This is a genomic window from Asaia bogorensis NBRC 16594 (genome assembly GCF_001547995.1).
Classification (GTDB): domain Bacteria; phylum Pseudomonadota; class Alphaproteobacteria; order Acetobacterales; family Acetobacteraceae; genus Asaia; species Asaia bogorensis.
The window spans coordinates 113,404-171,074 of the sequence record NZ_AP014690.1 but is presented as its reverse complement, the minus strand read 5'-3'; the positions used below and the strand labels follow the sequence as shown (position 1 = coordinate 171,074).

The window sequence follows — 57,671 nt, the reverse complement described above, 5'->3', positions numbered from 1 at the left end:
CTGACCGAAATCAGGAGTGAGGCTGCTCGGTGATGAAATCGATGCGATAGATGCCAGCTTCCTGGCAGGTCGCGACGATTTTGCCGACAGCTTCGTAACGGGCCTTGCCGTCACCCCGGATCTGGATCTGGGGCTGGGGCTTGATGACTGCGACCTTCTCGAGACGATCGAGCAGATCCTGATGACCACGCAGAGGAACTTCGTTCCAGTACGCCTGACCATTCGCCGTGACCGCCAGGACAATGTTGCCTGGCTTGGTCTGGGTCGGCTGGTTGGCGTCGCGCGGCAGCTGCACCTTCACGGAATGCGTCGCAACCGGGATGGTGATCAGGAAGATGATGAGAAGAACGAGCATGACGTCAACGAGCGGCGTCGTGTTGATCGCCGAGACGACTTCGTCTTCTTCACCACCCCCACCGACGTTCATCGCCATGATCAGGCAACTCGCGAGCTGGTGGTCGTGGTCGTCGGGCTGTGGTCAGGGCTGACCGTCGGGGCAACACCGTGACGGAAGCCACCCAGCAGGACGGACTGAACGTCGGCGGCGAAGTTGCGCACGCGGTCCATGGCGCCCTTGTTGCGACGGACGAGCAGGTTGTAGCCCAGAACGGCCGGAACAGCGGTGGCAAGACCGATAGCCGTCATGATGAGCGATTCACCAACCGGACCGGCAACCTTGTCGATCGAAGCCTGGCCTGCAATGCCGATGGCGGTCAGGGCGTGATAGATACCCCAGACGGTGCCGAACAGACCGACGAACGGCGAGGTCGAACCCACGGTGCCGAGGAAGGCGAGGCCGCCCTGCAGACGCGTGTTGATGGTGTCAACCGAACGCTGAACGGACATGGCGGTCCAGCTATGCAGGTCGATGGCGTCGCGCATCGAGCCTTCATGGTGCTCGGCAGCCACAATGCCCGTCTCGGCAATATAGCGGAACGGCGAAGCCGGCTTCAGGGCAGCAGCGCCCTCCTGAACGGTCGGCTTGGTCCAGAATTCACGTGCCGCTTCCTTGGAAGCCGAGAACACCTTGGACTGTTCCAGGAACTTGGTGACCATGATGATCCAGGTGCCTGCGGACATGATGACCATGATCAGCAGAACGCCACGGGCAATGGCGTCACCGTTGGACCAGAGAGCGCTCAGGCCATACGGGTTTTCCTGCGACTTCGGCGCAGTTGCCTCGGCAGGAGCTTCAGGAGCCGGGGCAGCGGCGTCGGGTGCAGGGGCACCAGCGGCCGGAGCAGCAGCGTCAGGGGCCGGGGCACCGGGAGCAGCCGCATCGGGAGCCGGGGCGCCGGGGGCAGCCGGAGCAGCGGCGTCGGGCGCTGCAGGGGCCGGGGCCGCGGGAGCCGGGGCAGCAGCGTCGGGAGCAGGAGCCGCAGGCTGGGCAGCCGGGGTTTCCTGGGCAAGAGCAACGGCCGGCACGACCACACCTTGCGCCACGGCAAGCGTGACTGCCAGGGCCGGGGCGGCGAGAGCGGGAAGGCGGAACAGTCTCGTCATTAACTCCAAATCCTCTGAAAAAGAGCCCCTTCGAGAAGGACTCTGGCAGTGCCGCCCCGTTCTCTGCCGGGCGCGGCTTGGTTTCTCACTTTCCGGGGCGCGGAGGCTGCCTGCCCCCTGCCCCGTCGGAAGAAGAAGCCGGGGCTTCTCTTCCGTCATTCCGTCAGGCGACCGGTGCTTTCACGCTGGTCGCCATGCACTCAGTCATCACCCAGGGTGAAGTTGATGTGCAGGGTATGGTGATGCTCGACCACCGGCTGTCCATTCGTGACCGCAGGCTGGTAACGGGCCTTGCGGAGGAACTCCATGGCAGCTTCGACGAAGGCATGACCACCCGTCGAATTGGTGACCTGGCAGTTTGACGTACGACCGTCGGTTCCGATGTCACAGGCCACGGTAACGCTGCCTTCGCGGTTTTCTTCCAGCATCTCCTCAGGGAAGACCGGACGGGCACCGTTGATCGGCGAGGCACCCGCCGAGTGATCCGGCACAGGCGGACCAGGAGGCGCTGCGGGAGCTGGCGGCGCATTATTGGCAGGCGGCACAGGTGCCGGCGGCTTTTCATGCGTGACCTGCTTGATCACATGCTTCTGTGGCGGCGGCTGAATCTGGATCTTCGGCGGCGGTATGTACGGCGGCGGCGGCGTCGTCATCTGCGGCGGCGGCGGCGGTGGCGGCGGCGGCGGCGGCTTCTTCGGCTCCGTGATGATCTTCGTCTTGATCGGCGGATGGAACTGTTCGACGATTTTCGAACCCAACCCGTTCACCAAGGCGTAGATCACAACGACGTGGAAAAGCACAGCGATTGCGATGCCGACGATGTACTTCGTCGGGCGTCGCTCCTGCTCGGCGTAGTTCATCGGTTGTGTCACTCCAAACCCTCTGTCCTGAGCCCCACACCTCTCTTGGCGAGAGGGGCGGACCGACTTGATAATATCGCAACCGCCCCATGCGACTTGCGTTCCGGTCAGGCGTCAGTCTGGCCGACACATCCCGAAATGTTTACCATGCTCCCAGCGCATGGCTCCCGTGCAAATTGGGCAAAGGTAAGGCACTGCTGTCAAGTCAGTTTCGTTTCGATCGCACCGTTTTCCGACAGGCAAGGTTTTGCATACCAGCGGCACGACACTTTGAGACACAGTGAAACGGAACATTAATTCACTGCAAGAGTAATATTTGTGAAACGCGCAAAAAGAGGCTGAAAGTCTTGCGCCGCAAGAGATTCAGCCCCTTGTCGCCAACGACCTTTATTGGGCGTTGGCGCTGGCCTCCGAACGCGTTGCGCCGACGCGTTGGGCAAGTGCTGCGGACATGAAATCGTCCAGCGCGCCATCAAGCACTGCATCGGGATTGCCTTTTTCCACCCCGGTGCGCAGATCCTTGACCAATTGATACGGCGCCAGAACGTAAGAACGGATCTGATGTCCCCAGCCAATATCGGTCTTGGCTGCCTCGGTCTGGGCTGCGGCAGCTTCGCGCTTCTGCAGCTCGGCCTCGTACAGGCGGGCCTTCAGCATCTGCATGGCCGTTGCACGGTTGCGGTGCTGCGAGCGGTCGGTCTGACAGGCGACAACAATACCGGTCGGGATATGCGTGATGCGAATCGCCGAATCGGTCTTGTTGACGTGCTGCCCACCTGCGCCGGAGGCCCGGAACGTGTCGACCTTGAGATCGCCGTCATTCACCTCGATCTCGATCGTATCGTCCACCACGGGATAGACCCAGACGGACGCAAAAGAGGTCTGGCGACGGGCAGCGGCATCAAACGGCGAGATACGCACGAGTCGGTGCACGCCAGCCTCGGTCTTGAGCCAGCCATAGGCATTGGCACCCGTGACCAGAAGCGTGGCAGACTTGATACCAGCCTGCTCGCCCTCGCTGGTTTCCATGATGGTCACCTTGTAGCCGCGCTGCTCTGCCCAGCGCGTATACATGCGCAGCATCATTTCGGCCCAGTCCTGAGCCTCCGTGCCACCGGCGCCGGCATTGACCTCGATATAGCAGTCATTGCTGTCCGCCTCACCCGAGAGCAGGCTCTCGATCTGGCGTGCATTGGCCTGCTCGGCCAGCTTGCGCAGGGTCGCAACGGCTTCGGCAACCGTATCCTGATCCTGTTCGTCCTCGGCCAGCTCGACAAGCTCGAGCATATCGGCAGTGTCCTGCTCGATCTTCTCGACACCCTCGATCTGTGTCGCCAGAAGCGTCCGCTCGCGCATCAGCTTCTGTGCGGCGTCGGCATCATTCCACAGGTCGGGGTCTTCTACCCGGTGATTGAGTTCGGCGAGACGTGTCCGTGCAGCATCCCAGTCAAAGATGCCTCCTCAGCAGTGCCACCGACTGCTTGATCTGCTCCGATAGGGCCTCGGTTTCGGCCGACATGATTCATGCTCCTGCGTGTTCGTTGGGTCTCAATAAAGCCCACCCATGCCAATGTCACCCTGTGGCTGGGCATTGGGGGCCTGTTGTTTCTTGGCGGCACCCGAATTCTCGCCGCCGGGCTCGCTCAGCCCGGCCTGACTCGAGGCCCCTGCCATATCGGTTTCAGTATCATACAGATCGGTCCCAGTATCGGCCGCAGTGAGCGCCTCTGTTCCCGCGCCGAACCCGTGCAGGGCGATGCTCATGCCCGGCACCTGATCCGCCTTGAAGCCGTCGACTGCCATCAGTCGGCCTGTGTCGTAACGAGCAAGGGTCACGCCCTCCGGCACACGGAAGTGCAGTTCGGGCCGCCCCTCGAGGGCTACCTTCATGAAACGGTTCCAGATCGGCCCGGCAATACGCCCCCCCGTCTCGCTCTTACCAAGCGATTGCGGCGTGTCGAACCCGACCCAGACCACCGTGACGATATCGGGGGTGAAACCGGCAAACCACGCATCGCGGAAGTCCTGACTGGTACCCGTCTTGCCTGCTATGTCACGCGTGATGCCCTGCCCCGCAATCGTGCCTGTGCCGCGCTTGATCACGTCCTGCATCATGGCCGTAATCTGATAGGCGCTTGCAGCGCTGGCCACCTGACGGCGGTTATCCTGCACCTGCGGTACCTCCACACTGCCGGGAACCGGGCCCGAGGGGACTGCAGGCGGCGGCGTGGATGGTGTAGTCGCATCCGCGGGGTTGCCAGAGGGCGCGGCAGCAGGTGTTGCACCGGGGGCTCCAGCCGGGGCCATGATTGCTGTCTGGTTGGGGGCCTGCATGGTCGTGCCAAGGGCGAGGCCCTCGGGCTTCCACAAGACACTGCCATCGCGATCCAGCACCTCGTCGATCAGGCTGGGTGTCACCAGCTTGCCGCCGGAAGCGATCGTGGCATAGGCCCCTGCCTCACGCAGCACTGTGGTCTCGACCGCACCAAGCGCTGCTGGCAGCACATGCGGCATCTGGTCGACCAGACCGATGGAGATCGCCATATCGGCCACGGATTTCATGCCCAGATGCGCCGCCAGGCGGATCGTCACGAGGTTGCGGCTCTCACGCAGGGCATCATGCAGGGTTGTCGGGCCCCAGTTGTCTTCCTCGTAATTCTTAGGATGCCAGTCACCATAGGAAACCGGTGCATCATCGAACTTCTCGGAGGGCGGTATGCCCTGCTCCATCGCATCGAGATAGACGAAGGGCTTGAACGACGATCCGGGCTGGCGCAGCGCCTGTGTGGCACGGTTGAACTGCGATTCCTTGAACGACCAGCCGCCCACCATCGCCAGCACACGCCCAGTGCGCGCATCGAGACTGACAAGGGCGCCTTCAACCTTAGGAACCTGTCGCACGGCGACGCGACCAGACTCAGCCTGAGGCTCGATCATGATCACATCACCGGCGGCCAGTGTCCCGGCATTGCGCATCCAGCCCAGATCCTTGGAGATGACCTGACCTTCCTGCTTCTCTCCATGCGCGAGCCAACCGACGCGCCCCTGAGCAGGGTTCAGAACGACAGCCAGACGCCACTGATCGATCATGCCAGCAGGAGGCGTAACGTCCTTCAGCGCCTCAACCCAGCCGTCACCGGCCACAGCATCATGTAGTTTCGTCACAGGGCCACGCCAGCGACTATGGCTGCGGTCGTACTCCATGAGCCCCTGACGAAGACTCAGGGTCGCTGCATCCTGCAACTTGCGATCGAGGCTCGTATGCACCTCAAGGCCGCCCTGCATGGCGCGGTCAGGCCCGTAACGATCAATCAGCTGACGGCGCACCTCGCTGCCGAACCATTCGGCATTGGGCAGCGGGCCAAAGCGCACCGCATCATGCGGAATAAGAGGCTCTTTCTGCCCCGCTGCGGCCTCTTCGTGTGAGATGGCATGGATTTCGGCCATGCGGTCCAGCACCCAGTTCCGGCGCTCGATGGCACGTTCGGGATGGCGGTACGGGTTATAATTGGCCGGTGATTTCGGCAGCGCGCCCAGAAAAGCCGCCTCGGCATTGGTCAGCTGATCGAGCGGCTTGTTGAAATAGGTCTGCGCAGCGGCGGCCACGCCGTAGGCCCCGTTACCGAGATAGATCCCGTTGAGATAGATTTCGAGGATCTTGTCCTTGCTCAGCGTCTGCTCGATGCGCAGGGCCAGAAGGGCTTCCTTCTCCTTGCGCTCGAGCGTGCGGGCATTGCTGTTGAGCAACATGTTGCGTGCAACCTGCTGCGTGATGGTCGAGGCACCCAGAGCCCGCTTGCTGCGATGGGTCAGGTTCGTCAGCTCGGCACGCATGATGGCCAGAGGATCCAGACCCGCATGGGTATAGAAATTCTGATCCTCAGGCGCGATGAAGGCATTTTTCACGCGCTCGGGAATGGCGTTGATCGGGATATAGATCCGGCGTTCGGCGGCCAGCTCGGCCATGATGTGATCGTCAGACGTATAGATCCGGCTAACGGTCGGCGGCTGGTAGGTCTTGAGCGTATCGACGCTCGGCAGATCGGACGCGACACGCTCATACTGATGCCAGACGAACAGCCCCGATCCGGCCACCCCTACCAGCGCAATACCGGCAGCGATTGCAAGGCCCTGGCGCCAGCGGCGGAAACGCGGGCCACGAGGCGGCTGGCGCCCCCCTTCCGGGCCGCGTTGCCCACCCCCCATAGGGACACGCCCGCTGCCTCCGCCACCTTGGGCAGTCGAGAACCAGAACAGGGGGAACCCGGTGGAGGAAAGGGCGGTGGTGGCGTGGATCATGGCAAGCGTTCTAGCATTGTCCAGCGCCCTCGTCGCCCCCCGCAATCATGGCAGGAAAAGCCTTAATTTTCGGAACTTTTCCAGGCCTCGCGCCCCTGCTTGTCCAGAGCTGCGCACTCCTCCTCGCTCAATGTAATGGACGCGGCCCGGACATTCTCTTCCAGATGAGCGGGACTGCCGGTTCCGGGAATGGGCAATATGACCGGCGAACGGTGCAGAAGCCATGCCAGGGCAATCTGCCCCGGTGAGGCATCACGGTCTTTCGCTATGGCATCAAGCACCGTGCCGGGGCGAGCCAGAGACCCCGCAGCCAGCGGTGCCCAGGGAATGAAGCCAATCTGGTGCGCCTCGCAGTAATCGAGCACATCCTCAGATTTGCGATCGACAAGATTGAAGCGGTTCTGGACAGTCGTCACAGGGAAGAAAGCGCCTGCCCGCTCGATCATTGGCACATCGACTTCGGACAGACCGACATGACGGATCAGCCCCTCTTGCTGCAGTTTGGCTATGGCCTCGAACTGCGTCTCTGGCGGGCAGTCAGCCCCCACACGGTGAAGCTGCCACAGATCAATGCGTTCCACGCCCAGCCGACGGAGCGACATGAGCACGCATTGACGCAGATAATCAGGATGACCAACAGGACGCCAGATATCGGGGCCATGACGTGTCAGGCCACCCTTGGTGGCAATAACCTGCCCGCCATAGGGAAAGAGCGCCTCGCGTATCAGATCTTCCGAGACGAAAGGTCCATAGGAATCGGCCGTATCGATCAGGGTGATTCCAAGATCACTGGTATGACGCAAGGTCGCGACAGCCTGTTCGTGGCTCTGTGGCGCTCCCCACACCCCCTTGCCGGTAATGCGCATGGCGCCAAAACCGAGGCGGACGACTTCGAGATCACCACCTATGGCGAAAACGCCGGATCGGGCTGCATCGATGGATGGCATTGCGTGAACTCCGCGTTGACTGGATGTCCAATCAACGCGAACAGACCCGACCGGGTTTGGGTGTGTGCCTCCGTTCACCTATCTCGTGGGTAAGAAATGCTTCCCAAACGAGGCGATCCATGACGAGGACCGGGCAAACCAGCCCCCTGTCGGAACACCCGGTTATCCCGCGTTGGCGCTCAAATCGCCTGCGGCATCCTCATCGGCGCAAAGATAGGGACCTCCGGCGAGGATCTCGAGCGAGACAAGCCTGTGTTCCTCACCAAGCGAATCTGCCACGAAGAGGAAGGCGTCCCCACTGGTCCAACGCGATGCGCCCCCAGCATAATCGTGCCAGCCGCTCATCTCGCAGTCCGAGAGATGCCTGTCATAATCCACGATCTCACCAGAGACGAATTGCAGGATCTGCCCCACAAGTACACCGAGATTACGCCGGTCATCATGGAAAGGCCCAATGATGTCGCAGGGACGCGCCGTGCGTGAGCGGATCGCCACGCTTTGCACCGAGGCCGGAAGCTGGAAGATATGCTTCGCGCCAGCAACACGCAGCGGCCGAATGATCATCCCGTTATCTGTCAGAAGATGCAGATCAGTCTGATCGGTCAGTACCCGCTCCAGCTTCGTAACGGCAGGCTGCATTTTTTCGATACGATTGTAGATCGGTTCCACACGCTCGCGATCCGTCATGAGCGGTGCAGCCGCATCACGGTCCCAGCTCAACATCCCGATAACAGGGTCAATACGCGAGGACTGGACGCTGAACATCGCCCGATTACCCGTATCAAGATAGCTTTCGGATAGCACACCATCAGCGACCACAACCGAGTGTTCTTTCGTCTCGAAATGATAGAATGCATACTCTTCGCGAGACGTGTCATAAAAAATGGAGTGGCCGTTCACCAGCAAACGCGCAGGTATGAAATGGCCGTCCAGAAGCAAGCCATGCTCGGCAGTCACATAAAGATCACGGGTCGGCATATCCGCCCCTATTGCATCCTTGCGAATGCAGACAGGATACCCGGCAAGATCATCGGGCAGAGTCCGGTCAATCCTGCAATGGCCACTGCCAGTCCAGATCACCTCACGCGACTGAGGCGCACCATTGACAATGGCCGTAATCCGGTCACCCACCCGGATCTGCTCGACCGCCATCGGTCCGTCAGGCGTTTCGATCTGGACACCAGCGAGATAACAGACGGCCAAGACAATCCCGGTACCGGAATCGATAATCGAATAGCCGGTGGTCCCCACGTTCTGGATATTTAGCGTCAGAGCGCGTCCGTCCTTGAGGGTGAGGGTCAACTGGTCCGCGCCCTTTGTGACTGACGCTATCTGACTTTTTGTCAGACCCTCGATTTTGATCTTGTCAGAAAGACTCTGACTCGTCCCATTGAACCCCGTAATCAGGGTAGATGGAAGTGAACCTGCCGAGAGAGTCATGGTGGCATAGCTGGTATCGGCAAGGTTGACGGTGCCACCGACATTTCCGGTCAACTGCGCCGATGCCCCGGCGAGCAGGGAAACAGTGCCATTGATCCTGCCACCGTCACTCACGATGATAGTTGCGCCAGACGTGACCGCTTGATTCTGTACCGAAGCCTGGACGCCCTGTACGTTCTCTACAGACCCAGCACCATAAACGGTACCTCCCGATATGGAGCCCTTATTGATGGTGGTGCCTGTCAAACGAACGTCAGTTGCGCAATTGACATTGGATGCAGCTTCGACAGAGCACCCCTGCAATGTTGACTGCGCCTGAGCAGTCACCCCGACCCCGCCAGTAAGATTTGACTGCTGGACGAGCGCGCCCCCCTGCAAAGTCAGCGCACCACCCAAAAACGTGGTCAGGTAAGCACTCCCTCCCCCCTGGATCGTCGTCACGCAATTCGTTTGGGTGCGCGCCATAAGCGCGCCTCCTGGCTGGACCAATATGGTCGAGTTGATATAGGCAACCTGCGACGTGATACCGGGCTTGATTACGAAATTTCCACCAGCCATGAGGTTTTATCCATTTTTATTGTGTTTACTTTTTATTATCACAACAATTATGAAATATAATATATTTATTGATTGAATTATGACGTATATAAAATTTTTATAATATTATTCGTTGTATTTATATTTATGGTTTAACTTTCTAAATTCAGCAATATAAATAATGGCTGCGCCCGAGGCGCAGCCAGAATATAGACGAACGATCAGGACGAAGCGGCACCCTGTACACCCACCTGAAGCATATAAAGCGCGCTTCCCGCGCACATCACGATATGGTCGCGCTTCGGGCCGGCAAAGGTCAGGTTCGAGCATCCCTGCGGCAGGCGAATACGGCCGAGCAGCACGCCCTGCGGGCTGAAGACGAACACGCCGCACAGACCGAGCGGCCCTGTCACGCCACACCACAGATTGCCGAAAACATCGGCCCTGAACCCGTCAGGATTCATTTGCGCGCCATGAAAGCGCATGTCAGCAAAAACACGCCCGTTGGCCAGACTGTCACCCTGCACATCGAACACATGAATAGCCTGGTCACCGCCCTTTTTCTGACCCGGCCCAGCCGGGGTCGAAGCGATATAGAGCTTCTTGAAATCGGGGGAGAAGGCCAGGCCATTCGGGCAGGTCACGTCCTTTTCCATCAGCACAGCCTTGAGCGTGCCATCCGGGGCGAGGCGGAACACGTGATCCTGCTGGCGCCTGACACCGCCGATCTCGCCAATCAGCTCACGACCGATCTTCCACCTGATCTTGCCATCCGGGTTGGTCGGGCCGCCCGGTTCGTCGGCATGACCTTCGGAGATGTTGGTTCCATAGCCCGGATCGGTAAACCAGATGCTGCCATCGGGATGCGGTACAACATCGTTGGGCGAGTTTAGGCCCTTGCCCTCGAATTTATCGGCAAGCACGGTCACGCTGCCATCATGCTCGAAACGAACGACGCGACGGAAGAAATCCTGACAGGTGATCAACCGTCCCTGGAAATCGAAGCAATTGCCGTTGGCTGCATAACTGTCAGGACGGAACTCGGTGACTTCGCCTGTCTCCCAGATATAGCGCAACGCCTTGGACTGTACGACGTCACTGAAAACCAGATAACGCCCCTCGCTGCTCCATGCAGGGCCCTCGGTCCAGTCGCCCTTGTCGTAGATGCGCCGTATGGGGGCTGCGAAATAGGTGAGGTTACTGAAAGACGGATCGAGCGCGATCACATCGGGGTCCGGGAAATAGGCCGGTCCTGCCGACGCCCCCCATTGGCGTGGCGGCTGGCTGATCACACTCGGCGGTGATGCCGTGACATCCGTGGCGGCGCGCGCCGGCAGGGCAGCGCAGACAGCGCCACCCAGCGCCGTCGTCAGAAACCCTCGGCGAGCGAGGGGCATCTTGAGTTCCATCATATCGTCCTGTGAGCGTTATCATTCCTGTTGCCATGCCAGGAACGTTCCGCATCGTAATCCGGACGGGAACAGTTTTGTATCAAGTTATTGTCAGTACCCTTTATTGCCCGATCCGTGTCTCGCCTGCCTCATAACGGCCATGTGAAGTGCCTATGCGTGGCTTTCGCCGCATTGACTCGGTGCCATTGGGCGGTGTCACCTGAAAAGGTCAAACCGTCTGCAAGATCAAGGACCCGGATACCCATGACTGCTGTCAGCCCTCTCGCCGGCAAGACGCTGGACCCCTCCGCCCTCGCCGATATTCCGGCGCTCATCGGGGCTTACTACAACCGCAAGCCTGACCCGGCCATTGCTGCGCAGCGCGTGTCCTTCGGCACGTCGGGTCATCGTGGGTCATCGCTCCATACCAGCTTCAACGAGAACCACATCCTCGCCATTGCGGAAGCCATCTGCCGCTACCGCAAGGACAAGGGTATTACGGGGCCGCTTTTCATCGGCATCGACTCCCATGCCCTGTCCGACCCGGCACAGCGCTCCGCCATCGAGGTCTTTGCCGCGCACGGTGTGGAAGTCCGCATCGACTGCAACAGCCGCTTTACCCCCACGCCTGTCGTCTCTCATGCCATCCTGACCTACAACAAGGGACGTAGCGAAGGTCTGGCCGATGGTGTGGTCATCACGCCTTCGCATAATCCGCCCATCGATGGCGGCTTCAAATACAATCCCCCTCATGGTGGCCCGGCCGATACCGACATCACCAAGGTGATCCAAGATCAGGCGAACGCCTTCCTGACTGCAGGGCTCAAGGACGTGCACCGCCTGCCCTATGAGGAGGCCCGCAAAGCCGATTGTGTGCGCGGCCATGATTTCATCACGCCTTATGTGGATGATCTGGGTGCCGTGATCGACATGGAGGCCATCCGCAATTCCACCATCCGTATCGGCATCGACCCGCTGGGTGGGGCGGCGCTGGATTACTGGCCGGCCATTATCAAGCGCTATGACCTCAAGGCCACGATTGTCAGCACCGAACTCGACCCGACCTTCGGTTTCATGACGGCTGACTGGGATGGACAGATCCGCATGGATTGCTCCTCCCCCTACGCCATGGCCCGTCTGATCGGCATGGGCTCGCAGTTCGATGTGGCTTTTGCGACCGATACGGATGCCGATCGTCATGGAATCGTCTCGCGTCCCGACGGGCTGATGAACCCGAACCATTATCTGGCCGTCGCCATCTGGTATCTGTTCAACAACCGTCCCGGTTGGAGCCAGGATGCCGGCATCGGCAAGACGCTGGTCAGCTCGGCCCTGATCGACCGTGTGGCCACCAAGATCGGCCGCAAGGTGGTCGAGGTTCCGGTTGGCTTCAAATGGTTCGTGGACGGGCTCTATAACGGCACCCTCGGTTTCGGTGGCGAGGAAAGCGCTGGTGCGTCGTTCCTTCGTCGCGATGGCAGTGTCTGGTCCACCGACAAGGACGGACTCATCCTCGGGCTGCTGGCCGCCGAAATCACGGCGGTTACCGGCAAGACCCCGTCCGAGCATTACAAGGCTCTGACGGCGGAGCTCGGCGCTCCCTTCTATCAGCGCATCGATGCCGCAGCGAACGCCGCGCAAAAGGCTATTCTCTCCAAGCTGACGCCGGAACAGCTACCCATGACCCATCTGGCCGGTGACGCGGTTCTGGCCAAGCTGACGCGGGCACCCGGCAATGATGCGCCGATTGGCGGCCTCAAGGTCACGACAGAAAATGGCTGGTTTGCTGCCCGCCCCTCCGGCACGGAAGATGTCTACAAGATCTATGCCGAGAGCTTCGTGAGCGAGGATCACCTGAAGCAGATCCAGAAAGACGCCCAAAGCGCCATCTCGGCCCTGTTCGACGCCTGAAGCCTCTCCGCCTCTCCGGTCCCGACCCTCTGACCGGAGAGGGCTCAGCCCGTCCGATATCAGGCGTTATGGGCTGGCTCTCCACGCCTTCGCCCCTACCCTCGATTCCTGCCCCGGTGTCACGATGGTTTTGTATTCATAACCCCGTGTCGCACCCCCGCCCTGTCGGAAAACGCGTTGCATCAGACCATGATCGCTCCATGATGTGACCTGTAACGGCGGGCTTCGCCATCGGCCGGGTTCGGGCATGGAGTGTATTAGGTCATGGCGCTGGCAAGACTTCTTCTGACGCTCTGCGGCATGGGCACAGCCCTTGCTGCGCCCCCCACGCCTGCCGGCGACTGGCAGGGCACCCTTGCCCTGCCCCAGGGGCAGTCCCTCCCACTTGTGCTACACTTCTCGCCGCGGGCTGGCGCACCACAAGGCGAGTGGTCAGCCACACTCGACAGCCCCGCGCAGTCTGCTTTCGGCCTGCCTGTACAACGTGCCACGCTGGAAGGGCAGACACTCACCCTGGACCTGCCCGGACTTTCCGCCCGCTATGTTGGCACCCTGAGCGGACCGAACAATATTCTTGTGGGGACATGGTCACAGGGAGCGTCGTCCTTTCCCCTGCGCATGACCCGAGCGACCGGCATGGCAGCGGCGACCGTGAGCGCGGCGCCTTCGCGACCGCAGACACCGCACCCCCCTTTCCCCTATCGCAGCGAAGATGTTGCTTTCGATAATCCGTCCGGTCCGTCCCACCTCACCGGCACACTGACCTTGCCTCAGGGCAAGGGCCCCTTCCCGGCTGTCATCCTCATTACCGGCTCAGGGTTGCAGGACCGCGACGAGACGATCGCAGGGCATAAGCCCTTCCTGCTCTGGGCCGACACGCTCACCCGTCAGGACATCGCTGTCCTGCGTCTGGATGACCGACAGAGAGGGGGTTCGACCGGCCCAGTCACGACCGCCACCACAGAAGATTTCGCCTCGGATATCGCTGCTGCACTTCGCTTCATGCGCCATCGCCATGATATCGATCCGCAAAGAACCGGCCTCATGGGCCATAGTGAGGGCGGCGTCATCGCGGCGATGATTGCTGCCCGTGATCGACAGATCAGCTTTATCGTCATGCTGGAAGCCCCGGCCGTACCGGGGCGACAGATCATACTCGCCCAGAGACACTGGGCTGCTGCGGCCCGGCATGTGCCGGACGCTGTTTCCCGTCAGAGCGATGTTTTGTTTGAAACGGTGCTCGACGCCATGACACCACAGCAATCCCAGAACGCCGCCGAGCAAGCTGCGAACAGCGCATGGAATCACCTGAACGGGACGCAATCCGGCCTGCCGGACAGCCTGCATGATCTCACCCTGCCTGCCATACGCTTTTACGACCGCTACGATCCCGCCGTGGCTCTGTCGCAGGTGAGCTGTCCTGTTCTGGTCACCCTGGGCAGCAAGGACAGGCAGGTTCCCCCCGACCTCAATCGGCCCGCCTTGCAAAAAGCCCTGTCACGCAACCCGCACGCCCGCATCGTCGAGTTCCCCGGTCTCAATCACCTGCTTCAGAAAGCCGGGACGGGGGATGTGAATGAATACGCCCTGATCGAAAACGACATCGACCCGGGCGCTTTGAAAGCGGTGAGCGAGTGGATCAGGACGCAAACCCATCCATGACAGACAACGGGTCGCAGCCGTACCGCCGCAACCCGAAATACCCGCCCGGATCAATTGTAATTGCCTGACAGGCTTATCACCGCAGCGAAACCGGAGCCGATGTCATAGGTCGGCAGGGAGCCTGTCAGACCACTCCCATAAACGCCGCGATGGGCTGTGGCAGCGGCAGTGTAGCCATAGACACCGGACAGATAATGCTGGTCGGAGATATTGATGAGATTGAGCATGAGCTTGGGCAGCACATGCCCGAATTTCGGCAGGTTGCGACCAAGCGAGATATCGGCCGTCATATAGGACGGGATGCTCTGATCGTTCATCAACGTGGCATATTGCGCGTCCGAATAGCGCAGGTTGAAGGTCCCGAAATTGGTTCCGTCGTCATAACTCAGTCCCATCGTGGCAAGGAATTTCGGCGCGCCGGGTTCCTGCTTGCCCTTGGTGGGCAGATAATCCCCCTGATAGGCGATATTATTGCCGATACGCGTCATCATGTACTGACCCGATGCATAGGCGCTGAGATGGTGCCAGGGATGGGTCGCAAGTTCGAGCTGCACGCCATTGGCTTCCTGCCCGCCCGCATCAATCACCTGCGCCACGATATTGGTCGATCCAGGCTGATAGGTTGCACTCGTGATCTGATGATGGGTCATGTTGTAGTGAAAATAGGCGATATTCGCCATCATCGCGCCGCTGTAACGATAACCGATTTCCTCGCCAATCATGTATTCCGGCTCATAGGGATCGAGCGGGGTGGAAGTGGGCTGCCCATTCAGATGGCTGTACATCGAAACCTGTGAGTTCAGGCTGCTCGGCATACGATAACCTGTCGTGCCGTTGATATAGACCTGACTGGCCTGATCGAACCGGTAGCTCGCCAGAAATTGCGGGGCCGGTATGAACGCATTGCGCACGGATTTGTAGGGCGTGGCACCGGGCAGATCCATCGTGTACTGCCGGTTGAACATGGCCGTCTTGAGCCCGGCCTCAAGCACAAGACGATCGTTCAGGAGGCTCACCTTGTCATTGATCGCCAGTGTGTTGGCCTGTTGCAGGGCGTTCTCGGGGTCCTCGTTGATCGGCATACCGCCAAACGCCGTCAGATAGCCGGTTGAGCGTGTCCACTGCCCCTGTGCATTGATCGGATAATAGCGCTGATTCGAGGATTCATTGGCGTAGGAATACCAGTAGGAAACGCTCAGAGTATTGAAGGAGCGCTTCCAGCTTCCCACCAGATTGAGCCCCGATGACAAGGTAAACCAGGGCTGATGGACAGCCGTACGGAGCGTTGCCGATGAGGGCGCGTAGCCATCGAGATGATCGTAGCGCTGTGTGCCGATATAGCCCCCCGAAACCGGCACATTGGCGCCCCAGAAATAGGGGCCGTCGAATTCGACCCCATAGGCTGTGGCATCGAGCGACAGCCCATGATCGAAGCCGAAATGGTTCTTGAGCGCGCCGAAAACCGTGCCGGTATTGCGCTTGTTGATTTCATAAAAGCCCGGCGAACTCGGATCCTTCGTGGTATTGTACCCCACACCATAAGTCCGCCACTGGCCGAGTGTCGGATAAAGCCACGAGGTCTGATCGGACTTGGTATAGCCGAATATCGCTTCGGAATCGCTGTGCGTATTCCAGCTTTTGGTCAGGGCGGCATCCACATGCCAGCGGCTGACCGATCCGGGCCCGCGCCAGAGATTGCCGCTCGAATAGGACCCGGAGGCGAAACCATAAACCCCGCTATGACCGATCTCACCGGTGTCGTAACGCACGAATTCCTTGTTCAGGCTATGTGTCCCGCCAGATGCCTGTGCGAAAAGGTTCTGATGGGTGGCAGGCTTGCGTAATGTCATCGAGAGTTGCGCCCCGACCGCGTTGTAGACGGGGGCGTTGACGTCTGCCGAACCCTGCATGACCGAAATCGACCCCATGTTTTCGGTATCGACCATCGACGGGGTATAAACACTGTAGGTAAAGGGATTGGCGGCCGGAATGCCCTCGTAGGTCACCCCGATTTCCGTCCGGTCCAGACCACGTATGTGAAAGGACTCGAAGGAGGCCGTCAGTGGCCCCTGACTCGATCCGACCACCCCCGGCAGATTGGCAATCAGACCCGTTGGCGTGGACATGGGCGATTGTTTTTCGATGAAATCAGCCGTGAGCGTGCTGATTGTCCTGGGGGTGAGGTGCTTCACCATCATGCCACCCCCGCCCTCGCGATGACGTCCCGATACTTTCACCTGTTCTTCCTTTTCTGCCACCACAGGTTTTACTGCCATGACGGGGCGGGGCGAAGGTTTGACAGATTTAGGCTCAGCCTGCGCACAGACGCTGTCGAGACACATCAATGATACGGCAAACAGAAGCGATTTTTTCATCGGACCATCCGAGGGTTGCGGGAAGATGGTCCGGGATATGAAATAAGACGCGCCAGCAATATCCGTTTATAAAAATTTCATTGTTCTGACGTTACAATCTTCATAATTCACAACAACATTTCATTTTACAAATAAATAATACAACATTGTCGCGTCATTGGCGTAGAAACAGACTACAGATCTGACCTGAAGCACAGAATACGCCGCACCACACCGTCGCGCCGGATCAGATGATACAGCGCCGCCAGACCATGCAGCAGGATCATCGCCGCAAAACCCCAGACGATAGCGTGATGCACGTTACGCAAAACCGCCTCGTTTCTATCCGTGTGAGCAAGAGGCAGGAGCGGCCAGTCGAACCACCCGAAAATCGAAAGCGGCAATTCTAGCGTAGCGCAGGAAGCCAGGGCCCAGCCCGAAACAGGGGCAAGAAGCTGCAAACCATAAAGCGCCCCATGCACCGCATCGGCAAGCCGCGCCTGCCAGATGCTGGTCCCGAGGGGATGGGGCGGCGGCTTGTGCCCGAGGCGCCAGATCACGCGCAGCGCGACCAGCAGCAGAATGACCACACCCAGAGCGCGATGAATCTGGAAAACCGAAAACGCCATTGTGTCAGGCAGCCCCGCACGGTCCATCGCAAACCCAAGCAGGATCTGCCCGATCACGAGCAGGGCGAGGCACCAATGCAGGAGAATGGCCACGAAGGTATAGTGCGGTGGCCTTTCGCGCATTGACGCATGATACGTCCTGCCACCCTGCCTGACCGCCATCGGGTCAGCCTCGATCGAGCGTGTCGAAAAGCTTTCTGAACCGTATTGCCGCTGCACCGGGCTGCGACACAGCCTTGGCCGCCGCTTCATTGTCCGGTTTGTCGACCACGACCATACCCACCATACCCATCCAGTAATGGGGCAGGCATTTATAACCATACAGGCCCGGCTTGCTGAACGTCACGTTCAGATCATGACCCATGGGGCCGGTGAATGGAGCCGCACCCTCAGGCAGCATACCGGGAATCGACTGCACATTATGGCCGGGGTCGGCAGCGATGAAATGTACCGTATCGCCCGCATGGATGTGGACGATGGCGGGATCAAAACCACGGCCGCCATCGGGCGCATGGCTCAGCATCCTGACATCCACCGTCGCCGCATGAGCCACGCTGAGCGACGCGGCACAGATCAGGGTCGCACCGGTCAGAACCATGTAGAACGAGGGAAAAAAGGCCTGAAGAACCTGCGGCGGGGTAATCAGGCGTGAAAAAAGACGGGTCATTTGAATGGTCTCCCCGAAGTGAGAGGCGCAGGAGGCAATCTGGCAGGGATCCGGCGAACGGCCCCTGTCTCATGGCCCCGGCTGGATGCCAGACGGGGCCGTGTGCGGACATTACTGACGGTGCAGGTCGAAGCGATCGAGCGTCATGACCTTGGTCCAGGCGCTAGCGAAATCCTTCACGAATTTTGCCTTGGCATCGTCAGAGGCATAAACCTCGACAACGGCGCGCAATTCGGCATTCGCACCAAAGATCAGATCGACCGAAGAGGCCGTCCAGCGCGGCTTGTTCGTCTCACGATCCAGCCCGTCATACACGCCCGGCTGCGTCGATTTCTCCCAGCGCGTGGACATATCGAGCAGATTGACAAAGAAGTCGTTGCTCAGTGTCCCGGGGCGCGTGGTCAGAACACCCTGCGCGGAATGGCCGGTATTGATGTCCAGAACACGCAGGCCGCCTAGAAGCACGGTCATTTCCGGCACGCTCAGCGAGAGGTTGCTGGCACGATCGACAAGCATCTGTGTGGGTGATTTCTCATCCGGCTCGGCGCGATAATAGTTCCGGAAGGCATCGGCGCTGAGGTCCAGCAGGGCAAAGCTCTGCTTGTCCGTCTGCTCGGGACCGGCATCCACACGGCCGGGGGCAAAAGGCAGATCCAGCGCGACACCGGCTTTATGCGCCGCCTGCTCGACACCCACATTACCCGCCAGCACGATCACATCGGCCAGAGACACCTTGCGCCCATGATGCGCGCCGCCATTGAAATGCTGCTGCACCGCCTCGAGCTTCGGCAGAACGGATTTCAGCTCTGCCGGATCATTGACGGCCCAGTCATTCTCGGGCGCCAGACGGATACGGGCCCCATTGGCCCCGCCGCGATGATCGGAGTCACGGAACGATGCGGCAGAGGCCCAGGCGGTCTTGATCATCTCGCGCTCCGTCAGCCCGGATGCCGCGATTGCCTTCCTCAGCTCGCGAATATCCGCCGCATTGACCATTGCGCCCTGTGCCGCAGGAAGCGGGTCCTGCCACAGGAAATCGGCCGCCGGGACTTCTGGCCCGAAATAGCGCGATTTCGGCCCCATATCGCGATGGGTCAACTTGAACCACGCATGGGCGAACGCATCGGCAAACTGCTCGGGATGAGCGGCCCAGCGCGTAATGATGGCGCGATAGGACGGATCAGTACGCAGCGCGATATCGGTCGTGAACATCATGAGCGGATGCAGCTTGTTGGGATCGCTCGCATCCGGAACGATGTTCTCTGCGTCCTTGGGGACCCATTGCGTGGCCCCGGCCGGGCTCTTGGTCTTGACCCATTCATGACCCAGCAGATTGTCCAGATATTGCGAGGTGAAATGGATCGGATCAGCCGACCATGCGCCCTCGAGCCCGCTGGTGATGGCATCGGTCGCCTTCAACTTGCCCTGTACGCAGTGATTGGCCCAGCCCAGACCCTGCTGCTCGACAGGTGCCGCGGCAGGGGCCACGCCCACGCATTTGGTGGCCGAGGCCGCACCATGCGCCTTGCCGAAGGTATGGCCGCCTGCAATCAGGGCAACGGTTTCCTCGTCATTCATCGCCATGCGCCCAAAGGCGAGACGAATCATCTGTGCCGCAGCTGCCGGGTCCGGCACACCATTCGGGCCTTCCGGATTTACATAGATCAGGCCCTTGGTGGTCGAGGCCAAAGGCTTGGGCAGGTGGCCCCCAGGCTCAACGCTGGATTTCTTGACCTGTGAATCGACGTTCGAGCTCATGAACTGTGTGCCGGGGCCCCAATAGACCAGCTCGCTCTGCCAGTCATCGGCACGGCCGCCGGCGAAACCAAGGGTTTTAAAGCCCATGGATTCGAGTGCGACATTACCCGTCAGCACCATCAGATCGCCCCATGAGAGATCACGGCCATATTTCTTCTTCACTGGCCACAGCAGCCGACGCGCCTTGTCGAGGCTCGCATTATCGGGCCAGCTATTCAGCTGTTCAAAGCGCTGCTCGCCACCCTCTTCACCCCCTCGGCCGTCCATGGCGCGATAGGTGCCCGCTGCGTGCCAGGCCATACGAACGAAGAAGGGGGCATAGGTACCGTAATCGGCAGGCCACCAGGGCTGAGACTGGGTCAGGGTCTTGCGGATATCCGCCTTGACGGCTGCCAGATCGAGCTTGCTGAAATCACGCGTATAGACGAAATCCGGCCCATAGGGGTTTGACTCGCTGTCATGCACACGCAAAGGCGACAGGTTCAGACGTGTCGGCCAGTAGAATTCATTCGGGTTCTCGATCCCATCCGCCCGCGCTGCGTGAGGCATGGCGGTCAGGGTTGTGGTTGCGATCAAGGCCGCCATACCGAATTTCAGCAATCTCATTTCCAGACTCCAGAACAATCACGAATGACCCGCTTCTGTTCCGGGTCATTACTGTTGTTTCTGTCCTATGGACTTCATTCTTATTGATCCAACCGTTTGTCTTTATATCTCTGACAGGAAAAACCCCGATTCTGTGTTCATCATGACGAGGAGATTTTTCCACCGTGTCTGCGCACGACGAAAAATGCCCTGCCTCACCAGACAGGACACACCGTGATCAGAGATCAGAAAAGTTTGGAGAGGTGTTACCAGCCGGGTTGGCCGATCAACGCATCGAATATCCGGGCCGGTGTATCACGACGCAGGATGCCGGCCAGTTCGGTTCCCAGAAAGGCCGCCTCATCCACGCGGCCTTTTAGGGAACGACGCAGCATGAAACTGCCATCCTCAGACGCCACAAGCCCATGCAGGGTCAGAACCTGCCCGGCGATGGTGGCATAACCACCCACAGGCGTCCGGCATGATCCGTCCAGACCGGCCAGCAATGCACGCTCTGCCGTTGCGGCATAACGCGCCGTGCGGTCCTCCAGAGCAGGCATGAGCGCGCGGGCACCCGCATCACGGCGGCGCAAGGTGATGCCGATAATCCCCTGACCACAAGCCGGGAGCATGTCGTCGGGTTCGAAAATCACATCGACCCGTGCCCCCATTCCCAGACGTTTCATCCCGGCGAGCGCCAGGAATGTGGCGTCGCACGCCCCGGCCTCCAGCTTGGCCAGACGCGTCTGGACGTTGCCGCGTATGAGGCAGAAACGCAGATCGGGACGACGCGCGAGAAGCTGTGCCTGACGCCTTACCGAAGCGCAGCCGATCAGGGCGCCTTTTGGCAGGCAGTCCAGTGGATCACCCTCGGGGCGGACAGCATCGCGATGACGCAGAACCAGCCCGTCACGGGGGTCTTCACGACGCAGGACGCAACCCAGCATCAGATCGTCCGGCAGAAAGGTTTCCAGATCCTTGAGGCTATGCACGGCAAAATCGATGTCGCCCGCCCTGAGCGCTTCATGAATTTCACGGGAAAACAGCCCCTTGCCACCGATCTCTGCCAGACGCCGTGCCTGATCACGGTCACCACGGGTCGAGATCGGATGCTCTTTCACCGAGCCGAAGATTTCCAGAAAGGGAAAGGCCTCGCCCAGTTGCGCCATGAAGCTGCGCGTCTGTACCAGCGCCAGAGGCGATGCACGTGTGCCGACGCGCAGATCCTTGCCGAAAACCGGGTGGCGGAGCACCTCGGATGGAAGGGTCGCAGCCTGACTGGGCTCAAGGATCGGGAAAGGCGCTGGCGAGATCGTCATGAGCAAGGGCTTAGCCCTGCAATCCTGACAGAGGTAATTGTTTGTATCGTGCTCAGTAAAAGGTCTGACCTATCTGTGCCTCTGCGGGGCTGCCTTGTTGAGACGCGCCTGCACGCGCGTCAGGCCCGACAAGCCCGACGCCATCAGTGTTACGGCTCTGCCAGCGCCTCGTGCAGGCGATCATGACGGTTGCTGCGAGCGCGATTACGCAGCGCCTTTTCCAGGTGGATCAGATGATCACGCGTGATACGCAGCGCCTCATCACGATCACCACGCTCCATCGCAACAATCAGCGCTTCATGATCGTGGCAGGAATGCTGGGCATCTTCATCCGACTGATAGAGCGCGGCGATCAGCACCGTGCGTGCTGTGAGGTTCTCAAGAATATTGGCAATGACCGAATTGCCCAGCACATCGGCAATATGAACGTGAAAATGCCCGAGCAGATAAGAGCGTCGCGCCAGATCCTGCCCTTCAATCGCACTCTGCTGCGCAACGAGATGGCTGCGAAGCCGGGCAATCGCCTCCGGCCCTACGAGACCGTGATCCAGAATCAGCCCCGATTCGACAGCACGGCGCGCCTCGATCACCTCCCGGGCTTCCGCCACGCTGGGCTCGATCACAAACCAGCCGCGGCGCGGCGTGACATCCACCAGACCGCGTGAGCTAAGCCTGATCATGGCCTCACGCACCATCGTGCGCGAGACGCCGAAGATCTCTCCGACCTCTTTCTCACCGAAACGTTCGCCAGGCGCGATCCGCCCCGAGAGAACGGCGCGAATGATCTTTTCCTCGATCACGAGCCCGCTGGCACGTTCCGGTTCGCTTTTCTCATAGGACCTGTCTTCAGGAAGCCTGTTTTCGTAGAGCATCCCCGTTTTATGCCCATCTCCCCGGACTTGGGCAAGCATTGGCACGCAGGGCACCACCACCCACTCGATGATAATGCGGAATGAAACGGTTCCCGCTCTTTCTTTCATTCCGAAGTTGAACTGAACGGAATTGTATTCTAATTGGTATACAACAAGTTCCCCATCGAGCCGATGCCTGCCATCCTGATGCCCGGAGTCACAGATGCCTTCCCTTGCGACATCACGCCCTGCCCGTCCCTTCTCGTGTCGTGCCGCGCTTCTCGTCACGACGTTTGCAGCATGTCCCCTCTTGATGGGCGCGACAGCCTGGATCAGCCCGGCCAACGCCGCCGGCCAGAGCGCAAAACCGGCGCTGCACAGCAAGTCCGGCAAGGCAAATGTGCATCGTCAGGCAGGTAGCCGTCGCCCGTCATCCCTCGCGGGTAGCAGCGAAACCGTACATGTCTCGGCGCGGCGCGGCGTAACCAGTGCAGGCCAGCATGATGCTCATTCCGAAACCGTTCTGTCCCGTCAGGAATTGCAGAACCGGAACGTTCGGCAGCTGACAGATATCGTGCGCGTGGCACCCAACCTGACCATCCAGCCGAGCTTTGGCAGCGCCGCCCTCAATTTCGCCCTGCGTGGCGTGGGGCTGATGGATTTTACCCAGAACAATACCCCTTCGGTCATGCCCTATGTCGATGGCATCGCCTGTCCGGTCAGCATCATGACCACCGGTATCCTGTTCGATATGGATGACGTGTCCGTCGCCCCTGGTGCCTCGGGCTTCACCCATGGTCAGCCCACCACCGGCGGCGAGATCAACTTCCACACGGGCGATCCGACGCAGCAATTTCATGCCGGCCTGACGGAGGATATCGCCAGCTACGGGCGCAATCGCGTCGAGGGCTTCGTTTCGGGGCCACTGTCAAAAAGCGTGTCCTATCGCATTGCCGGGCAGTCCCTCACGGGTGGCGGCTTTCAGCACAATGCGCAGGGCACAGGGTACGGCAACAGCAATATCGGCGCGCTGCGCGGCAAGCTGCGCTGGAAGATTGATGAGACCTCGCGCCTTGATATCGGGGGCCACTGGACAACCGACCAGTCAGAATCCTCCTCGGGTCACAATCTCTATAATTCCTATGGTGTGCCCATCACGGGGGATATCTACCAGACGGCATGGGGTCTCGATCCGCGTTTTGCCAAGATCATTGGCATCAACCCCAACAACACAAAGCCGCGTGAGGATAATCTCTTCTGGGGCGCGAATGTACGCTACACCAAGGAATTCAACTGGGCACGTCTGTGGTCACAAAGCGCCTATGAGATGGTTGACGAGCATGAGCTGACGAACCAGACCAACTCGGTCAAATCCTACGGCAACATGTTCCGCAACAACCAGACCAATGTGTTTTCTCAGGAAGTAAAGCTGGAATCGCGTGACCCGAAAGCACGCTTCCACTGGGAAACCGGCCTGTATTACAGCCGCTCGCGCATGGCACAGAGCTTCTGGTATGACAGCTCCGATCGTCCCGGCACCACGCCGCTGAACGAGACGTCCTATCGTCAGAACCAACAGAACTTCAACCAGTATGTGCAGCTCAGCTACCGCATCCTGCCCAAGCTCACGCTGATCGGCGCGATCAACCACGATTCCGACGACCGCCAGATGCTCAATCTGACGAGCACCAACGTCAATCTGAATACCGGACTCGCCACCTCGCAAACCAATTTCGGTAATTCGGGCGCGCTCACCAACCAGTTCGGCGGCCGTGTCGGAGCGCAGTATCAGGTTACGCCCAATATCATGGGCTATGCCATCTTCTCCAAAGGGTTCAAGCCCGGCGGCTTCTCGGCCAATATCACCCAGAACGCCAACCAGCTTCGCCCCTTCAAGCCTGAATCCGTGCTCACCTATGAGGGCGGCTTCAAGTCCATGCTGTTCAACCGCCGCCTGCGCTTCAATGCGGCCGGGTTCTATTATGATTACCGCGACCAGCAGATCCTTGGCAGTATCCTGGTGCCCCCCTACGGCGTGCTGGGCGGCTATGTAAACGCCCCACGTTCCTACATCTACGGTGCCGAATTCGACATGGAGGCGCATCCCTTTCACGGGCTCGTGCTCACCCAGAATTTTGGGTACCAGAATGGTGTGTACACCCAGTTCCAGAGCCTGAATCGCAGCGCAACCACGGCACAATTTGCTTCTACCGGTGTCTGGTCACCTGTCTATACCAACTACAATGGCTACAATATGGGGCTCGCCAACCTCACCCTGTCTGGCGCTGCCGTGTATAGCTGGAACGTATTCGCCGATTATCGCATGAGCTTCGACGTCGACTACAACTATCGTGGCGCGCAGACACAGCCGCAGCATATCGGTGATAGCGGCATCTATCGTGCACCGGCCTATTTCCTGCTCAACTCCTTCCTGACCTTTGCGGCGCCCAAGCAACACTGGTCGCTCACTGTTTATGGGCAGAATCTGGCCGACCGGCGCTACTGGCTGTCAGGCGGTACACAGGCGACCTTCTATGGCGTCATCCCTGGCCTGCCCCGTTTCGTCGGTGCGAAGATCAACGTAACCTATTGATCGCACGATACGACCACCATTGAGGTGGGGCGCTTTGCCCCACCCCACCTGACTGGAGAGCCGATTTGAGCACCCATGACCTGAAACGATCCGCCCGTTATCGCCCCGGTATTTTCGTTCAGGTCATTATCGCCACGCTGGCCGGCATAGCGCTCGGTCTGTTTGCGCCCCAGCTCGCCCACCAATGCCGGTGGCTGACCGATCTCTTCCTGCGTCTGATCCTGATGATTGTCGGGCCGCTTCTGTTCTGCATTGTCGTGAGCGGTATCACCGGCGCAGGATCTCTGGGTGCCGTGGGGAAACTCGGCAGCCGGGCGCTCTTCTATTTCGAGGCCATGACCACACTGGTTCTGCTGCTTTCGGTCGGGGCGGCACTCCTGCTCCATCCGGGGCGCGGCATGAGCTACACGCCCAGCCCCGAAGATGCGCATGCCGTTGCCAGCTATGCCGCCAATGCCCATGCGTTGCACGGTCAGGGCATAACGGGGTTCATTCTCAACCTTATTCCCCGCTCCCCTGTGGCCGCCTTTGCTGAAGGCAATATTCTTCAGATCCTGTTTTTCGCCGTACTGCTTGGCTGCTGCCTGTCGCGTCTTGGCGAAGCAGGGGCTCCGGTGACGCGCCTGATCGAGAGTTTCTCTTCACTTTTTTCGCGCATGATGCGTGTGATCATCGCGACAGCGCCGCTCGGGGTGTTTGGCGCTGTCGCGATGACGGTGGCGGAGTACGGGCTGGATGCCATCAATCATCTGGCGGTGTTCGTCATCCTCTATTTCACCGCCATCGCTTTCTTCATCGTCTTCATCCTGGGTGGGCTGCTGGCCTTATGCAAAATCAACCCTCTGCATTTTGCGCGTTATTTCCGTGAGGAAATCCTGATCGTCACCGCCACAACCAGTTCCGATTCCGTACTGCCCAGCATCATGACCAAGCTTGAGGCGATGGGCATTTCCCGGCAGGTGGTGGGGCTTGTCGTTCCGGCAGGCTATTCGCTCAACCTCGATGCCCTGTCGATCTATCTCGGTTTTGCGGTGGTCTTTCTGGCCGAAGTCACCCACACGCCTCTCACGCTCACACAGATTCTCTCCATGCTGGCGACGGCCCTCATTACGTCGAAGGGTGCACATGGCGTACCGGGAATTGCCATCGTCGTGCTGGCAGCAACCCTTGCCGCCGCACCATCCATCCCGCTTTCGAGTCTTGTCCTGCTGATTGCCGTCGACTGGTTCAGTGGTATCGCCCGTGCGGTAGGCAACCTTGCAGGCAATTGCGTTGCGCCGGTTGTTCTTGCAGCATGGCAGGGCGCGCTGGACCGCGAACGGGCACACAAGATGCTCGGCACACATAACCGCTGAAACGGGATCTCATGGACACTGCCAATCGTTATCCGGCCCTTCGTCTGGCCGAAGCCTGCCAGGCAAAACTCGTCGCTGCCGGTGCACGGCCAGACGATGCTGCCCAGACCGTACGTGCCATGATGCATGCCTCACGCCTTGGGACAGACAGTCATGGCGTGAGACTGATCGGCTATTATGTCGACATGCTGGAAAAAGGGGGCGTGAACAGGGAGCCACAACGCGTCTTTACCCAGACAGCCCCGGCAACCGGGCGTCTGGACGCCGATTTCGGCCTCGCCCATGCCGCATCCTATGAAGCCATGGATGAGGCGATCGCGCTGGCACGCCATGCAGGCATCGGGGCCGTCACCGTACATCACTCCACCCATTATGGCGCAGGCGGGGCTTATGCTCTGGCGGCAGCCGAACAGGGTTTTGTATCGCTGGTCCTGAGCAACTCCGATCCCGCTGTCGCGCTGGCAGGAGGTCGTACCCCTTTTCATGGCACCAACCCCATCGCCATGGCGGCCCCTGTCCGTGACCGGGAACCCTGGTTGCTCGACATGGCGACATCTTCCATCCCGTTCAACCGGGTCAAGCTCTATCGCAGTCTTGGCCTCCCGCTGCCACCCGAAGTCGCGCTTAATGAGCAGGGTCATCCGACGCTCGATGCCGAGCAGGCCCGTTTTCTGCAACCGTTGGGGGGAATGGCCTATGGCCACAAGGGGGCCGCGCTGGCCGGGCTTGTCACAATTCTCTCGGCTGTGCTCTCGGGGGCGGACCCGGATCCCATCATGACTTCAACGGCCCAGGCGCAAGAGGGCCACAAACCGCAGAATGTCGGCCATATCATGGTTGCGTTCGATCCCGCCCGTTTCATCGGACAGGATGCGTTCGAGGCAGAGATGGCACGCTATCTCGACCTGCTGCGCAACTCTCCCCCGGCGGAGCCCGATCTGCCTGTTTGCGCTCCGGGCGACAAGGAATGGGAAGAGGCCAGAAAACGCGCGGAACAGGGCATCCCGGTCGATCCGGATACCGAGCATCTGCTTGGTCTGGCCTGACACACCCGACCAGCCAGGAAACTGTCTGAGCGCCCTTGCGTCCAAGCATGCCTGCTGGAGAATCGAAAGGGCGCCCCCCGGCGCCCCTTCAAGACTCGATATCCACAGGATATCAGCGGATCAGTGTTGCATCTGCTCCGAATAGACAAGCGTCAGATTATCGTTGGCCGTGTCCAGATCAAACCCCGGCAGCGGACCGTCCTGTGCAATCGCATAGGGGCCGCCAGCCAGAATCGATACATGCAGCGTGCGTGGCAGAGCCGATGGCTCAAGCTCGATGAAAGCCGAACCATTCGTCCAGCGATGATGCCCCTGCTCGAGACCGTGCCATCCGGCCAGACGAGCCTGTTCGAACGGGGCCTCGATTTCCCTGTCCATCATCTCTTCCCAAAGCGTGATGCGGTGAACCAGCACGCCAAGCTCCCGGCGGTCATCAATGAACGGGCCCACAACGTCACATGGCCGCGCAGCACGTGAAGCAAGCCTCAGACGCTGGACATTACCGGGGATGAGAAACATGTACATGCTGTTGCGTATGCCGCTCGGATAGATCACCGCACCATGTTCCGAAACAAGATGCAGCGCCGGGTCGTCAGTTGTTTCCACATGCCTGGGTGTGGCGCCGGCACGCTGCGCGATGGCCGCATGGATCGGTTCAACGAATGCGCGTGAGGTATCGATGGCCAGGGCGGGAGTGACATCAATCACGGCCGATCCATCGGCCGTTCCATGCTGCTGCGCGAACTGGGCACGATTGCCGGTGTCGAGATAACTTTCGGTCAGCGCACCCTCGGCCCACACGGGCTCATGGCTGTCCAGTCCAACATGGTAGTAATCATAAACCTCGATCGTGCGATCAAGGAGCACCGACACACCATTAACCAGCATACGCGCCGGAACCATCTTGCCTTCGAAGACCAGGCAATGTTCCTGAGTCACCAGAAGATCGCGCTTGGGAATACCGTCGCCCAAGGCGCCGGCACAGATGCGTACCAACCACTCCTGCTCCGGTGAGGGCTGATCGAGCACGTTGAGGCTGTTTTGCCCCAGCCAGCGAACTGGCATTGAACCCTTGGGGGTACTGACGAGCTGGCCTATTTCGAGCGCCTCGACCGCAATCTCACCTTCCGGGGTGCGGATCAACGTGCCTCTCGCGAAGCAGGTCGTGTAGACAAGATTGCCAGCGCCATCATCCACAAGGGCGTAGCCAAGAGAGTTGGCCATGTAGATATTCAGCGTATAGGTGCCTGTGGTCGTGACGATATCCACACCGTTTGTGCTGGGTACAACGCGCAACACACTCGATTTCGGCACGCCTTTGAGTGTAACCGTATTTCCGTAAGTCCAGCCCTGGATCACGACATCCGGCATGGGTAGGCCATTCAGGACAGGACTGGCATTGCCTGCGGACGTATCAATGAAGCGGCGATCACCAACGACACCGCTGTCCAGTGTCACGGTACCCCCGGACAGGACCGTGACCGACGCCTTCAGCGTTGAACCCGGCAACAAACGAAGATTTGCGTTCGCCCCGACCGACACCAACATGACGCTGACGCCGCTCTGGACATTGACCGTGCCATAGGGATTGACGGTGCCACTGAACGACTGGATGATGTTCGCACCCTGATAGACGTTTACAACACCACCATTCGAGGTGAACGTTGGCATCGAGTCCGTGCTGGCATCGGCTGTCCAGTTGACAGTGCCCCCATCGACCGTGAGGCCAACAGCGCCGTAACCACCCAGATTAAGCGTTCCCCCGGTGCCGACCGAGCCCGACAGATAAAGCCCGCCGCCTGTGATATTGATCGTGCGACCGGACGTCAGCTCAAGGCCTGCTTTCGAGCCGTTGAGATTGCCCGAGCTGATGGTCAGTGTCCCACCGGCATTCGCTGCAAAGCTGTAATTGTCGTAGGGACCCGTCGAGGTCATGGCGAGTGTGCCACCGCTGATCTGGACATTCGTCACATGTCCATTGCAGCTTATTGTCGCACCCTGGCCGATGGTCTGGTTTACTGCGGTTGCCCCAACTGCGACTATTTCTTGCGTTCCGGGGCCAACCAAGGTGCCGCCGGTCATTGTGCCGCTGTTGACGAAGGCGCCGCTCAGGACAGCGCCGGTTGCGGCAGAAAGTGTGGCTGTCGCCTGCACTGTTGCACCGATGACAACGCCGCCCTTGTTGACGAGAACGCTATCACCTGCAGCGACAAGAATATTGGATACGACCTGACCGGATAAGATAGACGAGGTGGCCATTGCTTGCTTCTTTATTTTATCATTGCCTTTGCTCGATCAATAGAGAAGCGAACCTCCGATCCGGCAACCAGCGCTTGGCAAGACACGGGATTTGGAAGGGTTCGTCCACCATATCAAAACGGCAAACTTCGCTTGGCGATTAACAAACAATATTTAAATACGCAACGAATATAAGTAATTAAAACGATACGAATTATTTCTATATTCACAACAGGCAATTAACGATAAATCGTTAATTGTCGCGCAGATCTATTCTACCTATTAACTGCATTTGATGACCTTATTGCTGGAAACCGCGACAGAGCATCACCCTCGACCTTCAATACCTGTCGGCCCGGGTCCCTCAAAGGCTACGCCATACGATATGTCGTTACCTGCTGCCCAGTAGCCCCTGTCTGTTTCGCGCACAGGGAAAGGCGTTTCATATACTTGAGTTTTTTGTCTGATTAGTCAGAAATATTATACCAATCCTATACGGACTCTCGGCCGCGACAATGTCTATTGCGGCATGAAAGCCCTCGCCCTCAGCCTCGTCTTTTGCGAAGATTACGACCGGCGTCCCACAGGCGCAGTCCGCGCAGCGCCATATCAGCAATGCCGGGCAATAGCCGGGGCTGCATCAGGCCGGGATCGAAAGCCGTCATGCGTCGCGCGTTCTCGCGATAGCAATCTTCGACAAAACCCCGGAACGAGAATCCATCGAGAAAGAGATTGGTCTGGGTCACCGCGAAATCGCGCCCGTCATTAGGCTCCTGCCCGCGTTTCACCATCCCAAGCAGTCGGCTCAGCGCGCGTATGTAGAAACGCAGCGATTTGACGGAACGCCTCGTCCGCCCAAGGCCGCGGCGCTTTTCTCGCCAGGCCATATAGTTGATGAAGAAAACGATATGCCGCGTTTCCTCGAACATCAGGATGTCGAAAATCTCGAACATCTTTTCGGGCAGAAACTGTGATTGACGGGCGCTTTTGAAAGCCCCGAAACCCAGAAAAGCGTCAAGGCACTCGCCAAAGCCAAAGTCGATAAAGGCTGTTTCGAGATCGGCAGGGAATTTCTCAAGCGGCTGCTTGCGCGCGTCCAGACCGTATCGTTCGATCATGACGCGGATCAGATCGGCGTGGCGGGCTTCTTCATAGCCCTGAAGCCGTACCGCCTCCTTGACCTCAGGATCGATGATCTGGGGAGTGAAGGCATCGACAATTGCGCCGGCCCGGCGCTCGGTGTGATACACCTCCTGCCAGAACGGTACGGCGCGGAGCCGGGTCAGTTCCTCCTCTGTCAGCTCGGGCCACGGCAGGGTTTCCGGATCGAAAACCTGATGCGTATCGATAAACTGCTGACAGAAGTAATGCTTATGGGCTTCTGACCCCGGCTCAATCACACTCATGCAGGCGCGTGCTGCTCCTTATGCCCGAGGCGGGCGCGCACGGCCCCCGATGCTTTTCCCCACAGACGATAGGCAGCCAGCCCGGTCTTGACGAGTGTCGGTGTCGTAGTGGGACGCAGCAGGCGGTGGTCGTAACCGGAGAAGCGGCGGTCATTTTCATCAAGGCAAAGCTGCATTAGCTCTGGCACCTTGATGTCCACGTCCGTCATGTCCTTGGCACCGGTCACCGTGAAATTGTTGTCCTGCGTGTGCTCGTTGCCCTCGGCATCGATCGAACGGGCCAGATCCATGCGCTCATAGGCGAGGAACGCCCAGACACCCAGAACACGCGCTTCAAAAACAGGGCGCTTCCACCACGGCATGGTGGCGCGATGCCAGGCCAGCCAGTTGGCAAAAAGCAGGATATGACGACACTCTTCCTGCATCACAGGCTCGAACGTCTCGATCAGTTCCATGGGGAACAGACCGGCACGCTCGGCAAGGGCAAACAGACCGAAGGCAAAGAAGCTATCCACACATTCCGAGAAACCGGTCACCAGATACGCCCACTCCGTGTCTTTCGGCTCGATATAGGGCGGCTCGGGGGCCATCGGGATGTTGTAGGCTTCAACAAGCTTGGAGAGCACCTCCTTGTGGCGGTTCTCCTCCCAGGCATTGCGACGCAGGGCGTCCTTCATGTCGGGATCATCGATCATGTCGGCATAGGCCGCCATGCGCAGGCGTGCCTTGCCTTCGGTCTGCACGGCGATATCCCAGATCGGCAGCGAGGTGATGCGATGCAGGGTCTGCGGGTCGAGCTTGGGCCACTCGATGACCGACGGCTTGTAAGGGTTGAAAGTCTCCCTGAACATGTCGGCTACGGCGCGCTTGTGTTCCTCAGTGCCCGGCTTGAGCGGGCCGGGAATGGCGCTGCTCCAGTGACGGGCTTCGAAATCGGCCTTGGCCAAGGTCTTGTCTGACGGCGCATCGGGAAGATGGCTGTAGAGTTGTTCAAGACGTGACATGAGAGAGACTTCCTCTTCTTATTCCTTGATATCGCTCATCTTACTGATGACGCGCGAGACGAGACCATAGGCAATGGCCTCTTCTGCCGACATCCAGTGATTGCGATCCGTGTCCTTGGCGATCTTCTCGTAGGACTGACCGGTTTCACGAGCAAACAGTCGGTTCAGGCGTTCGCGCATCTTGATGATCTCGCGGGCCTCGATATCGATATCGGTTGCCGGGCCACGAACACCGCCCATCGGCTGATGCAGCAGGAAGCGCGTGTTCGGCAGACACAGGCGACGCTCGGGACGACCTGCAGCAAAGATCAGCGCGCCAGCCGATGCCACCCAGCCCGTGCCGATCATGTTCACGGGAGCAATGGAATCCACAAAGCGGATCATGTCATGAATGGTGTCACCACTCTCGACATGGCCACCCGGTGAATTGACGTAGATATCGATCGGCTTGTCCGAAGCTCCGGCCAGTGCAAGCAGACGACCTGTGACATCACGGGCCACCTTATCGTTGACGCCGCCAAAGATCAGCACCTTGCGCTGCTCGAACAGCTTGCCCTCGATTTCGGTACCGGGGGCCTTTTCTGCGGGCTCCTTGGTCTCCGGGGAGTCGGGGTTCTGTGTATCGGGATCTTCATCATCGAGACGTGGTGCGATACGGAAGATGTCCTGAGGCGTCGTGCCACGCATTACGGTGTTCCTATGTCCATACAGCCTGTTCATCCCTTCTATGTTGCGCTTGATGGGCGGCCCTCACAAGAGCCCCGCCAATTTTTGCTGGGGATCAGGCATCTCGCCACGGGGGGCAGGAACGGTTAGGGTGACGCGAGCGCGGTGAACCCGGACAAGAAACTCATAAGGTCGATCAGAAGAAATGCAGAAAACAGGCTGGCTGCACAAAGGCCTTGTCATGACAGGCATGGCGTCGCTCACGATGCCCCTGGCCGCCTGCGGTCACAGAGACGCCGTCGATACGGTCGGTAACTGGTATCATCAGTACCAGGGCGGCGAGATTGCCAAGCAGCGCCCCCCTGCACCGGGGGCTCATGGCAACTACCCCCATGTCGGGCTCACACCAACTGCCCAGGTCGATCTGCCCAGTGCCCCGGCCCGGAAGGCTCTTACAGACAAGCTGACGCTCCAGCGCAACCTCAGCCAGCATCTGGCCGTGGCTGACGGCCCACTCATCATTCCGGCGCCGCCGCCGCCACCGCAGCCCAAGCCACGCCCCTCCGGCGATGACAGTGGCTCATCGATGAGCGTTGTGGCACCCGGCCAGACACCGCCAGCGACGCCTGCACCAGCAGCGGCACCGGCAGCGGCACCGGCTGCTGCACCAGCGCCTAAACCTCCGGTTGCCAAACCGGCAGCGAAGAAGGCTGCGCCAGCCGAAACAGTGCCGCCCGAAGCCGCCCTGCCTGAGGTCACACGTTTTGCGCCGCCGCCGATCAAACCGGGCGAGCTGCCGCAAATCGGCGATCTGCCGCCCCAGGCGCCACGTTTTCCCGGCTTCGATATTCCGCGCGATGCCGCCCTGCCGGACATTGCACCGCCCTCTTATGATCTGACCGAGCCCCATGGCACGCTGATCCGTTTCAAGCAGGCCTCCGATCAGATCGCGAATGGCCAGGACGGCACGATCGGCAAATTCCTCGGCACACGAGGCCCTCATGACGTGGTCTATGTGAAGGGTTTTGGCGAAATCACGTCATTCCGCCCTGAAGAGCAGGTTATTGGCATCAAGCTCGGCCTGCTGCGCGCGCGCGTGGTGGCACAGACCCTGATTCTGCACGGCGTCCCCGCATCGGATATCCGTCTGAGCGCCGGTGCGCTGGGGCGTGGCGCGAGAATTGACCGCTCGCCTTACTGAGGACGGTTCACCCGGTTCTGGAAACAGGTTAGTGAAGATTGTCGGAGTCGCCCTGACTCCGGTAATTTTATTTCAACCCTGTGCCCCCGAGCCGAAAAAATGACCGAAGAGTTTCACCGTATCCGTCGCCTGCCGCCCTATGTCTTTGCCGAAGTGAACAAGGCCAAGGCCGCGGCCCGAGCGCATGGTGAAGACATCATCGATCTGGGCATGGGCAACCCCGACAGCCCCACACCGCCCCATATCGTCAAGAAGCTTGTCGAGACCGTGGCCGACCCGCGCAGCCATCGCTACTCGGTCAGCCGTGGTATTCCCGGGCTGCGTCGTGCGCTGGCGGGGTATTATGAGCGCCGCTTCGGTGTGGATCTGAACCCCGAGACCGAAGTCATCGCGACGCTGGGCTCGAAGGAAGGTCTGGCCAATCTGTCCTCGGCCATTACCAGCCCCGGCGACACGATTCTGGTGCCGAATCCGTCCTACCCCATTCATCAGTTTGGCTTCATCATTGCGGGCGCTTCGGTACGCTCCATTCCCGCCACGCCGGATGAGGACATGTTGCGCGCGCTTGAACGGGCAGTGCGCCATTCCGTCCCCAAGCCCACCGCGCTCATCGTGAACTTTCCGTCCAACCCGACGGCCTTCACGGCATCGCTGGATTTCTACAAGGAGCTGGTCGCTTTCGCCCGTCGCGAGCAGATCTGGATCCTGTCCGATCTGGCCTATTGCGAAATCTATTTCGGTGACGAGCCGCCACCGTCGATCCTGCAGGTGCCGGGCGCCAAGGACATCGCGGTCGAGTTCACCTCACTGTCGAAGACCTATTCCATGGCCGGCTGGCGCATGGGCTTTGCCGCAGGCAACCCGCATCTGATCCAGGCCCTCACACGCATCAAGTCCTATCTCGATTACGGCGCCTTCACCCCCATTCAGGTGGCGGCCGTCGCGGCCCTGAGCGGCCCGCAGGATTGCGTGGCCGAAATTCGGGACATGTATCGTGAGCGTCGCGACGTGCTGATCCGCGGGCTGCATGCTGCGGGTTGGGACGTCCCCTCTCCCCAGGGCTCGATGTTCGCCTGGGCGCCTATTCCGGAGCGCTTTGCCGAAATGGGCAGCGTCGATTTCAGCAAGCTGTTGCTGAAAGAGGCTGGTGTGGCCGTGGCCCCGGGTCTGGGCTTTGGTGAATATGGCGAAGGCTTCGTTCGTATCGGTCTTGTCGAGAACACGCAGCGCCTGCGTCAGGCTACGCGTGCCATCAAGACCTTCCTCAACAAACACGGCGTCAAACAGGCAGAGGCAGTTTCGTGAACGGTCAAACACTTCATCTTGGTATTGCTGGTCTTGGCACGGTCGGGGCTGGCGTGGTGCGCCTTCTGCGTGAGAACGCCCAGGCCATTACTGCCCGTGCCGGACGGACCATCGAGGTGGTCGCTGTCTCGGCCCGCGATCGCACCCGCGACCGTGGCGTCGATCTTGCCGGTCTGACCTGGCATGATGACCCCATTGCGCTGGCCAGTGACCCGAAGGTCGATGTGGTGCTGGAACTGATTGGCGGCGCAGAGGGGTCAGCCCGTACGCTGGTCGAAACCGCCCTGAAGGCTGGCAAGCCGGTCGTAACCGCCAACAAGGCCCTGCTTGCCATTCATGGTGCGGCTCTGGCCACGCTGGCCCGCGAGAACAACACCTCCCTGCTGTTCGAGGCCTCGGTGGCAGGCGGCATCCCGGCCATCAAGCTCGTGCGTGAAGGTCTCGCGGCCGATAATCTGGTGCGCGTTGGCGGCATCCTGAACGGCACCTGCAACTACATCCTGACCGCCATGCGCGAGTCGGGCCGCGATTTTGGCGATATCCTCGCCGAGGCGCAGGCTCTTGGATATGCCGAAGCCGACCCTTCCACCGATGTCGATGGCTGGGACGCTGCCCACAAGCTCGCCATACTTGCCGGCCTTGCCTTTGGTCAGCCGGTGCGGTTCGACAGCCTGCATGTCGAGGGAATCCGCAACATCGCCGCGTGCGATCAGGCCTTTGCCCGCGAGATGGGCTATCGCATCAAGCTGCTGGGCAGTGCGCGCCGTGATGAGCAGGGCGCCATCGAGGCCTCCATGCGCCCATGCATGGTGCCGCAATCCGCTCCGATCGCGAATGTGGACGGCGTTTTCAATGCTGTCCTGACCGAAGGCGCCTTCAGCGGCCCGATGCTGATTGAAGGCCGTGGTGCGGGTGCAGGACCGACCGCCAGCGCCGTAATGGCGGATGTGATCGATCTCGCCCGGGGAACAGCCCTGCCCGTATGGGGGATGGACCCACGGCCCGAAATCGCCTGCGCCCCGCGCGAAAACCTGGCCGGGCAGTATTATCTGCGCCTCTTTGTGCAGGATCGCCCCGGCGTGGTGGCCGATATCACAGCGGCCTTGCGCGACTATGGCGTATCCCTGCGCGCCCTCTCGCAACATGCGGCGGAAGAGGCCGGAAAAGCGGCTTCTTCACAGACGGTTGTTCCCCTGGCGCTTGTCACACATGAAACCAGCGAGGCGGCCATGCTTTCCGTCCTGACGGCCCTCGAGCCCCTGGAAACTGTCGTCGGCACACCGCTGCTCATGAAAATCGAGACTGTGTGATGTGGCAAAGGCGGCACATCCCGGCATAACAGGGCGTGTCGCAATTCCGGCTCAGCTGGATAGAGTACAGATAGGATATACCGGATGCCTTTCTCTCCTAAGTATAAAGTGACGGATCGCAACCTCGCGCTCGAGCTCGTGCGCGTGACAGAAGCTGCGGCCATCTCGTCATCAGCCTGGACTGGCCGTGGGGAAAAGAACGAGGCTGACGGTGCAGCCGTCCAGGCCATGCGGGCCGCTTTCGACACCGTCGCGATCGAGGGTACGGTCGTGATCGGCGAGGGCGAGATGGACGAAGCCCCGATGCTCTATATCGGCGAAAAGGTGGGCGCCGGCGGTCCCAAGATGGACATCGCCGTCGACCCGCTTGAAGGCACCAATCTTTGCGCCAAGGACATGCCGAACGCCATGACGATGGTGGCACTGGCCGAGAGCGGTAACTTCCTCCATGCGCCTGACATCTACATGCAGAAGCTGGTGGTGGGCCCGAACCTGCCGGACGATCTGATCGATATCGACGCCCCGATCGAGACCACACTGCGTGACCTTGCCAAGGCCAAGGGCAAGGATATCTCCTCGCTCACCATGTGTGCGCTCGACCGCGAACGTCATGAGGAGCTGATTGCCCGCGCCCGTGAAGCTGGCGCTCGCGTCATGCTGCTAACCGATGGCGACGTTGCTGCCGCCATTGCGGCCTGTATGGATGAAAGCCGCGTGGACATCTATGCGGGTTCGGGTGGCGCGCCGGAAGGTGTTCTGGCTGCTGCAGCCGTGCGCTGCGTGGGTGGCCAGATGCAGGGCCGCCTGATGTTCGAGGATGAAAGCCAGATCGAGCGCGCCCGCTCGATGGATCCGGGCAATGACCCGACCCGCAAGCTCGGCCTGCATGACATGGCCCGTGGCGACGTGCTGTTCTCGGCGACTGGTGTCACGACCGGAACATTGCTGCGCGGCGTGCGCTTCTATGGCCCGACCGTTGCCCGCACCCATTCCATCGTCATGCGCTCCAAGTCTGCCACGGTGCGCTTCATTGAAGGGCGGCACAATTTCACCACCAAGACGTGGGCAGGTCACTGATCCCACCCTATAAAGGAGCGTATGTCTGACGCTCCTACGATCATCGCTTCGCCAGAACCGGTTCTTTCTGTCCACGAAAGTGGTAGTCAGCGTTCCTGGGTCTGGCGCGATGACAGGCTGGCCAGCGGTGATGGTCGCATCGCCCTGGCCATCGCGCAACGCGCCGCCATTCCCGAATTACTGGCCCGCATCCTGCATAGCCGCGGGGTCGATGCCGCCCGTATTCCTGCTTTTCTCGACCCGAAACTGCGTGACTGGTTGCCAGACCCGTCCTGCCTGACAGGCATGAACGATGCTGCCCTGCGACTGGCCAATGCCGTCAAGGGGGGTGAGACCATTGGCGTCTTCGGTGATTACGATGTCGACGGCGCCTGCGGCACCACCCTCCTGACCGAAACCCTTCGCGAGCTGGGGTGTCCGGTCTTTTTCCATATTCCCGACCGGCAGAAGGAAGGTTACGGCCCCAACGGGCCAGCCCTGGAAGGCCTGCGCGCCAAAGGGGCGAGCCTGCTTATCTGTGTCGATTGTGGGACGGCCGCCGTTGATCTGCTCACCAGCCTCAAAGAGGGTGGTGATATCATTGTGCTGGACCATCACAAGCCAGACGGGGCCATTCTGCCTGACTGTCTGGTGGTCAACCCCAACCGCCTCGATTGCGAGTCGGGGCTGGGGCATCTTTGCGCCACGAGCGTTGCCTTCCTTACGCTGATTGCTACCTGCCGGACGTTGCGCGCGTCGGGCTGGTTTGACGCGCATGAGGAGCCTGCCCTGCTGCGCAAGCTCGATCTGGTGGCACTGGCCACCATCTGCGATGTGATGCCCCTGCGCGACCTCAACCGCGCTTTCGTCGCCCAAGGCCTGCGCGTGATGGGCCGTGGCGAGCGGCTGGGCCTATCCACCCTGGCTTCCGTGGCAGGGGTGAAAGAAACAGCCAGCGCCATGGCCTGTGGCTTTGCCATCGGGCCACGAATCAATGCGGGCGGCCGTATTGCGCAAGCCGAACTCGGGGTAAAGCTGCTCCTGAGCGACGATGCGTTCGAGGCCCGGGCGCTGGCCGAAAAGCTCGATGAAATCAACCGGCAGCGCCAGACTGTCGAGGCAGATATCCTCAACGATGCCTATGCCCAAGCCGAAGCGCAGCTAGAGGCTGGTCACGCGGCCCTGTTCCTGCATGGCGAGGACTGGCATCCGGGTGTTGTAGGTATCGTCGCCAGTCGTGTCCGTGAGCGTTGCAACAGGCCTGTGCTGGTTGGCGCCCTTCAAGATGGCAGGATCAAGGGCTCGGCCCGCTCTGTGCCGGGCATCGACCTTGGCGCGGCTGTGATCAATGCCTGCCAGTCGGGGTTGCTGCTTACCGGTGGCGGTCACGCCATGGCGGCCGGGTTCTCCCTCGACGCAGCAAGGGCAGCTGAATTTCACCAGTTCCTTGACGAGGCGCTTGCTCCGGCCAAACTCCGCCCGCGTCACGACTCACTTTGCATAGACGGCGTACTGACCCTTCGCGGGGCAACGACGGAAATTGCCGCACAACTGGCACGCCTCGGCCCCTTCGGGGCTGGCCATGAAGAGCCGGTCATTGCCATCAGCCGCGTTCGTGCCGTCAAGACCGAGCGTATCGGGCGCGATGGCAACACGCTGCGTGTCATCCTGCAGGGCGAGGATGGTGGCAGGCTGCGTGGTCTGGTCTTCCGCGCCGCAGACAAGGCTTTCGCTGCCCTGCTGGAAGACCGGGCCATGCCGGTGCTTCACGTGGCGGGGCAACTGCGCTGCGAGCAGTGGAACGGTCAGGATATGCTGAGCTTTTTTATTTTGGACGCTGCCACGATTTAGGGTTGACCCCCATCCGGGGGTGGGATAATCAGCCGCTCACGCCTCCAGTCCCGTTCGTCTAGAGGCCTAGGACACCGCCCTTTCACGGCGGTAACACGGGTTCGAATCCCGTACGGGACACCACGCTACAGGCCGGATTTTTCGGTACAAAGCGATGACGCAGATGCGGAATTCCTAAAAAACAGAACAGCGTTTCAAGTCGGACAGTCTGGCATTTCACTGCCTGTTCGTCTGTTATCCTGCCCCCCGGCAGAGTCGGGAAGTTCACGGCCAATCCCTTACAGGCAAACCGTGTCGCTCGTTCAAACACGATTATCCGCCAGCGGCGTCTTGAGCCTCTAGCCGCGGCTTGCCCGCATCCGACACATCACATCAGTGCGCGCCACCCCCGGTCAGCCACCGGGACGCCACTGTCCGGAAATGTCTCTGCCATAAGGCGCTGGATGCGCTCGAGATCGCCTTCCGTGGCCGGATTATAGATGATCAGGCCAAGATCTGGCCGCCCATCGACAGCGAACCCTGAATATTCGAGTTCGATCAACCCCACCGCAGGATGTTGCAGGCGCTTGGTTCCCTCACCCTGCTGCAACACGTCATTATGCTGCCAGAGCGCCGCGAAATCCGGGCTGGCAGCGCTCAGCTCAGCAACAAGCCTGTCGATCTCGGCAGAAGCACCGGCCCGCACCACATCGGCACGAAAAGCCGCGACCACCGAATAGGCGAGGCTCGACCAGTCCGTCTGCATCGCGCGTATACGGGGCGTACAAAAGACGATCTTGAGGATATTGCGGTCTTCCCGCGCCAGCTTGCTGTAATCCGTGAGCACACAGGACGCAGCCCTGTTCCAGGCAACGACATCCCACAGGGGCGTCTTGACGATGGCTGGGCTCCAGGTGAGCGCATCAAGCACGCGTTGCAGCCGCGGCGTGATGCCTTCGGCCGCCCTGTACCGCCGTTCCGGCGGATGCCCAAGCGCCAGCATATACAGATGCTCCCGCTCTGCTTCGGTCAGCAGCATCCCCTTGGCAATACGATCGAGCACATCCGCCGAGGGCGAACCCGCCCGCCCCTGCTCAAGCCAGGTGTACCATGTGGGGCTGATATTGGCGCGTTGCGCGACTTCCTCCCGGCGCAGCCCCGGCGTGCGTCGCCTTGTGGCGGGAAAGCCAAAAGCCGCCGGATCGAGACGATCACGCCTGTCTCGCAGATAGGCGCCAAGGGCGGTGGGAGATGTCACGGCAAGCCTGTCAGTGCTGATACTATGATAACGTCACTACTGTAACAGGATGACTATGGCCGCCATGATCATGCTCTGACAACCAAGGAAACTGGATCATGCGCGTTTTTCTGACCGGGGCGAACGGTTTTATCGGCGCCAAACTCGTTGCGGAACTTATTGGGGCAGGCCATCAGGTGCTCGGCCTGACGCGCTCGACGACTGGCGCACAAAGGCTCCAGGCTGCAGGTGCAGAAGCGCTGCACGGCGATCTGGAGGATCTCGCCAGCCTGCGCGCAGGAGCGGCAGGAAGCGACGGCGTGATCCATACCGCGTTCGACCATGACTTCGCGCATTATCTTGCCAATTGCGAGAAAGACCGACGCGCTATCGACGCCATCGGTGAGGCGCTTGAGGGCTCGAACCGCCCCTTTGTAATCACCTCCACAACGCTGTTCGGCGAAGCTCATCCCGGCGCGTGCGCGGATGAGGATGTGTTCAACGCCCAGCACAAGAATCCAAGGGTCATTTCAGAAATCGCAGCGCAGGGGATGATTGATCGCGGCCGGAATGTCTCGCTGGTGCGTCTGTCGCAAATTCACGATACGGCGCGTCAGGGCCTCGTGACATTTCTGATCCAGCTCGCCCGCGAGACAGGGCGTTCCGCCTATATTGCGGACACGGATTATCGCTGGTCGGCAGCCCCTGTTTCGGCCACCGTCACACTCTATCGTCTGGCCCTTGAAAAGCAGGCCCACGGCGCACGCTATCATGCAACGGCGGAAGAAGGTGTGTCGGTACGCGCCATTGCGGAAAGGATCGGGCAAACTCTTGGCTTGCCCGTCACCGGACTGAGCGAGGATGAGGCAATGGCTCATTTCGGCTGGTTATATAGCTTCGTCAGCAAGGACATGACGGCTTCGAGTCAGAAGACACAGCAACGCCTTGGCTGGCAGCCCGTTGGGGCCAGCTTGCTGAGCGACGTTGCTAATCTGAGCCCTCAGGCGGCGTGAGCCGGCAGATCGTGACCTTGCTGGCGTATCCCATAAGGGCTGCGCCAGCTTGCCTTTGACCACTCACCACGCTCAATGCGACGAAAACCGCCATTTCCCTGCCGAACGTGTCGGGGCCAGAGAGACGCCGTTCGCGCTCCCTGATCGTGATCACGCCAGATCGCCTGCTTGATTCCTGCCTGAAATTCATCACAGATGAGGGAAACCTGACGGATATTCATGGATCATGATCGACATTCAGCCGCTGGCCATTTTGCGTGAAATCCATCGCACCGGCAGCCTGACACAGGCAGCAGAGCAATTATGCCTGACCCAGTCTGCCGTCAGTCATGCCATCCGCCGTTTCGAGGACCGATACAGCGTCAAGCTGTTCGAGCGCGAAGGCCACAAATTGCGCTTTACCCTCGCCGGAGACTATCTGCTCGGGCTCGCCCAGCGCGTCCTGCCGCAGCTTGAGCATGGCGCCGGTGTGCTGGAAGATTACGCGCGCGGTCGACGGGGCTCGATCCGTATCGGTATGGAATGTCACCCCTGTCAGGACTGGCTGATGCAGGTGGTCGATCCCTTTCTTGCTGCGTGGCCTGATGTCGAACTCGACGTCACGACCGCCTTCCAGTTTGGCGGACTGACGGCTCTGCTCGGCCATGAAATCGATATTCTCGTCACGCCCGATCCGATTGCGCGCCAGGAACTCACCTTCACGCCCGTCTTCGACTACGAGCTCGTACTGGCCGTGTCCGACACGCACCCTCTGGCGCAGAAACACCATATCGAGCCTTCTGACCTCACAACCGAGACGCTGATCACCTATCCTGTCTCGCGCGAGCGGCTTGATATCTACACGCAATTCCTCGTCCCGGCCCACGCCCTGCCGCGGCGGCACCGCACGGTAGAAACCACCGATCTGATGCTGCGCCTTGTGGCATCCGGACGGGCTGTCAGCGCCACACCGGACTGGCTGCTACGCAAGGTGAAAGGGGTGAAAGGAGTCAGGATTGGTAACGGAATTCTCAAATCCATCCATCTGGGCCACCGCACAGGTACGGCACCCCCATATCTGGACGGATTCATCAAACTGGCAGCCAGTGTCAAAATCGACTCATGACGCCGATGATCAACGGCGCCGGGCCTACAGCATCCCGCGTGTCTTTCTGACACGACAAGGATAAACATGACAGATTGTCATGTTATGACGAATTATAATCATTTGTCTTCATGATGGGTCACGCCAGATAAACGGGCCTCGCTCGCACCGCGCGGCGGCACTCTCAACGTGGCGCGGAAAACAGGTTCCAGCAGAGGATACCCGCCCATCATGACCCGCGATTTCACCTTCAAGGTCAAAAGCCTCCGGTTTGACGAAAACTATGCGCCGGCTCCCGGTACGCGGCTGACCACCAATTTCGCCAATCTCGCGAGAGGTGAATCCCGTCAGGAAAACCTGCGGGCGGCGCTGCACATGATCGATCATCGCTTTAACGATCTCGCTCGATGGGACAACCCTGAGGGTCATCGCTATGCGCTCGAACTCGATATCGTCTCCGTCGACATGGATATCACCGGGTCCGGTGAGAGCTTTCCTGCCATCGAACTTCTCCGGACCACGATCATCGACCGGACCAATGGCAAGCGCATAGAGGGCATCGTAGGCAATAATTTCTCATCCTATGTGCGCGATTATGATTTCAGCGTACTCCTGCCCGAGCATAATCGCGGACGTGACAGTTTTTCGGTTCCCGATGATTTCGGCCTTCTGCATGGCAGGATCTTCAAGGCTTTCATCGCCTCGGAGGTCTACGCGGCCCATTTCACGAAGCCCCCCGTGATCTGCCTGAGCGTTTCTGAAAACAAGATCTATACCCGTACCACCAATGAGCATCCCGTGCTGGGCGTGGAATACACACCCACCGAGACCTCACTGACCGAAAGCTATTTTGGCAAGATGGGAATGCAGGTGCGCTATTTCATGCCGCCCGGATGCGTCGCGCCCCTCGCCTTCTATTTCTCTGGCGATCTGCTCAATGATTATACGCCTCTCGAACTGATCAGCACGATCAGCACGATGGAGACATTCCAGCGTATCTATCGTCCGGAAATCTACAACGCGAACTCGGCTGCCGCCTCACGCTACAAGCCCAGCCTGCGCCAGAACGATTATTCCAACACCCGTGTAGTCTATGACCGCGAGGAGCGCACGCGCCTCGCTATCGAGCAGGGACGATTTGCAGGCGAGCATTTCATTACGCCGCACAAAACCCTTCTCGAGCAATGGTCCAGCCGATACGCCGCCTGAGCCCTTCATTCAGCATCACTAAGCCGCCCCTGCGGGCCATCCCTCTGAAGAGTCATAGTTCATGAAGAAGCTTCTCCCCACTGCAACAGCTGGCAGCCTGCCAAAGCCCTCATGGCTTGCCGAGCCAGAAAAGCTCTGGTCCCCCTGGAAAATGGAGGGCGAGGCTCTGGTTGAGGCCAAACAGGATGCGCTTCGCGTCTCGCTGCTTGAGCAGCAGGTGGCAGGCGTCGATATCGTCAGCGACGGCGAGCAGACACGCCAGCATTTTGTCACTACCTTCATCGAGCACCTCGCCGGTGTCGATTTCGAGAAGCGCGAGATCGTCACCATCCGCAACCGCTACGAAGCCAGCGTGCCCACGGTCGTAAGCGCGGTCGCGCGTGAGAAGCCGGTTTTTGTCGAGGATGCAAAATTCCTGCGTCAGCAGACCAAGGCGCCGATCAAATGGGCACTGCCCGGCCCCATGACCATGATCGACACGCTGTATGACGCGCACTACAAAAGCCGCGAGAAACTGGCCTGGGAATTTGCCGCCATTCTCAATGCCGAAGCCCGTGAGCTGGAGCAGGCCGGCGTGGATATCATCCAGTTCGATGAGCCAGCCTTCAACGTGTTTTTCGACGAGGTCAATGACTGGGGCATTGCCACGCTGGAGCGCGCCATCGAAGGGCTGAAATGCCAGACCGCCGTCCATATCTGCTACGGCTATGGCATCAAGGCCAATACAGACTGGAAAAAGACGCTGGGCCATGAATGGCGCCAGTACGAACGCACCTTCCCGAAGCTGCAGGCCTCGAACATCGATCTCGTGTCGCTGGAATGCCAGAACTCCCACGTGCCGATGGAACTGATCGAATTGCTGCGTGGCAAGAAGGTGATGGTCGGGGCCATCGATGTCGCAAGCAACCACATCGAAACCCCGGAAGAAGTTGCGGATACCCTGCGCAAGGCGCTTCAGTTTGTTAATGCCGAAAATCTCTGCCCCTGCACGAATTGCGGCATGGCGCCGCTTTCACGCAACGTGGCCAGAGGCAAACTTCAGGCTCTCGCCGCCGGTGCCGAGATCGTCCGTCGCGAGCTGACCTGCGCCTGATCCCACCCTCTCGATCATGAGCGAGACGATGCCGGTTGGCCGCGAAAGCTGACCGGCCTGTTTTCAGGATTCGGCCCCAATGGCGGCAGGGCCGCATTTGCCGCGCTCATTAAACGAAGATTCGGCAGAAATCATGACAGAAGCCCCCCTGAAGCCCAGTCCAGACATCCAGGCCCAAAACAGCCTTGATCCAAAAGCCCTGCGCGCCTGCTGTGGGCAGTTCGCGACCGGCGTCACGGTTGTGACGACCCGCACAGAGGAGGGCGATCACGGCATGACGGTCAGCGCTTTCATGTCGGTCTCGCTCGACCCACCCCTGATTGGTGTCTGTGTTGGTGCGCGTTCCACGCTTCTGGCGCGGGTCCTCCATGCTGGCCGGTTTGCCGTCAGTGTCCTCGCGCAGGATATGGAGGCCCATGCCATGCATTTTGCGGGACGACGCAACGACGCATTGCAGGATCTGTTCGAGCCGTGCGACGGCTTGCCGGTTCTGAAAGGCGCAGGGGCGGTCTTCACCACGGATCTCGTGCAGCAGGTAACGGCGGGAGATCATGTCATACTGATCGGTCAGGTATGCAGCATGACCCATGACAAGGCCGCACGCCCGCTCCTGCATCATGCCGGACAGTTCAAATCCATCGCCTCTCCAGATTCATGCAGCCCTGAACGACAACACAGGACATGATCCCCATAACGGGCAGGGGAACGCCATGACAGTGCAATCAACGGGGAAAACGGACGGGGCACACAACCCGGATCGGCTCTGGCGCTTTTCGCTCGAAGTCACGACCAGGGATCTGCCATCCCTGAAAGGCATGATGTCATCGGGAACATCGCCCCTGGGGCCAGTCACACCTGTCATGATCCCTCATCTGGCCAATGACACGCAAGCAGCGCGTCTGGAGGCCATCCGCACCATCAGGACCCTTGGCCTGCTTCCTGTGCCGCATTTCTCCGCCCGACGCCTTGCCTCGAAAGCGGCCTGCGAGACCCTGCTGGCACAGATGGTGGCCGAGGCCGAGATTGAGCGATGCTTCATTGTCGCAGGGGACCCGTCCGAGCCTGCAGGCCCTTTTGCCGACAGCGCTGCCCTGCTGGCAACCGGCCTGTTCGAGAAAGCAGGGATCAGGGTTGTCGGTATCGGGGGGTATCCTGAAGGCCATCCCCTCATGACGCCTGAACAAGGCTGGACGGTGTTGCAGCATAAATGCCGCGATATCGAGGCACGGGGCATGACGCCCGAAATCGTCACGCAATTCGGCTTCGATGCTCAGGCCATCATGGCGTGGCTCATGCGCCTGCGTGAACGTGGGATCACATGCCACGTCAGAATAGGCGTTCCGGGACCTGCGTCGATCGCCTCCCTGCTACGTTTTGCCGCACGCTGCGGGGTAGGGGCCTCTGCCTCCGTGCTTTCCCGATATGGCATATCGCTTGGCAAGTTACTGGGAAGCGCCGGACCGGACCAGCTGATCACCCAGCTTGAAGAGCAGCTGGCCGACGCGCATGGCCCGGTCAGCCTGCATTTCTACCCGTTCGGTAATCTCGGGCGCACCATGGACTGGATTGGCTAGCGCATCGGCAAAGGGTGATGGATCGCAAAACCGCCATGACCATCGCCCGGTGATCGCCTCTGACAGCGATCCCATGCAACAGGGGCGCTGTCTGGTTCAGCCGTTACGTGACGAGGCAAAGGATCCCGGGCTTGCGGGAAAGACCACCGTGCTGCGGCCGTTGAGAAACACACGCCTGTGGGCATGGGCATGGATTGCGCGTGCCAGAACCTGACTTTCCACATCACGTCCCAGCGTGACGTAGTCTTCAGGTGACTGGTTGTGCGATACGCGAATGATATCCTGCTCGATGATCGGCCCCTCATCGAGTTCCGCCGTGACATAATGCGCGGTCGCACCGATCAGCTTGACGCCACGCGCATGAGCCTGATGGTAGGGATGAGCGCCCTTGAAACTGGGCAGGAAGGAGTGATGGATGTTGATCGTGCGCCCTGACAGGGCCTGACACATCTCATCAGACAGAACCTGCATATAGCGCGCCAGCACCACAAGCTGCGCCCCGCTGTCGCGAATGATAGCAAGCTGCTGCGCTTCGGCCTCGGGTTTGTTTTCTTTCGTCACCCGAATGTAGTGGAAGGGTATGTCGTGGTTGACCACCAGCTTCTGGAAATCCAGATGATTGGAAATTACCGCAACGATATTGATCGGCAGGGCCCCGATACGGGTGCGATAGAGCAGATCGTTCAGGCAATGGCCGAACCGTGACACCATGATCACGACATTCAGCCGCTCATTCTCGTCATGGAAGGTGGCGGTCATGCCGTATTGCGCGGCGATCGGGGCGAAATCGCGCTGCAATTCCTCAAGGCTCGTATTCGCCTCGGCCAGAAAACTGGTTCTCATGAAAAACCGGTTCGATTCGATATCGTCGAACTGTGAGCTATCGCGGATATTGCAGTCTTTTCCCGCGAGATACCCCGAGATTACAGCCACAATTCCACGACGTGCCTCGCACGTTACCGTAACGCAATAACGGCCCATCCTCTTCCCCTGTCTATTGTCGGCACGTGCTGCTTCATCGCCGAGGCACGATATCCCCGGCCTGCACCCTGACTGGCCGCACGGTTATCACAACCGCCTTTATTGCTGCGGGACGTAGCAGCTTCATGCGGCCGTGCCTACAGCAGGGCCATAGCCTTCTAGACTGTGACGCGCCCTACCCTTTTCGCGCCAGCGATCGGGCGGATTTGAGGTGAAAGCAGGTAATTTCGGAGGGTCTGCCAAGACGAAGTGCGAAGCCGGGCCAGATACCGGTACCATTGCTCACGTAAAGCGTCATGGCACCAATTTCGTAGCGGCGGGAAACAAAGCCGTTATTGCCACGCGCCACCATGCGGTCGAGACCATAGATCATCCCGCCATGCGTATGACCCGAAAGCTGAAGCGCCACGCCCTGAGCCGCGGCCTCACGCGCACCGCCGGGCTGATGATCGAGCAGAATGACAGGCGCGCCTTCAGGACGTCCTGCCAGCGCCGCCGCCAGATTGGGCTTGGCCTCACCATGACTGGCCGCGGAGTGATCTGTAACACCCGCAACCACCAGCGACGCGCCGTTACGGGTGATGAGCCGATGCGTGTTGAGCAGCATGTGAAAGCCGAGCGTGCCGATATGCTGCATCCACTCGCGATAATCGAAAAAATACTCATGGTTGCCCGGACAGGCCATCAGCCCGTCAGGGGCCGCAAGCTGCGCAAGCGGGGCAACATCGTCGCGGCGCATGGCCACCGATCCATCGATAAAATCTCCGGTTACGACGATCAGATCTGCCCCGATGGCATTGGTGCGTGACACCACCTCCTCGGCCCAGCGACGCGGGAAAACCTGGGTGATGTGCAGATCGGTCAGCTGGGCAATGCGATAGCCATCAAAAGCAGGCGCAAGCCCCTTGATGCTGACTGTCTCATGCCTGACCGGCGGTACACGCACGGCATTCCACACCCCCAACGCCGACAGCAAGGCAGCAAGCCCACCGATTGCGACGCGCGGGATCGTGCCGATCACGATGCCATGCCACTGCACCAATGCCACCAGAGCCGCGACAATATCGACCATGATTTGCCCGACGGTCACGAACATCAGGGCGCCAAACGCCCAGTTGAACAGGATGACCACAGGGCGCGGCATTTCCGGCGCAAAGACAGAGCCGGAAGAGAGACGGCTCCACTGGTGAAAGAGCGCCGCTCCAACGATCAGGATGATCGCAGCCAGTTTGACGGGAAGTGCCAGAGGAAGCGGCCAGAGCCAGTTCAGAATGACAACGACGAAAAGCGTACCGAAAATGAATGGGCGCAAGAGACAGATGATCCTGAAAATGAGGCCGCAACAGGCAACGCTCCTGCAAGGCAAAAGGTTTTCCCTGTGCCGCGCCTCTTTCAGGACCATCGGGGGAGAGGCGTTGAAAAACCCCTCTGCTTTTGCAGAGGGGTGCGGTTGCATCAGAAATGCACGCCGATATTGAGCTGGAAGCTGCGTCCGATAAAGGCCTCGTAATAACGGTTGGTATCATAGATGCCCGGGTCCTTCGGCAGGGCATCGGTGATGTTGTTGATGACGAAATTAGCCGCGAGATTCTTGGTGATTTCATACGCCAGGGAGAGATTGAAATAGGCGAATGAAGGACGCTTGTTATCCTGATAACGCGTGGCCGGCACCTGCACTGCGTACTGGGTCGGCCCATACCAGAGCGTCTGCCACTGGGCCGAGAACGGACCGCGCATGTAGTTCAGGTTGAGCGTGAAGTTGTCGTTGGGTGCATCTGTCGTTCCCGAGAGGAAATAGGTGCTGCCCAGATAGGTGTTCTGGCTCTTGAGATAGTGAACGTAGTTGCCGCTCAGATCGATTTCACCGGCACCGTCGCCCAGCCCGAAACGCGACAGGGGAGCGTAGTAGTCGAAGGTTGCCTGCAAAGCCTGCGTCTCATAGCTGGCAATGTTGTAATAGCCTGCGCTGAAGGTCGAAAGCTGACCGGAGGAATCACGTGTGAAGGTGTTGCAGAAGGCATTGGACGGGTAGCTGGACGAGTCATAGCAGGCATTCATCAGATCCTGCGCGCCCAGTGAGGTAATGGCGTTTTTCACCTTCACGTCCACAAAAGACGCCTTCATGTCGAGGCCACGCACGAAATGCGGCCGGAATTCGAGGCTGCCCGTATAGCTCTTTGAGGTTTCGTTCTTGAGGTTGCTGTTGCCGCCTGCGCTGCCCGGAATGGTGTAGAAATTGAAGTTGGAGGTGAAGGGCTGGGTGATGCCTGCCTTGGCGCAGTTTGCTGCACGAATGGCCGGGTTGGGTCCGGAACCGACACCTGCGTCGGAGCACGGATCAACGCCTGATTCGTAATCGGTGGAGCGGGGCGAAAACAGTTCCGTCACGGAGGGATTACGCACTGACTGGGCATAATTGCCGCTCAGGCCGAAATCCTCGGTCGGCCACCAGGCACCGCCGAACATGTAGGTCCAGTAATTGCCGGTCATGCTGTTATTGATGAAGCGCCCATTGGCTGTGGCCGACAGGTTATAGATACCCGGCACGTTCATGGTCGGCGAGACGAAAGGCACGTCCAGCTCGCCGAAGGCTTCATGCGTATGATACGCGCCGCCTGTGGGCGGAATAGCCGTGCTGTTGCCGTATTGCTGATACGTGCCATCACCCTGCGGCCAGCCGCGGAAGAACGCGCCCGGATCGAAATGATACCCTTCGCGGCGATGCTCATAGCCCAGATCCCACCGGATATCGCCTGCGGGCAGGCGGAACACCGTTGAACTCAGTTCGGCCTGGATATCGCGCTGGGTATTGTTGTTGCGCGAATGGGCATCTGAAATGACATAGTCACGTGCGCCCGGCGTCATCTGGTTATAGCCGAATGGATTGAGTGGTTCACAAGTCGAACTGCGCGTGGCGATGGGTGCATTCTGATAGCCCGAAGCGCACACGATATTGCCGCTGGAATCACGCACGGCGTTGAGAGCATTGACGAGGTTGGGAATGACGATGGAGGGCGTCCAGGTATCGTTCATGTAGCGCGTGTATTCACCACGCACTTTCCAGTCGAACTTTCGCCCCACTGCATTGAAATCACCGGCAAGCCCGCCCTGGAAGCGATACATCTGCACCTTCGTGCGATAGAGGCCCGCGTCGAGGTCCTGATTCAGACGGTTCAGATAGAAGGTGTCTGTCGGCTGACCATTGGCAGCGAGGGCATTCTTTATCGTCTGCTGCTCGGCGCTGGTCAGATAGGGATTGCTCGTGCTCAGCGCATAGGCGCCATTGACGACATCGTTGGTGTAATAGCTGCTGCTCATCGGGCCCGCCGTATTGAGCGTCAGGGGATTGTCGAACTGGGTCGTGCTCCATGTGCCCTGACCCACCTGACTCTCGGCGCTGCCACGGGCATACCAACCCTGCCATGTAGCATGGATGTGCCGGGTGATGTCGTAATGCCCAAGCAGCGTCAGGTTCAGCTTGTCATTGGGGGCGATCAGCTGATTGTAGTCCTGCAGGGCGATACCGTTCCCGCCTATGCCGTGCGTGGTGTCTCCCTTGAGATAGGCATTTGCCTGAAGGGGAATGAGCGACTGGCCATTCTGGCTGAACATGAGCGGCATATTGGCGGCATTGGCCACGGCGTTATTGGCCTGACCGGCCAGCGCGGCGCCAGCAGACCCCGCATAGACCGGGAGATTCCCATAATCACCTGTGATCATGGGAATACCGGTCACAGAGTTCTGGATGAACCGTGAGCCAGCACCCAGAACATAGGTGTAGGGCGAGCTCTGCCCGAGTGGTACGCGATGATAGAGCACCGCGTCACGCCCGAACACATCAGGCCGGTCATTGGCGACCATACCGCCCTGGTTGCGATATTCCACATCAAAGACCATGCCGCCCTTGTCATGGTCGAAATTGCGGCCTGCCTTGAAGGTCAGTTTCTCACCCGGTGCATCGAGCTTTTGCGACCAGTTACCCTGGGCATTGAAATCGACACCGGTGAAGTGGTCATCGAGCGTATAGTTCATCACGCCCGCCACGGCGTCGGCACCATAGGCCGCGCCCGCGCCGCCGAGGCGCGTATCGATACCCTTGATGAGCGAGGTCGGAATCGTGCTCACATCCACCTGCGAGCCCGAACCAGCACCATAGATCGAGGCTGTCGCGCCACCGCCCATACGCATGCCATCGATCAGGGTCAGCGTACGCTGGGCGCCCAGATTGAGGAGGCCGATAAAGGACTGACCCGCCCCGAAGCTGCCCTGGTTACCGATGGTGGAATTCCCACCCTGGCTGATTGCCGGATTTTCACGCAGAAGGGCCGTACCGAGATCGTAATATCCCCGACGTCGGATCTGTTCCCCACCCAGGGTCGATCCTGCCATGACATTCGTCAGGCGCGATTGCGACAGGCGCGTGCCGGTTACGATGATGGTCTCTTTCTGCGGCGAGGAATCCGCCGTTTCCACGCCACTTGAGAAAGGCAGGGCAGGCTGGGCGGCAGCACTCGACGCGCCGTTTTGCGGTGCCGTGCCTGCACCGGTTACCGCTGCGCTGCCACCAGCGCTCCCTGCCGCCACGCCCACCTTCGAGGATGTCGCCTTGGCCGTTGCATGAGCGGGTTTTTTCGTCGCGTGAGATGACCGACGCGCGGTGGTCTTCTTGTGCGCGGTTCCCGCCCCCTGAGCGATGGTCTGGGCAAGGCCCTCTGCCGGCGCAGCAAACACTGTGCAGAACAGGGCAACCATCAATGTGCTCTGCCGCAGGCCCCTGTGACGATAAGGCAATGTTACCCGGCGCACCATCGTGAGACTCCCCGTGAATATGTTTCGTAAAAATAACGAAACATACCGTAAGGAAATTTTTCCGGTTTGGTATCTATAACGCAACGATAACGAAAAATACTGGCCGTCGTTGCTTTTTCGCAACATATTGTGACAGCCCGCTTCACAATGACGTTCGCTACGCCAAGGACCACGGCAGACCACCAGCCTACCCGGCGATAGCCCTTAATCGCTGTGATGGTGCGTTAATGACGCGCGCTCAGCCTCCCCCCTCAGGGGACAGCCATTTTCCATACATTTCCGGACATCTCATCAATCGGACAATGCCTTTTCGAGGGTGGCCTGAACATGCAGGGCTGTCGTATCGAAAAGCGGCACCGTGCAATCCTCAGCCCCGACAAGCAGCATGATTTCCGTGCATCCCAGAATGATCGCCTCAGCGCCCGACGCGACAAGACGGGCCATGATGGCACGATAAAGCGCGCGGGATGACGGGTTGATCTGCCCGGCCACGAGTTCTTCATAGATGATACGATGCACGTCCGAGCGGTCCCGTTCTTCAGGAATGATCACCTCCAGACCATAACGCTCGGTCAGTCGCTTCCTGTAGAAATCCTGCTCCATAGTGAACCGCGTGCCTAACAGCCCGATACGACGAAGACCGCTCTGCCTGATCTGTTCGCCGGTGGCGTCAGCGATATGCAGGATGGGAATCGATAGTTGCGCCTGCACCGCATCCGCCACGCAGTGCATGGTGTTCGTACAGATCACCAGATCATCCGCTCCCGCCTTCTCCAGATGGCGCGCCGCCTCAATCAGACGCTCGGTCAGGACATCCCATGCGCCACGATGCTGGAGATCCTTGATCTCGGCGAAGTCGAATGACCACAAAAGACAGCGTGCAGACGAGGCAGGACCGAGCCTGTCACGCACACCTTCATTGAGCAGACGATAATACATGGCCGAGCTCTCCCAGCTCATACCGCCCAGAAGCCCGATCATTCTCATCGTTTATCCCCACTCTTTGCTCAGTCGTGACCAGCGCTTCACCCTATAGCGCCTGCGGGAGGGGCGTTCCAATCCGGTAACGCTTTCTGGGCCAGATGCAAAAATGTTCACTTCTTTGCCGTCACGGCATCGCGCAAGCGACACACTTCCCCCGGCATCCCCCTTGCTAGCACGGATTATGTATCGATATCGGAACAGATAGGTGTGCGACATGTTTCCTTGCCCCTACTGTTCTGACTGCCGCGCCCTGCATCGGGATCAGTCAGAAATCCTCAGGCACAAGATATCTGAACATATGGTCAGATTTTACTTGCAGTGCGCATCATCCCGACCGTAACGTTCGTTTTACGGAACAAATAGAACCGGATTCTCCCATGCGCCCTGATATTGCCTGTGGTCGCCTGCCCCAAGATATTCTGGCGCGAAATTTCGCGGATGCCCATCCGGGACTGACCCCCGAACAGGCAGCGCTGGAAGCCGATCGATGTTTCTATTGTTATGACGCGCCCTGTATCGAGGCCTGTCCGACCGATATCGACATTCCGCGTTTCATCAAGGCCATTGCCTCGCGGAACACGGCCGGTGCGGCCAGGACCATCCTGCAATCAAACATCCTTGGAGGCTCCTGCGCCCGCGTCTGCCCGACCGAGATCCTGTGCGAACAGAAATGTGTGCACACCGCCATCGAAACCCATAAACCTGTTCGTATCGGCGCCCTGCAGCGCTACGCCACAGACTGGCAGATGGCCCAGGACACGCACCCTTTCACACGCGCCACCCCGACGGGGCGACATATCGCCATCGTGGGTGCGGGTCCTGCGGGTCTCGCCTGTGCTCATCGTCTGGCCATGCACGGTCATGAGGTGACGCTGTTCGACCGGCACGAAAAGGCAGGCGGCCTAAATGAATATGGTGTTGCCGCCTACAAGCTGGCGGACGATTTTGCCCAGAAGGAAATCGATTTCCTGATGGCAATCGGCGGTATTCATTATCAGGGGCGGGCCATTCTGGGCGAAACGATCCACCTCGCCACGTTGCGACAGGATTACGATGCCGTCTTTCTGGCGATCGGCCTGTCCGGGGTGCGGGCCCTTGGCCTTCCCGGCGAGACCATGCCTGGCGTCAGGGATGCCGTGGCATTCATCGAACATCTGCGCTCCCACCCGCTGGCCTCGGTGCAGGTCGGGCGCCGTGTCGTCGTGATCGGTGGAGGCAACACGGCCATCGATGCCGCCGTACAGGCGAAACGCCTCGGCGCCGAAGAAGTCACGCTGGTTTATCGTCGGGGTGAGCCCACCATGTCGGCCACGGACGTCGAGCGCGACTGGGCGCAGACCAACGGGGTCACGCTCCGGCTCTGGGCCGCACCGACCCGGCTGGAATTCGACAATGGCGCCCTCACCGGCGTGACATTCAGACGCACTGACGCAGCCGCAGAGGCGTCGACAGGCCCCGCCACGCCCCCTGTCGATTTCACGATTGCCGCGGATATGGTGCTCAAGGCCATCGGGCAGGTTTTTGTCCCTGACCCGGTTTTGCAGGATCAGATCCTGATCGAGAATGGCCGCCTTGTGGTGGACGAAAAAGGCCGCACCACACTGGCTGGCGTCTATGCTGGCGGCGACTGCACAGCGGGTGAAGACCTCACCGTGGCTGCCGTACGCGACGGGCGCGAGGCAGCACAGGCCATTCACAGCGACCTGATTCCTGACGATCTTTCCCTCTCCGGCACAGGAGCTCTCTGATTATGGCCGATCTGCGCACCAGTTTCGCCGGCATCACCTCACCCAATCCGTTCTGGCTGGCCTCTGCCCCGCCCACCGACAAGGAATATAATGTTCGTCGCGCCTATGAGGCCGGATGGGGCGGCGTGGTCTGGAAAACGCTGGGAGAAGACCCGCCGGTGGTCAATCTCAGTTCGCGTTACGGCGCCCTTCAGTTCGAGGGCAAGCGCCTTATGGGGCTCAATAATATCGAGCTTATTTCCGATAGGCCGCTGGCGACCAACATCGCCGAGATCAAGCGCGTGAAGCGTGATTTCCCGGACCGGGCGCTCATTGTCAGCCTTATGGTGCCGTGCGAGGAGCATCGCTGGAAGGCCATTCTGCCGCTTATCGAGGAAACGGGGGCAGACGGAATCGAGCTGAATTTCGGCTGTCCGCATGGCATGTCCGAGCGCAATATGGGCTCTGCCGTGGGGCAGGTGCCTGAATATGTCGAGATGGTCACGCGCTGGTGCAAGCAGAACACGCGCATGCCGGTCATCGTCAAACTGACCCCCAATGTCACCAATATCCTCATGCCCGCACGCGCCGCCCGTCGTGGCGGTGCCGATGCGGTGTCGCTCATCAACACCATCCAGTCGGTCATTGGGGTCGATCTGGATGCCATGGCCCCCATGCCGGTCGTGGGGGGCAAGGGCACGCATGGTGGCTATTGCGGCCCGGCGGTCAAGCCCATCGCCCTGCGCATGATCGGCGAGATTGCCCGTGATCCCGAAATGGCGGGAATACCCATTTCGGGCATGGGGGGCATCAGCAACTGGCGGGACTCCGCCGAATTCCTCGCCATGGGGTCGAGTGCGCTTCAGGTTTGCACGGCGGCCATGCATTACGGATTCCGTATCGTCGAGGACATGATCGACGGGCTCTCGAACTGGATGGACAGCAAGGATTACGCGACCCTGCCCGATCTGAGCGGGCGGGCCGTATCGCGCTTCGTGCCCTGGAACCAGCTCAACATGAAGTTCCGCACCATCGCGCAGATCGATCAGGAAAGCTGCGTGGGGTGCGGCCTGTGCCATATCGCCTGTGAGGACACCTCGCATCAGGCCATCGCCAAAAGCACCGGGGCGAACCGTCGCGAATACAGCGTGATCGAGGACGAATGTGTGGGCTGCAATCTCTGCGCCCATGTCTGCCCGGTGGATGATTGCATCACCATGACACCGCAGCCTGTTGACGGCGAGATGACTTGGCTTGACCATCCCTCCAATCCGCATCGTCTCTCCGCCTGAAAGGATCTCCCGCCGCATGAGCAATATCCGTATCGATGGCCGCGCCCTCTGGGCCGATCTCATGGAAACTGCGCGTTTTGGCGGGACCGCCAAGGGGGGAATCAAGCGCCTGACCCTGACGGAAGAGGACCGTCAGGTGCGTGACTGGTTTGCTGCCACCTGCAAGGCGCTCGGCTGCACGGTTACGGTCGATCGACTGGGTAACATGTTCGCCCGTCTTGAAGGGCAGGATAGCAGCCTGCCGCCCCTGACCATGGGGAGCCATCTCGACACCCAGCCCACAGGCGGCAAGTTCGACGGAATTCTGGGTGTGCTGGGCGGCCTGGCCGTGCTGCGTGCATTGCGCGAAGCCGGGCATGTGTTGCGTCACCCCGTCGAGCTTATCAACTGGACCAATGAAGAAGGCTCGCGGTTTTCTCCCCCCATGATGTGCTCCGGCGCGTTTGCGGGCGTGTTCACAGAGGAGGAAATTCTCGACAAGCGTGACCGTGCCGGGGAACGTTTTGGCGACGCACTGGAAGCGATTGGTTACCGTGGCACCCAGCAATGCGGCGACCACCCGGTCGCCGCCTATTTCGAACTTCATATCGAGCAGGGGCCGATCCTCGAGGTCGAAAATCGGGTCATCGGCGCCGTAACCGGCGTGCAGGGGATGCGCTGGTATGAGGTCACGGTAACAGGCCGCGATGCCCATGCGGGCTCGACCCCCATGACCATGCGCGCCGACACGCTTCTGGCGGCTGCACGCATGATCAGTGCCATATCGGATGTCGCCACGGCTCATGCACCCAAAGGTCTCGGCACTGTCGGCCTGATCGAGAACCGGCCGAACAGCCATAATGTCGTGCCGGGAGAAACCTTCTTCACCATCGATCTGCGCCATCCGGAAGATGCAACGCTTGCCGTGATGGAGCAGGAAATGAAGCAGGCGCTCACCACCATTGC

The 57,671-nt window shown here is 59.9% G+C and carries 43 protein-coding genes and 1 tRNA gene (1 of these 44 running past the window's edge); 20 read left to right on the top strand and 24 right to left on the bottom strand.

The features are described 5' to 3' along the window. Positions 1 to 10: 10 nt before the first annotated feature. From Asbog_RS00740 to Asbog_RS00705, 8 genes are all read right to left on the bottom strand, one after another. Entirely contained in the window at positions 11 to 433 is a 423-nt protein-coding gene (locus tag Asbog_RS00740) for an ExbD/TolR family protein (RefSeq protein WP_023979754.1), read from the bottom strand. 2 nt (positions 434 to 435) lie between these two features. Further along, the gene (locus tag Asbog_RS14120; RefSeq protein ID WP_083510633.1) at positions 436 to 1,503 is read right to left on the bottom strand and encodes a MotA/TolQ/ExbB proton channel family protein; all 1,068 of its coding nucleotides are present in this window, start codon (positions 1,501 to 1,503) and stop codon (positions 436 to 438) included. Between the two features lie 200 nt (positions 1,504 to 1,703). Further along, the gene (locus tag Asbog_RS00730; RefSeq protein WP_062163734.1) at positions 1,704 to 2,363 is read right to left on the bottom strand and encodes an energy transducer TonB; all 660 of its coding nucleotides are present in this window, start codon (positions 2,361 to 2,363) and stop codon (positions 1,704 to 1,706) included. 387 nt (positions 2,364 to 2,750) lie between these two features. After that, a protein-coding gene (prfB, locus tag Asbog_RS00725) for a peptide chain release factor 2 (protein ID WP_146926413.1) occupies positions 2,751 to 3,882 on the bottom strand; the annotation gives its coding sequence in 2 pieces (ribosomal slippage) (positions 2,751 to 3,812 and positions 3,814 to 3,882; 1,131 coding nt in all). 29 nt (positions 3,883 to 3,911) lie between these two features. Next, the gene (locus Asbog_RS00720) at positions 3,912 to 6,569 is read right to left on the bottom strand and encodes a penicillin-binding protein 1A (RefSeq protein WP_062165610.1); all 2,658 of its coding nucleotides are present in this window, start codon (positions 6,567 to 6,569) and stop codon (positions 3,912 to 3,914) included. 155 nt (positions 6,570 to 6,724) lie between these two features. Beyond that, the gene (locus tag Asbog_RS00715) at positions 6,725 to 7,609 is read right to left on the bottom strand and encodes an aldo/keto reductase (protein ID WP_062163732.1); all 885 of its coding nucleotides are present in this window, start codon (positions 7,607 to 7,609) and stop codon (positions 6,725 to 6,727) included. A 162-nt stretch (positions 7,610 to 7,771) separates the two neighbouring features. Then, entirely contained in the window at positions 7,772 to 9,607 is a 1,836-nt protein-coding gene (locus Asbog_RS00710; RefSeq protein ID WP_062163731.1) for a Hint domain-containing protein, read from the bottom strand. A 200-nt stretch (positions 9,608 to 9,807) separates the two neighbouring features. Further along, positions 9,808 to 10,995: an SMP-30/gluconolactonase/LRE family protein gene (locus tag Asbog_RS00705; RefSeq protein WP_371861656.1), complete on the bottom strand. Its 1,188-nt coding sequence runs from the start codon at positions 10,993 to 10,995 to the stop codon at positions 9,808 to 9,810. 246 nt (positions 10,996 to 11,241) lie between these two features. Here Asbog_RS00705 and pgm point away from each other — a divergent pair, with 246 nt between their 5' ends. Together pgm and Asbog_RS00695 are read left to right on the top strand one after the other, a co-directional pair. After that, a complete protein-coding gene (gene pgm, locus Asbog_RS00700; RefSeq protein WP_062163729.1) occupies positions 11,242 to 12,888 on the top strand; it encodes a phosphoglucomutase (alpha-D-glucose-1,6-bisphosphate-dependent) in 1,647 nt (548 codons plus the stop codon). A gap of 264 nt (positions 12,889 to 13,152) precedes the next feature. Beyond that, the gene (locus Asbog_RS00695) at positions 13,153 to 14,550 is read left to right on the top strand and encodes an alpha/beta hydrolase family protein (protein WP_062163728.1); all 1,398 of its coding nucleotides are present in this window, start codon (positions 13,153 to 13,155) and stop codon (positions 14,548 to 14,550) included. Positions 14,551 to 14,600: 50 nt separating this feature from the next. On the opposite strand, the gene Asbog_RS00690 is transcribed toward Asbog_RS00695, so the two are convergent. From Asbog_RS00690 to Asbog_RS00665, 6 genes are all read right to left on the bottom strand, one after another. After that, the gene (locus tag Asbog_RS00690; RefSeq protein ID WP_062163727.1) at positions 14,601 to 16,925 is read right to left on the bottom strand and encodes a TonB-dependent receptor; all 2,325 of its coding nucleotides are present in this window, start codon (positions 16,923 to 16,925) and stop codon (positions 14,601 to 14,603) included. 173 nt (positions 16,926 to 17,098) lie between these two features. Next, the gene (locus Asbog_RS00685) at positions 17,099 to 17,656 is read right to left on the bottom strand and encodes a cytochrome b (RefSeq protein WP_062163726.1); all 558 of its coding nucleotides are present in this window, start codon (positions 17,654 to 17,656) and stop codon (positions 17,099 to 17,101) included. Between the two features lie 43 nt (positions 17,657 to 17,699). Then, complete coding sequence (locus Asbog_RS00680) at positions 17,700 to 18,200, bottom strand: pseudoazurin (RefSeq protein WP_231944607.1); 501 nt, start codon at positions 18,198 to 18,200, stop codon at positions 17,700 to 17,702. A gap of 111 nt (positions 18,201 to 18,311) precedes the next feature. Then, positions 18,312 to 20,507, bottom strand: a complete 2,196-nt coding sequence (gene katG / locus Asbog_RS00675; protein WP_231944726.1) for a catalase/peroxidase HPI — start codon at positions 20,505 to 20,507, stop codon at positions 18,312 to 18,314. 302 nt (positions 20,508 to 20,809) lie between these two features. Beyond that, entirely contained in the window at positions 20,810 to 21,862 is a 1,053-nt protein-coding gene (hemC, locus tag Asbog_RS00670; RefSeq protein ID WP_062163724.1) for a hydroxymethylbilane synthase, read from the bottom strand. Positions 21,863 to 22,011: 149 nt separating this feature from the next. Continuing rightward, entirely contained in the window at positions 22,012 to 22,734 is a 723-nt protein-coding gene (locus Asbog_RS00665; protein WP_083510630.1) for a GntR family transcriptional regulator, read from the bottom strand. Positions 22,735 to 22,936: 202 nt separating this feature from the next. On the opposite strand from Asbog_RS00665, the gene Asbog_RS00660 reads away from it, so the two are divergent. From Asbog_RS00660 to Asbog_RS00650, 3 genes are all read left to right on the top strand, one after another. After that, entirely contained in the window at positions 22,937 to 25,306 is a 2,370-nt protein-coding gene (locus Asbog_RS00660) for a TonB-dependent receptor (RefSeq protein ID WP_231944606.1), read from the top strand. 65 nt (positions 25,307 to 25,371) lie between these two features. After that, a complete protein-coding gene (locus Asbog_RS00655) occupies positions 25,372 to 26,661 on the top strand; it encodes a cation:dicarboxylate symporter family transporter (RefSeq protein WP_171840636.1) in 1,290 nt (429 codons plus the stop codon). An 11-nt stretch (positions 26,662 to 26,672) separates the two neighbouring features. Next, positions 26,673 to 27,707, top strand: coding sequence for an Ldh family oxidoreductase (locus tag Asbog_RS00650; protein WP_062163723.1), 1,035 nt, complete (start codon positions 26,673 to 26,675; stop codon positions 27,705 to 27,707). A gap of 120 nt (positions 27,708 to 27,827) precedes the next feature. On the opposite strand, the gene Asbog_RS00645 is transcribed toward Asbog_RS00650, so the two are convergent. The 4 genes from Asbog_RS00645 to Asbog_RS00630 all read right to left on the bottom strand — a co-directional run bounded on the left by Asbog_RS00645 (position 27,828) and on the right by Asbog_RS00630 (position 33,042). After that, a complete protein-coding gene (locus tag Asbog_RS00645; RefSeq protein WP_062163722.1) occupies positions 27,828 to 29,966 on the bottom strand; it encodes a Hint domain-containing protein in 2,139 nt (712 codons plus the stop codon). A 524-nt stretch (positions 29,967 to 30,490) separates the two neighbouring features. After that, positions 30,491 to 31,351 carry a hypothetical protein gene (locus Asbog_RS00640; protein ID WP_062163721.1) on the bottom strand — a complete coding sequence of 287 codons (861 nt, stop codon included), beginning with the start codon at positions 31,349 to 31,351 and terminating at the stop codon, positions 30,491 to 30,493. Continuing rightward, positions 31,348 to 32,355: a ferritin family protein gene (locus tag Asbog_RS00635; RefSeq protein ID WP_062163720.1), complete on the bottom strand. Its 1,008-nt coding sequence runs from the start codon at positions 32,353 to 32,355 to the stop codon at positions 31,348 to 31,350. The genes Asbog_RS00640 and Asbog_RS00635 overlap by 4 nt, the downstream gene beginning before the upstream one ends. Before the next feature lie 18 nt (positions 32,356 to 32,373). Continuing rightward, positions 32,374 to 33,042 carry an ATP-dependent Clp protease proteolytic subunit gene (locus tag Asbog_RS00630; protein ID WP_062163719.1) on the bottom strand — a complete coding sequence of 223 codons (669 nt, stop codon included), beginning with the start codon at positions 33,040 to 33,042 and terminating at the stop codon, positions 32,374 to 32,376. 184 nt (positions 33,043 to 33,226) lie between these two features. On the opposite strand from Asbog_RS00630, the gene Asbog_RS00625 reads away from it, so the two are divergent. The 6 genes from Asbog_RS00625 to Asbog_RS00600 all read left to right on the top strand — a co-directional run bounded on the left by Asbog_RS00625 (position 33,227) and on the right by Asbog_RS00600 (position 39,867). Beyond that, complete coding sequence (locus Asbog_RS00625; RefSeq protein ID WP_062163718.1) at positions 33,227 to 34,222, top strand: hypothetical protein; 996 nt, start codon at positions 33,227 to 33,229, stop codon at positions 34,220 to 34,222. A gap of 99 nt (positions 34,223 to 34,321) precedes the next feature. Continuing rightward, positions 34,322 to 35,527, top strand: a complete 1,206-nt coding sequence (locus Asbog_RS00620; RefSeq protein ID WP_062163717.1) for an LL-diaminopimelate aminotransferase — start codon at positions 34,322 to 34,324, stop codon at positions 35,525 to 35,527. Then, complete coding sequence (locus Asbog_RS00615) at positions 35,524 to 36,837, top strand: homoserine dehydrogenase (protein ID WP_062163716.1); 1,314 nt, start codon at positions 35,524 to 35,526, stop codon at positions 36,835 to 36,837. The genes Asbog_RS00620 and Asbog_RS00615 overlap by 4 nt, the downstream gene beginning before the upstream one ends. 84 nt (positions 36,838 to 36,921) lie before the next feature. Next, complete coding sequence (glpX, locus tag Asbog_RS00610; RefSeq protein WP_023979732.1) at positions 36,922 to 37,914, top strand: class II fructose-bisphosphatase; 993 nt, start codon at positions 36,922 to 36,924, stop codon at positions 37,912 to 37,914. 21 nt (positions 37,915 to 37,935) lie between these two features. Beyond that, positions 37,936 to 39,744, top strand: coding sequence for a single-stranded-DNA-specific exonuclease RecJ (gene recJ / locus Asbog_RS00605; RefSeq protein WP_062163715.1), 1,809 nt, complete (start codon positions 37,936 to 37,938; stop codon positions 39,742 to 39,744). 47 nt (positions 39,745 to 39,791) lie between these two features. Beyond that, a tRNA-Glu gene (locus tag Asbog_RS00600) sits at positions 39,792 to 39,867 on the top strand. A 244-nt stretch (positions 39,868 to 40,111) separates the two neighbouring features. Here the strand turns inward: Asbog_RS00600 and Asbog_RS00595 are convergent. Then, entirely contained in the window at positions 40,112 to 40,981 is an 870-nt protein-coding gene (locus Asbog_RS00595) for a helix-turn-helix transcriptional regulator (RefSeq protein ID WP_062163714.1), read from the bottom strand. Positions 40,982 to 41,079: 98 nt separating this feature from the next. Here Asbog_RS00595 and Asbog_RS00590 point away from each other — a divergent pair, with 98 nt between their 5' ends. Further along, complete coding sequence (locus Asbog_RS00590) at positions 41,080 to 41,973, top strand: SDR family oxidoreductase (protein WP_062163713.1); 894 nt, start codon at positions 41,080 to 41,082, stop codon at positions 41,971 to 41,973. Here Asbog_RS00590 and Asbog_RS00585 read toward each other — a convergent pair. After that, positions 41,961 to 42,194, bottom strand: a complete 234-nt coding sequence (locus Asbog_RS00585) for a hypothetical protein (RefSeq protein ID WP_062163712.1) — start codon at positions 42,192 to 42,194, stop codon at positions 41,961 to 41,963. The genes Asbog_RS00590 and Asbog_RS00585 overlap by 13 nt on opposite strands. Positions 42,195 to 42,199: 5 nt before the next feature. On the opposite strand from Asbog_RS00585, the gene Asbog_RS00580 reads away from it, so the two are divergent. The 5 genes from Asbog_RS00580 to Asbog_RS00560 all read left to right on the top strand — a co-directional run bounded on the left by Asbog_RS00580 (position 42,200) and on the right by Asbog_RS00560 (position 46,933). After that, positions 42,200 to 43,078: a LysR family transcriptional regulator gene (locus Asbog_RS00580; protein WP_062163711.1), complete on the top strand. Its 879-nt coding sequence runs from the start codon at positions 42,200 to 42,202 to the stop codon at positions 43,076 to 43,078. A gap of 210 nt (positions 43,079 to 43,288) precedes the next feature. Continuing rightward, the gene (locus tag Asbog_RS00575) at positions 43,289 to 44,266 is read left to right on the top strand and encodes a DUF1852 domain-containing protein (protein WP_062163710.1); all 978 of its coding nucleotides are present in this window, start codon (positions 43,289 to 43,291) and stop codon (positions 44,264 to 44,266) included. A 61-nt stretch (positions 44,267 to 44,327) separates the two neighbouring features. Further along, a complete protein-coding gene (locus tag Asbog_RS00570) occupies positions 44,328 to 45,359 on the top strand; it encodes a methionine synthase (RefSeq protein WP_062163709.1) in 1,032 nt (343 codons plus the stop codon). A gap of 133 nt (positions 45,360 to 45,492) precedes the next feature. Next, entirely contained in the window at positions 45,493 to 46,044 is a 552-nt protein-coding gene (locus tag Asbog_RS00565) for a flavin reductase family protein (protein WP_062165606.1), read from the top strand. Positions 46,045 to 46,069: 25 nt separating this feature from the next. Next, positions 46,070 to 46,933 (top strand): methylenetetrahydrofolate reductase, encoded by an 864-nt coding sequence (locus Asbog_RS00560; RefSeq protein ID WP_062163708.1) that lies wholly within the window; start codon positions 46,070 to 46,072, stop codon positions 46,931 to 46,933. A gap of 96 nt (positions 46,934 to 47,029) precedes the next feature. Here Asbog_RS00560 and purU read toward each other — a convergent pair whose 3' ends face one another. The 4 genes from purU to Asbog_RS00540 form a co-directional block, all read right to left on the bottom strand. After that, entirely contained in the window at positions 47,030 to 47,914 is an 885-nt protein-coding gene (gene purU, locus Asbog_RS00555) for a formyltetrahydrofolate deformylase (protein WP_062163707.1), read from the bottom strand. Between the two features lie 175 nt (positions 47,915 to 48,089). Continuing rightward, positions 48,090 to 49,226, bottom strand: coding sequence for a metallophosphoesterase (locus Asbog_RS00550; protein ID WP_062163706.1), 1,137 nt, complete (start codon positions 49,224 to 49,226; stop codon positions 48,090 to 48,092). Between the two features lie 143 nt (positions 49,227 to 49,369). Continuing rightward, the gene (locus tag Asbog_RS00545; RefSeq protein WP_062163705.1) at positions 49,370 to 52,723 is read right to left on the bottom strand and encodes a TonB-dependent receptor domain-containing protein; all 3,354 of its coding nucleotides are present in this window, start codon (positions 52,721 to 52,723) and stop codon (positions 49,370 to 49,372) included. A 291-nt stretch (positions 52,724 to 53,014) separates the two neighbouring features. After that, on the bottom strand, positions 53,015 to 53,704 hold the full coding sequence (locus tag Asbog_RS00540; RefSeq protein ID WP_231944605.1) for an aspartate/glutamate racemase family protein: 690 nt from the start codon (positions 53,702 to 53,704) through the stop codon (positions 53,015 to 53,017). Positions 53,705 to 54,084: 380 nt separating this feature from the next. Between Asbog_RS00540 and Asbog_RS00535 the strand changes: the two genes are divergently transcribed. The 3 genes in view from Asbog_RS00535 to Asbog_RS00525 are tightly spaced (at most 16 nt apart) and all read left to right on the top strand, a layout consistent with a single transcriptional unit that may run on beyond the window. Next, positions 54,085 to 55,455: an NAD(P)-dependent oxidoreductase gene (locus Asbog_RS00535; protein WP_062163703.1), complete on the top strand. Its 1,371-nt coding sequence runs from the start codon at positions 54,085 to 54,087 to the stop codon at positions 55,453 to 55,455. Positions 55,456 to 55,457: 2 nt separating this feature from the next. Further along, entirely contained in the window at positions 55,458 to 56,726 is a 1,269-nt protein-coding gene (gene preA, locus Asbog_RS00530) for an NAD-dependent dihydropyrimidine dehydrogenase subunit PreA (RefSeq protein ID WP_062163702.1), read from the top strand. A gap of 16 nt (positions 56,727 to 56,742) precedes the next feature. Then, positions 56,743 to 57,671: the 5' portion of a M20 family metallo-hydrolase gene (locus Asbog_RS00525; RefSeq protein WP_062163701.1), read on the top strand. 307 nt of this gene lie beyond the right edge of the window; 929 of the gene's 1,236 nt are visible here — the first part of the coding sequence; it begins with the start codon at positions 56,743 to 56,745; the stop codon falls past the right edge of the window.

What these genes read in the sequence shown, in the direction of transcription:
- Asbog_RS00740 (WP_023979754.1), bottom strand. Translation starts at nt 433, where the DNA reads ATGGCGATGAACGTCGGTGGGGGTGGTGAAGAAGACGAAGTCGTCTCG.
- Asbog_RS14120 (WP_083510633.1), bottom strand. Translation starts at nt 1,503, where the DNA reads ATGACGAGACTGTTCCGCCTTCCCGCTCTCGCCGCCCCGGCCCTGGCA.
- Asbog_RS00730 (WP_062163734.1), bottom strand. Translation starts at nt 2,363, where the DNA reads ATGAACTACGCCGAGCAGGAGCGACGCCCGACGAAGTACATCGTCGGC.
- Asbog_RS00720 (WP_062165610.1), bottom strand. Translation starts at nt 6,569, where the DNA reads ATGGGGGGTGGGCAACGCGGCCCGGAAGGGGGGCGCCAGCCGCCTCGT.
- Asbog_RS00715 (WP_062163732.1), bottom strand. Translation starts at nt 7,609, where the DNA reads ATGCCATCCATCGATGCAGCCCGATCCGGCGTTTTCGCCATAGGTGGT.
- Asbog_RS00710 (WP_062163731.1), bottom strand. Translation starts at nt 9,607, where the DNA reads ATGGCTGGTGGAAATTTCGTAATCAAGCCCGGTATCACGTCGCAGGTT.
- Asbog_RS00705 (WP_371861656.1), bottom strand. Translation starts at nt 10,995, where the DNA reads ATGGAACTCAAGATGCCCCTCGCTCGCCGAGGGTTTCTGACGACGGCG.
- pgm (WP_062163729.1), top strand. Translation starts at nt 11,242, where the DNA reads ATGACTGCTGTCAGCCCTCTCGCCGGCAAGACGCTGGACCCCTCCGCC.
- Asbog_RS00695 (WP_062163728.1), top strand. Translation starts at nt 13,153, where the DNA reads ATGGCGCTGGCAAGACTTCTTCTGACGCTCTGCGGCATGGGCACAGCC.
- Asbog_RS00690 (WP_062163727.1), bottom strand. Translation starts at nt 16,925, where the DNA reads ATGAAAAAATCGCTTCTGTTTGCCGTATCATTGATGTGTCTCGACAGC.
- Asbog_RS00685 (WP_062163726.1), bottom strand. Translation starts at nt 17,656, where the DNA reads ATGCGCGAAAGGCCACCGCACTATACCTTCGTGGCCATTCTCCTGCAT.
- Asbog_RS00680 (WP_231944607.1), bottom strand. Translation starts at nt 18,200, where the DNA reads ATGACCCGTCTTTTTTCACGCCTGATTACCCCGCCGCAGGTTCTTCAG.
- katG (WP_231944726.1), bottom strand. Translation starts at nt 20,507, where the DNA reads ATGCCTCACGCAGCGCGGGCGGATGGGATCGAGAACCCGAATGAATTC.
- hemC (WP_062163724.1), bottom strand. Translation starts at nt 21,862, where the DNA reads ATGACGATCTCGCCAGCGCCTTTCCCGATCCTTGAGCCCAGTCAGGCT.
- Asbog_RS00665 (WP_083510630.1), bottom strand. Translation starts at nt 22,734, where the DNA reads ATGCTCTACGAAAACAGGCTTCCTGAAGACAGGTCCTATGAGAAAAGC.
- Asbog_RS00660 (WP_231944606.1), top strand. Translation starts at nt 22,937, where the DNA reads ATGCCTTCCCTTGCGACATCACGCCCTGCCCGTCCCTTCTCGTGTCGT.
- Asbog_RS00650 (WP_062163723.1), top strand. Translation starts at nt 26,673, where the DNA reads ATGGACACTGCCAATCGTTATCCGGCCCTTCGTCTGGCCGAAGCCTGC.
- Asbog_RS00645 (WP_062163722.1), bottom strand. Translation starts at nt 29,966, where the DNA reads ATGGCCACCTCGTCTATCTTATCCGGTCAGGTCGTATCCAATATTCTT.
- Asbog_RS00640 (WP_062163721.1), bottom strand. Translation starts at nt 31,351, where the DNA reads ATGAGTGTGATTGAGCCGGGGTCAGAAGCCCATAAGCATTACTTCTGT.
- Asbog_RS00635 (WP_062163720.1), bottom strand. Translation starts at nt 32,355, where the DNA reads ATGTCACGTCTTGAACAACTCTACAGCCATCTTCCCGATGCGCCGTCA.
- Asbog_RS00630 (WP_062163719.1), bottom strand. Translation starts at nt 33,042, where the DNA reads ATGCGTGGCACGACGCCTCAGGACATCTTCCGTATCGCACCACGTCTC.
- Asbog_RS00625 (WP_062163718.1), top strand. Translation starts at nt 33,227, where the DNA reads ATGCAGAAAACAGGCTGGCTGCACAAAGGCCTTGTCATGACAGGCATG.
- Asbog_RS00620 (WP_062163717.1), top strand. Translation starts at nt 34,322, where the DNA reads ATGACCGAAGAGTTTCACCGTATCCGTCGCCTGCCGCCCTATGTCTTT.
- glpX (WP_023979732.1), top strand. Translation starts at nt 36,922, where the DNA reads ATGCCTTTCTCTCCTAAGTATAAAGTGACGGATCGCAACCTCGCGCTC.
- recJ (WP_062163715.1), top strand. Translation starts at nt 37,936, where the DNA reads ATGTCTGACGCTCCTACGATCATCGCTTCGCCAGAACCGGTTCTTTCT.
- Asbog_RS00590 (WP_062163713.1), top strand. Translation starts at nt 41,080, where the DNA reads ATGCGCGTTTTTCTGACCGGGGCGAACGGTTTTATCGGCGCCAAACTC.
- Asbog_RS00585 (WP_062163712.1), bottom strand. Translation starts at nt 42,194, where the DNA reads ATGAATATCCGTCAGGTTTCCCTCATCTGTGATGAATTTCAGGCAGGA.
- Asbog_RS00580 (WP_062163711.1), top strand. Translation starts at nt 42,200, where the DNA reads ATGATCGACATTCAGCCGCTGGCCATTTTGCGTGAAATCCATCGCACC.
- Asbog_RS00575 (WP_062163710.1), top strand. Translation starts at nt 43,289, where the DNA reads ATGACCCGCGATTTCACCTTCAAGGTCAAAAGCCTCCGGTTTGACGAA.
- Asbog_RS00570 (WP_062163709.1), top strand. Translation starts at nt 44,328, where the DNA reads ATGAAGAAGCTTCTCCCCACTGCAACAGCTGGCAGCCTGCCAAAGCCC.
- Asbog_RS00565 (WP_062165606.1), top strand. Translation starts at nt 45,493, where the DNA reads ATGACAGAAGCCCCCCTGAAGCCCAGTCCAGACATCCAGGCCCAAAAC.
- Asbog_RS00560 (WP_062163708.1), top strand. Translation starts at nt 46,070, where the DNA reads ATGACAGTGCAATCAACGGGGAAAACGGACGGGGCACACAACCCGGAT.
- purU (WP_062163707.1), bottom strand. Translation starts at nt 47,914, where the DNA reads ATGGGCCGTTATTGCGTTACGGTAACGTGCGAGGCACGTCGTGGAATT.
- Asbog_RS00545 (WP_062163705.1), bottom strand. Translation starts at nt 52,723, where the DNA reads ATGGTGCGCCGGGTAACATTGCCTTATCGTCACAGGGGCCTGCGGCAG.
- Asbog_RS00540 (WP_231944605.1), bottom strand. Translation starts at nt 53,704, where the DNA reads ATGATCGGGCTTCTGGGCGGTATGAGCTGGGAGAGCTCGGCCATGTAT.
- Asbog_RS00535 (WP_062163703.1), top strand. Translation starts at nt 54,085, where the DNA reads ATGCGCCCTGATATTGCCTGTGGTCGCCTGCCCCAAGATATTCTGGCG.
- preA (WP_062163702.1), top strand. Translation starts at nt 55,458, where the DNA reads ATGGCCGATCTGCGCACCAGTTTCGCCGGCATCACCTCACCCAATCCG.